This window comes from Bradyrhizobium sp. Bra64, assembly GCF_024519875.1.
In the GTDB taxonomy this organism is placed as follows: Bacteria; Pseudomonadota; Alphaproteobacteria; order Rhizobiales; family Xanthobacteraceae; genus Bradyrhizobium; species Bradyrhizobium japonicum_G.
Map to the genome: position 1 here is coordinate 278,382 of NZ_JALJRD010000004.1, position 55,392 is coordinate 333,773.

Here is a 55,392-nt window from a genome sequence, read left to right on the forward strand (position 1 = left end):
GCATCGCATAGTGCTTGCACTTCGTGGTTAGTCTTTTCGCGCTGTGGTTGGATTCTTTGTCGCGGGTCGGCGCCCTTGAGTTGTTTGACGAAGTCTTGGTGAAACAGAAGGCTGCTATGCTGCATGTTAGGTAATTGGCCCTGCTCTTTTTATCGCACAGACAATCAAGTCAACCAAACGGCCATTGAGCTTTGGAATTGGCGCAGTCTGTGAACGGGCTCATATCGAGAGCCATATGATGGGCTATGATTCACCTCGAAAATTCGCGGTGGAATGTCTGTAAATCGAAAAGTCAAACGATGGGTTTGATCATGCCCACCATACTAGACCTGCTCTATCGTGAATATTGCCGCGCCCGCCTCGCTGAAATGCGGAAGCAGCTTCTGATCGCAGCTGAACGCTCTGAAGCTCTCGAAGCGCATTATCATCCTGCGGGTCAGGGTGACGATGAGAGGGCGGACGCACAACACAAGACCGGTCGCGGCGTGCCGAATTGAAGCGGCCCCTGGACCGGCGACCTCTCCCGCGTAGTAGCGACCAAGCAATTGGCAGCAGTTTGGGAGGCAGCAATGAATACACCCGAGTGCTACACTGTCATGGTGACCTGCGTCACGTGCCTGACCATTGTCGGATTGATGGCCGTTGGGGCGTGGTGAGCATGACTGACTGCTGAACCGCGATCGCAGGCGTTAACTGGGCCGCAGGCAGGCACGTTCAGTCGGACCTATGGCGCCGGACGCAGCACGCGCCGTACCGCATCGTCCGTCAACGGACGCCGGAAGGCCTTCGTCTCACCTCGGTTTGCAGAATTGATTCTTGATGTGACGTGGGCGTTGCCGCCGCGACTGCGGCGGCTTCGCTTTAGACTAGATTCGAATGTCAGCTTCCGGGCGGGGTATACGAAGAACGCAGCTTCGCCGCGTTCTGGCGGACCTGCTTGATCTCGTCCTGCGTGAACAACCGAGTCAGTTTCACGTTCTGCAGGGTGCCCGCCGTGACGGTCAGGCCGGAAATTGCCGGAGCCGCCGACGGATCGGGCACATCGAAAATAACCAGAACGCCTGGGCCGTCGGCCGCAACGCTGTACATCGAAAGCAGCTTTCCACCGGCCGCTTCGATGAGTTTTCTGGCCGCCTCCTGGCGATTGGTCGTGGGGTTTTCCAAAATGGCGTTGAGAGCGCGTGGTGTGTATTGTCCGGTGAGGCAAAAATGCATGGCATGTCCTCCTCTGGGCTTTTGGCAATGACTCTCCCTGCCGTTCCGAACTGGTCGTTACGGCCGCTGCATCTGAAATGATGAAGGTACTGCCCGCCGTGGGCATAAACGCCGCCAATGATTTCCGGGAGTTCGGCACGTCCCGGCGACGGCTCTCATGCAAGGCTATATCAACTCCCGAATGCGCGGAAGAGAATTCATCGGCTGCGACACTTCGCTTTTTGGCCGCGGCGGCGTCGCTTTGCCTGCCCTTCGAGATCAACGCGTGCTGAACCGCCGCTCGCGCGCCTTGTAGAGCTGGTCGCTGATCAATTGTCGCAGCGCCGCCGGGTCGTCGAATTCGAGCTGGACGGCGAACGGCACGATGCCGCCGGGCACGCCCTCGCGGCCGCGCAGGCGCGCGAGATCCTTTTCCGTCGTCACCAGGGTGAGCTGCTCGCGCTGCGCTTCCGCTGCGAGCGCGGCGATCTCGTCGTCCGAAAACATGTGGTGATCGGCGAAGGGACGCGTGCGCGCGATCTCGATGCCGCAGGCGCGCAAGCTGCGGAAGAAGCGCTCGGGATCGCCGATGCCGGCGAAGGCGAAAACCCGCTTGCCAAGGAGTTGCGCAACCGAAGCTGCGTCCGGCTTCAGCCGGGCGCGCAGCACCGGCGTGTCGCGACCGGCGAGCTCGGCCGCGACATCATCCGCGGCATGGCCGCCGCCTATCAGCACCAGCGCGTCGGTGCGCGCGAGCTGCGCCTGCAGCGGCGCGCGCAGGGGGCCGGCCGGAAACATCTTGCCGTTGCCGAGGCCGCGCTCGCTGTCGATCACGATCAACGACGCATCCTTGAGCAGACGCGGGTTCTGGAAACCGTCGTCCATCAGGATCACGGTGGCGCCTTGCGACTTCGCCAGCACCGCGCCGTCGAGACGGTCGCGCGCCACCGATACAGGAACGTCGCGCGCCATCATCAGGGGCTCGTCGCCGACATCGGATGCGGTGTGACGCATCCGGTCGACCATCACAGGACCCTTCAGGCTGCCGCCGTAACCGCGGCTGATCACCACCGGCGTCTCGCCGAGCTCGCGCAACAGCCTGGTCAGCGCCAGCACGGTCGGCGTCTTGCCGGCGCCGCCGACATGGTAGTTGCCGACGCAGATCACGGGGATGCCGGCGTCCACGCCCTCGCGCAGCATGCGCCGTTCGGCGATCGCGCCGTAGAGCGCGCCCAACGGCCATAATGCGTACGATTCGAGGGAACGTGGCCGGTACCAGAAGGCCGGCTCACGCATTGGCCGCCCCCATCTCGATCCGCAACTGCAACAGATACGGCTCGAGCGCGGTCATCGTGCGCTCGAGCGCGCCGCCGAGCTGCTCCACCACGCCGTGGCCTGCGTGCTGGATCTTGTCGCGCAGGGCGGGATCGGCCAGCAGCTGGCCGAGCAGCTTGACCAGCGTCTCCTGCGTGTCGGCCTGGCGCGCGCCGCCGCTGCCGTCGAGCGCCTCATAGACCTCGGCGAAATTGAAGACGTGCGGACCATGGACGATGGCCGCGCCGAGCTTGATCGCCTCGATCGGATTCTGGCCGCCATGGCGGATCAGCGAACCGCCCATGAACACGATCGGCGAGAGGCGGTAGAACAGGCCGAGCTCGCCCATGGTGTCGGCGACATAGACGTCGGTGGTCGCCGTCGGCAGTTCCTCGCGCGAGCGCAGCGCGGGCTCGAGGCCCGATGCCGTGATCAGGCCCGAGATCGAGGAGCCGCGATCCGGATGGCGCGGCACGATCACGGTGAGGAGCTGCGGGAAGAAACCGGCGAGGCTGCGATGCGCGGCCACCAGCATCTCCTCCTCGCCCGGATGGGTCGAGGCGGCGACGATGATCGGACGCCCGCGCGTCATCGCCATCAGCCGTTCGAGCTTGGCGGGATCGGCGGGCGGCGCGGCAACGTCGAGCTTGAGATTGCCCGTGGTGACGACGTCGCGGCCGCCGAGCGTCGAGAAGCGCTCGGCATCGGTCTTCGACTGCGCGAGGCAAATGTCGAACCGCGACAGCAGCGCCGAGATGGTGCCGTGCATGCGCCGCCAGCGCGGGAACGAGCGCGGCGACATCCGGCCGTTGATCAGCACCATCGGCACGCGGCGCGCCGCGCCGGCCAGGATCAGGTTCGGCCACAGATCGGATTCGATGAACAGCGCCAGCGACGGCTTCCAATGGTCGAGGAAGCGCGCGACGTAGCGCGGGGAATCATACGGGACGTATTGATGGATGACGTCGGGCGAAAAGCGTTTTGCGACGACGGCGGCCGAGGTGACCGTGCCGGAGGTGAGGAGGATGCGCAGATTGAGATCGCGCAGCCGCTCGATCAGCGCCGCCGCGGCCAGCACCTCGCCGACGCTGGCGCCGTGAATCCAGACCAGCGGTCCGTGCGGCCGCACGTCCCGGGACAGGCCCCGCCGTTCGCCGACACGCGCGGGATCTTCCTTGCCCTGCTTCAGCCGCCGCTTGATCAGCGCAGGCGCGAGCGGCACCAGGCCGCGAGCCAGGCGCCGATACATCCGCAGTGTCATCGGCAGCGAGCCGGGCAGCGAGTTAGCCATCTGCGGGTCCCGGGCGGCCGAGTTGCGCATAAGCGCGCCGGGTCGCCTCGTTCAACGTCTCTTCCAGCTCGAGCCGCAGCGCTTCCATGGTGGCGGCGTCGGCATCGGGCGGAACGTGGATTTCCTTGATGCCGACCAATGCGCCCCGCCCGAACGGCAGGTTGATGGTGGTGCGGTCCCAGTTCTGGAGCCGGACGAAGCGGCTGGTCGCCATCGCAAAAGGCATGATCGGCCGCCCCGATTCCCGTGCCAGCATGATGATGCCGAGCCCGGCCACGCGCGAGCGCTTGGGGACATCGGCGGTCAGCGCGACATTACAACCGTCCTGGAGCGTGCGCACCATTTCCTTGAAGGCGCCGACGCCGCCCTTGCGATGGAAGGCGCCGCCATGGTCGCCGGACCCGCGGATGGTGCCGATGCCGAGCCGCTCGGCGGCGATCGCGTTGAACTCGCCGTCGCGGTGGCGGGAGATCAGGACCCTGGCCTTGTACCAGTCCTTGTTCTTGATGAACGGCGTGAGGAAATGCTGGCCGTGCCAGAAGGCGAAGATGGCGGGGATCTGCGGCTCGACGCGGTCATAGACATCAGGCGGATCGAACGTGAACTTGTTGGTCCGCCAGACCAGACGCAGGTATTCGGCCGCCAGGATCCCGACGGCACGCTGAACAAAGCTGCTTCGCAGCGTATTGCGAAGCAGCTTTTTCAACGCGCCGGTTCTTGATTCGGGTCGAGCAGCCGATGAAGATGGACGATGAAATAGCGCATCTGCGCGTTGTCGACCGTGCTCTGCGCCTTGGCCCGCCAGGCGGCGTGCGCGGTCGCGTAGTTCGGATAGAGGCCGACGACCTCGACGTCGTCGAGGTTCTTGAAGGTGTTGTGCTCGAGATTGACGAGCTCGCCGCCGATCACGAGGTGAAGCAGTTGTTGCGGGGCACTATCTGGCATGGATTCTGTTCCTAACGGGCTGCCCGGCAAAGCAGTGTTCGACAAGCAGGACGAAAGCGCTCAGGGCAAGGGGCGGGCTCGAAAATGCGCGACAATGTTCGCATGTCGATCGCGACCCGCTGCCACCAGCACCCCGTGCGCCACTTCCCGGCGGTTATAGAGGATGGGATCTCCGGAGAGGTCGCTCATCCTACCATCCGCTTCCTGCACGATCAAATCGGCCGCCGCAAGGTCCCAATCATGGCTGTTGCCCCCCGCAAAGGCCGCATCCAGTGCGCCATGGGCGACCCGGCAGAGCCGCAGCGCGAGCGAACCGATTCGCGGATGCAGCATGATCTCGCCGAGCGACGGCTTGAGGCGCTCGACCAGAGGCTTCGGGCCCGCGACACGCGAGAAGTCCAGCTCGGATCCGGACGCTGCCCGCACCGGCGCGCCGTTGAGGGTGGTGCCCTGACCGCGGGCCGCGAAGAAGAATTCGTCGCTGGTCGGCGCGAACACCGCGGCGAGGACGGGCGTAGCGTCCTCGACCAGCGCGACGCTGACGCACCATTCGTCATGGCCATTGAGGTAATTGCGCGTGCCGTCGATGGGATCGACGATCCAGGTCAGCCGCCGCGACAGCCGCGCGGCATCGTCGGCGCTCTCCTCCGACAGCCAGCCATAGTCGGGCGTCGCAGCGCGCAGGCGCGTTTCCAGCAGCTCGTTGACGGCGATGTCGGCTTCCGACACCGGCGAGGACGCGCCCTTGGTCCACTTTCTCAACTCGGTGCGGAACATCGACCGCGCCAGAGCACCCGCTTCCCGCACCGCGTCTTGCAGCAGCGCCGCGTCGCGCGTCAGGATGGATCGATCTGTCGGGTTCGCGTCAACGTCCGCCAAGCGTCAAACCCTCGATGCGCACCGTCGGCGCATTGATGCCGTAGCGGAACTCGAGATTGTTCGCGGGCTGCATCGACTTGAAGATCTCGAACAGGTGCCCTGCGATCGTCACCTCGCTCACGGCATAGGTGAGCTCGCCGTTCTCGATCCAGAAGCCGGACGCGCCGCGGCTGTAATCGCCGGTGACGCCGTTGACACCGGAGCCGATCAGGTCGGTGACGTAGAAGCCCTGCTTGATGTCGGAGATCAGCTCGGCCGGCGTCGGCGTGCCGGCTTCGAGATGCAGATTGTACGGCCCGGGCGACGGCGAGGACGAGACGCCGCGATGGGCGTGGCCGGTGGTGGTGAGGCCGAGCTCGCGCGCGGTGGCGCAGTCGAGCAGCCAGGTCGTCAGCACGCCCTCGTCGATCAGCGCGATCTTCTTCACAGCCACGCCTTCGGCGTCGAACGTCTGCGAGCGCAGGCCACGCTTGCGCAGGGGATCGTCGACGATGCGGATGTTTTTCGCGAACAGCTGCTGGCCGAGCTTGTCCTTCAGGAAGCTGGTCTTGCGCGCGATCGAGGCGCCGTTGATGGCGCCGACGACGTGGCCGACCAGGGAGCCGGCAACGCGCGGATCGAACACGACCGGCACCTTGCAGGTCTCGACCTTGCGCGGATTGAAGCGCGCCACGGTGCGCTCGCCGGCGGAGCGGCCGACGATCTCCGGCGACAAGAGGTCCGCGCCATGCGGCGCCGAAGTGAAGTCGTAATCGCGCTCCATGCCGGTGCCTTCGCCGACAATCGCGGTCGCCGAGATGCCCTGGCTCGAGCGCAGGTAAGAGCCGTGGAAGCCGGTGCTGGTCACGAGCACCATGCCGCCCATGCCGGCGGAGGCCGAGGCGCCGCCGGATTTGGTGACGCCCTTCACCGCGAGCGCGGCAGCCTCGGCCTCGAGCGCGCGGCGCTCGAGCTCCGAGGTTGCGGGCACGTCGGGATCGAGCAGATCGAGATCGGGGAAGTCGCGCGCGAGCAGTGCGGGATCGGCGAGGCCGACATATTTGTCGTCGGGCGCGACGCGCGCCATCGCGACCGCGCGTTCGGCAAGCTTGGTCACCGCATCGCCGCTGGCGTCGTTGGTCGAGACCACCGCCTGGCGCTGGCCGACCAGCACGCGCAGGCCGACGTCGTCGCCCTCGGACCGCTCGGATTCCTCGACGCGCCCGTCGCGCACCTCGACGCCTTGCGAGATGCCGCGCACCGCGACCGCGTCGGCCGCATCCGCGCCGGCGCGCCTGGCAGCCTCGACCAGCCGCTGCGCGAGATCGGAGAGCGCCGACTGGTCGAACAGGTCGCGATTGGCCTTGGACGATTCTTTGGAGGAATCCTTGGGCGAAAGCGTCGAGCTTGGTGAAGGGTTCACAAACGAAATCCTGTTGGGGCGGGGGTTCGGGACCGGAACCCACAGATGTGCCCGATTGGCGCGGACTTCAAGCATTTTCAGGCTTCAGAAAGCTCAGATTCGCGAAGCTTCCGCAACGTCTCGTCAATCATGCGTGCCAAGGTCTTGTCAATCATGACCCGCAGTGACGCTGGATTAACCAGCCTTTTTAAGCGGTTTCGGAGCGGCGCGCGCTAAGGTCCTCGCATCGACCGGGAACATAATCCTGGCGGGGAGAACGAAGCCGTGAGGCGTCAAACAGCAACAAGCGGGATCGCTCCCGCCGGGTCGGGCCGCAGCTTGCGGCTCGACCCTCTTTCCCTTCCGGTCCGCTTCGATGCGCATGATCCGCGCGCCGACGGATACACCAGGCAGATCGAGCTTCATCGCGAACGCGTCGTGCTGCGCCGTGCCGTCCGCGGCATGCAGATGGCGATCAACGTCCGCGTCAGCGACTTCACCGGCGTCGCTCTGCGCGGCAACGACGAGGCGCAGACCCTCGTGCTCGTGCATCGCGACCCCTCGCTCTCCGTTCCGCTGCTGGTCAGCGCCGACGGCGACGATCTCGCCGAGGCCTGGGCCGTGTGGAGCGAGCTGTTCGCACTTCCGCAGCTCGACGAAGGCGCCCGCAAGCCCGCAGCCCGCCGTCGCCGCGCCAACGCGATCCGCGCCCGCCGTCCGAAATTCCTGATGCGCCGCCGCACCGGCATCGCACGCGAACTGCCGGTGCATCAGGGCGAACGCGAGATCATCGCGAGGAATTAGGCCGACCGCATCACCGCGTCGACCAGCAATCCCGCAAACAGCAGCAGCCCGGCATCCCGGTTCGAATAGAACAGCCGCTTGCAGAGCTCGCCGTCGCTGATCTTCAGCCGCACGATCTGCGAGGCCAGATGCACGGCGAAGGCCGCTAGCCCGAGCCAGGCCGGCCAGCGCGCATCGCCGGACGCCAGCGCCACGCCGATCAGCACCACCGACAGGCCGTAGAACAGGATCAGCGCCTGATGGGTGTGGGCGCCGAACAGGCGCGCGGTCGACTTGATGCCGATCAGCGCGTCGTCCTCGGCGTCCTGATGCGCGTAGATCGTGTCGTAGCCGATCACCCAGGAAATCGCGCCGGCATAGAGCACGAGCGCGGTGACGTCGATGCGTCCGAAGGTGACGGCAAATCCCATCAAGGCGCCCCAGGAGAAGGCGAGCCCGAGCACGGTCTGCGGCCACCAGGTGACGCGCTTCATGAAGGGATAGATCGCGACGATCAGCAGCGAGGCAATGCCGGTCAGGACCGCGAAACGGTTGAACTGCAGCAGCACCACGAGCCCGATCAGCGCCTGCGCGACCATGAAGGCCAGCGCCTGCTTCGTGCTCACCTGCCCCGACGGCAGCGGCCGCGAGCGGGTGCGCTCGACCTTGTCGTCGAGGTCGCGGTCGGTGATGTCGTTCCAGGTGCAGCCCGCCCCGCGCATCACGAAGGCGCCGATGAAGAACAGGACGATGATCAGCGGCAGGCCGCGGACGTCATGCGCCATGCCGGCGGCGAGCGCCGCCGACCACCAGCACGGCATCAACAGGAGCCAGGAGCCGATCGGACGATCGAAACGGGACAGGCGCAGATAAGGCCGCGCCCATTGCGGCGCGCGGGTATCGACCCAGTTGCCGGTGGAATCGGCAACGCGGGCGGATGTATCGCTCATCGGGTCAGGACGTTGCCGTTGAGCGTGTCGAAGGTGCTGCCGCCCTTCTTGCCGGCATTGGCCTCGGGCGCCGTGCCCGACCCCAGCACCTCGCTCAGCGACGGGCCGGCCGGACCGCGCGGCTGGTTCTGCATCTGCTGCGCGACATTGCAGACCTTCGTCTGCATGGCCTCGGTGTTCTTGTGGCCGGCCTTCATCTGATCGCCGATCTGGGGCGGGATTCCGCATTTGGCGGCGTGGGACTCGATGTACTTGATCATCTTGGCTTCAGCCTGGCCGAAGCTGCGGATCAGCTTGCAGGCCTCGTCCGGCGCAGCGTGACGGTCGCTCGCGGCCTTGATCAGCTTGCCACGCTTCTCGGCGTCCTCGCGCAGAGGAATGAAGGCCTTCATGCAGTCCTCGCCGGGTCCGCCTTGCGTCGGCGGGGCCGCGCTGAAGGCGCCGGCGCCACCGACGGGCGCGGCACCGTTCACGGGGAAGGACGAGCGCGGCGCGCCGCCGACGGAGGCGACCGGGGCCGAGCCGTTCACAGGCGGAAACGCGGGATCGGGCGCTGCCTGGCCAGGCAGCGGCGCCGGGAAGGCGCTCTGCGCATAGGCGCCGGCGGCGCCCATGGCGACCATGGCGGCAGTGATCGGAACCATCAAATGACGGATCATCAAGGCAGTCTCTCCGGCAGGAGCTTACGGGTTCGGCGCCTTCCCAATTGAAGCGCAACCAGCGTGTTCGCGATTTTACGATTCCCGCCGGCGCTTAACAACCCGTCGAATGGGGCAGGAGCGCGGCGCGCCGACGCACCAGTTTGGCAATATTTGTCCCCGAAATGGCGGGTTTCGGTTAAGAACGGCGGCAAATCGGACCTTGAAAGATGCCTTCCCACGATTTCCGCGCCCCCCGCCTGTTCGTCGATGCCCCCCTTGCCCAGGACGCCAGGGTCGCGCTCGACCGCGACCAGAGCAATTATCTCGGCAATGTGCTGCGGCTGGCCGCCGGCGCCGAGGTTTTGGCATTCAACGGCCGCGACGGCGAGTGGCAGGCTGCCATTGAAGGTCGCAAGCGGCCGGACGGCCTGGTCATCCTCCAGCAGACCCGGCTCCAGGACCGGCTGCCCGACATCGCTTACGTCTTCGCCCCGCTCAAGCACGCCCGGCTCGACTACATGGTGCAGAAGGCCATCGAGATGGGCGCCGCAACGCTGCAGCCGGTCCTGACCCGCTTCACCCAGGCCTCCCGGGTCAACACCGAGCGGATGCGCGCCAATGTGGTCGAAGCCGCCGAGCAATGCGGCATTCTCAGCATCGCCACTGTTGCCGAGCCGGTGCCGCTGGAACGGTATCTCAGTCAGCGCGCCGAGGGCAGGCTGCTCATCTTCTGCGACGAGGCGGCAGAGGTCCAAAACCCCATCCAGAGCCTGCAAGGCCCGCGCGAATCCAGACAAGGTATCGACGTATTGATCGGGCCAGAGGGCGGCTTTGCCGAGGAAGAGCGCGCGCTGCTGCTGCGGCAGCCCAAAATCCTGCGGCTGGCCCTGGGCCCCCGGATCATGCGGGCCGATACGGCCGCGGTAGCCGCGCTGGCCCTTGTGCAGGCGGTGCTGGGCGATTGGGGCGGCGGAAGCGGCTAGACTCTCTCTCGCATCGACCGGTGCAGGGTCTCGGAAGGCAGCTCTCCGAAGGCCGCCCTGTAACTCGCCGCGAACTCGCTGAGATGCCAGAACCCATGCGCAATCGCGCAGGACTTCACACTGCGCCGCCCGGGGCCGATGCGCAGTTGCCGACGCACAGACCAGAGGCGCAAGACCCGGCTATAGCGATGCGGACTCATGCCGCAGATGGCCTGCGCGGCACTCTGGAGCGTCCGGACGGACACGCCCACCTGCCGCGCCAGTTCGGTCGTCTTGTGCCAGATCGTCAGATCGTGCCGGATCAATTTTTCCATATCCGCGACGATCCGCCGATAGCCGTCCGTCGTGGATGGCACGGGTCCGCCGCCCACGCTGGTGCCAATCGCGGCTTCCATCTTGCTGCGCAGGGATTGCTCGACGATGGCGCGCGACGCCGGCTCGTTCAGGAAGCCCGGATCATGTGCTGCGATTTCAAGCGTGTTGGAGATCAAGCCGCGCAGGGAGGCGAGCACGTTCGATGCCGGGTTCAGCAAATGATAGCCCTCACCCAGTTGAGGCCAAGGTTCACGGTGGGGGAGAGCGAAATAGATAACGGCGATCAGACGGCCCTCCGGCTCATACACGAGGCAATCGGAATCGCCTGTCAGAATGAGGACGGAACTACCAATTGTTTGCCCATTGATACGGGCAGAGGTCACATGATCCATCGGCACCACCACGGCGACGGCATGCGTCAGCTGATAGCCGCGAATGATCCGCGGGAAGGTCCTCAGCAGAGACACGGTCAGGGTCGGCAAGCAGAGCCGCGCGCGCATGATTGCGGTCGCCCCGGCAGACAACGGCATGCTGGATGCGCCGGCATATCTCTCGCTTTCATCGAAATGATCCATGTCATACGATCGGAGCTCGAGGGCTGAGGACGGTTTGAGCCCCTGAAACGACAGCAAACCGTCCGTCGCCGATCTTTGCACTCCGTCGCGAGCAATGTTGAGATGGCTTTGATCCATATCCTGCCGCTTACTTCGCTTTCCTTGTAGATGCGGTGCCTTTGGCGGCGAGCAGATCATCCGGCCCGTTGATTCCGGCGCGCCTGAGGTCCCGAAGCAGCTTCGTCAGCAGCAGCATGTTGGTCTTCTGCAGTTCGTGATTGTTTCCGAACCTGAATGCGTTCTGCTCGGTCACGATGAGGCCGGCCTTGGTCTCGGCGAGAATTTTCCGCCTCTTGAGTCCCGTCACGCGACGGCGAACTGTCTCGAGTGGCAGGCTGAGGAAGCGAGAGAGTGCCGCACGAGAAACCCCTTGCTTGATGACATCCGGCTCGACCGCATGAATGCTGGAAAACCTCTCGTCCAACGACGGATCGTTCATCACACCTATGACGTTCGCATTCAGAATCGCATGAACGATCAGAAGGTCCAGCGGATCGAACTCGTCGTAATGCCGGAAAAGCTCGCTGATCGAAAACAGCATATAGGCAAGCGTGTGTCGCGAGACCGTCCGGATAGCATCTGAAGTATTGAGCATGAATCGGAAACCAACATTCATCTTGTAAACGACGGCAGCGGCGAGCGGATCACCCTGCATACCCAAAATGAGTATGCGACGACTTGCCTATCGTCCTCAATTTCTCATTGTGAGGCTGGCCTGCAGTTCCAGGCGCATCGAGGCGCGTTGGCCAGACAATTTCGCGACCGGCCGAGCGACTGACCGTCGCATGCCTGCCTGCCGAAACTCCGACGCGCGACCACCGTATCCAGTTACTTCGATGATGCCGCCATTCGGCTGGCAGTTGCGCAGGACGACATGGCCATGGACGAGGATCTCGTATTCGAGATGCGGCGACGCGAGGAATTGCGATTGATCAGAGCATTTCTCGGCATAACCGACCCGAGCAAGCGGCAGAGAATCCTCAAACTGACAGAGCAGCTCGCGGATGAGGCCATCCCCGACGCGGCAGGACTCGCCTTCGCCTCGCCCGAGACATCGCTTGGCGAAGCGCCCGAAGACATCGCTGGACGGCCTGAATAAGGAGGGTATGTCGCTGGGGTGGCCGATCGACTTCCCTGTCCAAACCAGGAAGGGACCAAGTGACGGCAATATGGTATTTAAATACCTCTAATGGCCGTCACGAAGAGCAAGGCTTTGCGATTTGGCTGCCGAACGGTCCGGAAGCTTGAGGGCCCAAGTCCGCCCAGTCACGTCGAAGCCATCGGCAACGCGATGAAAAATCCGGGAAGCCGACCGTTAAGCGATTGATCCTTTGGAGGTCGAAACCGCTTTCGGGCCATGCTAAGGGCTGCGCCAACTCTCGCCCTTGCCTGCCCGGTTCCACCCGGGACGATGGACCCCGTCATGACCGCGACTGCCACCTCAAATGCTGCCGGCTCCGCCGCCTGGGCGGATACGCTGCTGCTGTCGTTCGCGCAGGCCGGCTATGTCAGGGCCGAGCCCGCGATCCTGCAGCCGGCCGAGCCATTCCTGGATCTCTCCGGCGAGGACATCCGCAAGAGCCTGTACCTGACCACGGACCTCTCCGGCGAGGAGCTCTGCCTGCGCCCGGACCTGACCATTCCGGTTGCGCGCGATTACCTCGCCTCCGGCCGCGCCGGCCAGCCGGCCGGATTCAGCTATTTGGGGCCGGTCTTCCGATACCGCAGCGGACAGACCAGCGAGTTTCTTCAGGCCGGCATCGAATCATTCGGCCGGCAGGACCGCGCAGCGGCCGATGCCGAGATGCTGGCGCTGGCGCTCGAGGCAACCGCCGCCTTCGGCGTCCGTGACGTGGAGATCCGCACCGGCGACGTGGCGCTGTTCAACGCGCTGCTCGACGCGCTCGACCTCTACCCGGTCTGGCGCCGCCGCCTGGTCAAGGATTTCAACCGCAAGATCAGCCTGGAGCAGGACCTGGGGCGGCTGGCGGCCGCAACCACCGCGACCCGCAGCGAGTATGAGGGTGTGCTCGCAGCGCTTGCCGGCTCCGACCGCAAGGCGGCGCTCGCCTTCGTCACCGATCTGATGTCGATCGCCGGCACCACCAATGTCGGCGGCCGCACCACGGCCGAGATCGCCGACCGCTTCCTCGAGCAGTCGACGCTGAAGGGCGGCGCGCTGCCGCGCGAGGCGATCGCGGTGCTCAAGCGCTTCCTGTCGATATCGGGCAATCCCGACGACGCAGTCGCCGAGCTGCGCGCGCTCACTAATGATGCGAAGCTCGACCTCAGTGCCGCCATCGACCAGTTCGAAAGCCGGGTCGGCTTCATGGCCGCGCGCGGCATCGATGTGAAGGGAACCCGCTTCTCGACCGCGTTCGGACGGGGCCTGGACTATTACACCGGCTTCGAATTCGAGCTGCATCACCGCGGCAACGGCGCCGAGCCGCTGGTCGCCGGCGGCCGCTATGACGGGCTGATGACCCAGCTTGGATCGTCCGAACCGATCCCCGCGGTTGGTTTCTCGGTCTGGGTGGATGCGCTGACCCGGATCGGCCGCAAGGTGGGAGCTTAAGTCATGAGCGCGCCATTCGTTCTGGCCGTTCCCTCCAAGGGCCGCCTTCAGGAAAACACCGAGGCCTTCTTCGCCCGTGCGGGCCTCAAGCTGTCGAAGGCCGGCGGCGCCCGCGACTATCGCGGCACCATCGCAGGTCTCGACAATGTCGAGGTCGCCTATCTCTCGGCGAGCGAGATCGCCTCGCAGCTGTCCCGCGGTTTCGCGCATCTCGGCGTGACCGGCGAGGATCTGGTGCGCGAGACCATCGCCGATGCCGACCAGCGCGTGTCCCTGATCGAGGGCCTCGGATTCGGCTACGCCGACGTCGTCGTCGCGGTGCCGCAGGCGTGGATCGACGTCCGCACCATGGCCGACCTGGACGACGTCACCACCGGCTTTCGCGAGCAGCATCACATGCGGATGCGGGTCGCAACCAAGTTCATCAACCTCACCCGCTCCTTCTTCCAGAGCCATGGCATCACCGATTACCGCATCGTCGAAAGCACCGGTGCGACCGAAGGCGCGCCGGCGGCCGGTGCCGCCGAGCTGATCGTCGACATCACCACCACGGGCGCGACGCTCGCCGCCAACGGCTTGCGGGTGCTCGACGACGGCGTGATGCTGCGCAGCCAGGCCAATCTGGTCGCTTCGAAAGACGCCGACTGGTCGCCGCAGGCGCGGGAGACCGCGCGTATCATCCTCGATCACATCGCGGCACGGGCGCGGGCCAACAAATATCGCGAGGTCCGGACCCGCTTCAAACAGTGCGACGCCGCCCTGCTTGGCGAAGCCCACAGCCGGTTCGGCGTCGAGACCCCGTTCGGCGGGCCGACCTCGTCGGGCATGCTCACGCTGCACTGCCCGCCCGGGCAGCTCTATGCGCTGGCGAGCTTCCTGCGCGAGCATGGCGCCGAGACCGTCTCGGTGGTCTCGCTCGACTACGTCTTCGACCGGGAGAACCCGCTGTTCGCCAGGCTCGAGGCGTTCCTGCGGCAGTGAGCCCCAGGTTCGTTCAGCGTAGCGACAGCAAACGGCAGCTACCATATGCTGTTGTGAAGACTTTGAACGCCTCTGGGACCTCGATCGATGACGCTGGGCTCTGACGTTTCCGGCATGACGACCACCGCAGCCAGCGCCGCCGCGAAGGGGCTGTCGATTGTCGTCCCCGTCTACAACGAGGCGGCGGGCCTCGCCGGCCTGCACCAGCGGATCTGCGAACTCGCCAGGACCTTGCGGCAGCGCTATCGGCTCGCTTGCGAGATCGTCTATGTCGACGACGGCAGCGCGGATGCGACGCTGTCGATTGCACGCACCCTGCCGGCCGACGCGCTCGACGTCCAGGTCGTCTCGCTGTCGCGCAATTTCGGCAAGGAGGCGGCGCTGATGGCCGGCCTCGACCATGCCCGCCTCGGCGCCGTGATGTTCATGGACGGCGATGGCCAGCATCCGCCTGATCTGGTCGAGCAGCTGGTGCGGCACTGGATCGAGGACGGCTACGACGTCGTTTATACCGCCAAGGCGCATCGCGACAACGAGCCCTTCCTGCGGCGGCTCGCCGGACGGGGTTTCTACGCGCTGATCAATTGGGGCGCGCGCCAGAAGATTCCCGAGGACGCCGGCGACTTCCGCCTGCTGTCGCCGCGCGCCGTCGCAGCCCTCCGGCAGCTGCCGGAACGCAATCGCTTCTTCAAGGGGCTGGCGAGCTGGATCGGCTTCCGCCAGATCCGCGTCGACTACGAGCCCGCGCCCCGCACCCATGGGGTGACGACGTTCAGCGCCGCGCGTCTGCTGGGCCTCTCGATCGAAGGCGTGACCTCGTTCTCGGTGGCGCCGCTGCGCTTTGCCAGCCTGCTCGGCGTGATCCTCGCCGGCGGCGCCTTCCTGTTCGGCCTCTCGATCCTCTGGGAGGTCTGGACCACCGGCAAGCAGGTGCCCGGCTATCCCTCCCTCGTGATCGGCCTGATGACCATCGGCGGCGTGCAGCTCATCATGATCGGCATCGTCGGCGAATATATCGGCAAGATCCTTTCCGAGCTGAAGGCACGCCCGATCTACTTCGTCGCCGAGCACAGCGAAAAGCATTTCGAGACCGACAAGGCCGACGACGCCTCGAAGAGGACGGCGGCCGAATGAGCGCGGCCGCGGAGCTGCGGCGGATCTGGCTCTGCGCCGACGATTACGGCATCAGCCCGGGTGTCAATCGCGCCATCCGCGACCTGATCGAACGCGGCCGCCTCAACGCCACCTCGGTCATGATGGTGGGCCCGGCAATCGAGCGCGGCGAGGTCGAGGCGCTTCAGGCTTCAGCGAAGACAAATGCGCGCTGCGCGATCGGACTGCACGTGACGCTGTCGGCGCCGTTCCGGCCGCTCACCATGCATTTCCGTCCACTCGACGGCGACATGTTTCTCCCGTTTCCGAAGTTGCTGCGCGCAGGCCTGACGCGAAGGCTCGACCGCGAATTCTTTCGCAACGAGGTCAAGGTGCAGCTGGCGGCGTTCGCGGAGGCGTTCGGACGCGTGCCCGATTTCATCGACGGCCACCAGCATGTGCAGCTGTTTCCGCAGGTGCGCGACGGCTTTGTCGACGCGGTCAGCGAGATCGCGCCAAAAGCCTGGGTGCGCCAGGGCGGCCGTGACCTGCCGCTGGCGCAGCGACTTGCCTCGCCGAAGGCGCTGGTGCTCGACATTCTCAGCGCGCAGTTTCGCCGGCGCGCCGGCGACGCGGGCCTCGGTTTCAATCCCGGTTTCGCCGGCGCCTATGATTTCACCCGCGCCGCCGATTTCGGCGAGTTGATGCGGCAATTCCTCGAAGGCCTGCCGGATGGCGGCCTCGTGATGTGCCATCCCGGCTTCGTCGACGACGTCCTCACCGGCCTCGACCCGATGACGGATGTCCGCGAACGCGAGCACGCCTATCTCGCCGGCGATGCCTTCGCGCGCCTGCTGACGGACAGCGGCGTCACGCTGGGATGAAACCGGCGGAAAGCAGGCCTTGCGAGGCAGCTTGTCGCATACCGAAATTTAATCCAGCCGGCACTGTTGGGGCCACAATGGAACCCTACATCTGCCTCGCGCTTGTTTTGCGCGATGGAGACAGATCATGACGCCGCAGGAACGCCAGCTCGTCGACGAGCTTTTCGACCGGCTTTCTAAACTGGAAAATGCACCGCGCGATCCCGATGCGATCGCCGCCATCTCCGACGGGCTGCGCAAGGCCCCCGGCGCGATCTACGCGCTGGTGCAGACCGTATTGTTGCAGGATGAAGCGCTGAAGCGCGCCCATGCCCGCATTCAGGAGCTGGAGGCGGGGCACGCGCCCGAGCAGGCGCAGTCCGGCGGCTTCCTGGATACGATGCGCGACACGCTGTTCGGCGGGGGCCCGTCGCGCGGCTCGGTTCCGAACGTGCCGCCGCGCGACGCGCGGCCGGTCTGGAACAGCGGCCAGGCGATGCAGCAGTCCCAGCCCGGTTATGGCCAGCCGCCCTATGGGCAGGCTTACGGTCAAGGTCCAAATCAAGGTCCGGGTCAGGGCTATGGCGCCCCGCCGGTCGGCGGTGGCGGCGGCTCGTTCCTCGGCACGGCGGCGGCAGCCGCGGCCGGCGTCGTCGGCGGCTCGCTGCTGCTCTCCAGCATCCGCGGCATGATGGGCGGATCGCACCAGCAGGCCTTCGGCGACACCAATGCCTTGGGCGATCGCAGCCCCTGGAGCGGCAGCGACCAGTCGGGCGGCTCGCTCGCGCGCGATGCCGGCCTCGACGACATCGGCTCTAGTCGGGACCGCGGGGATGCTTCCCGCCAGGGCTTTGCCGACCAGGCGTCGAACGACGACCGGAATTACAACGATCAGAACGACAACGGCGACGATAACGTCGACCTCGCCGACGACAGTGATTTCGGCAATGACGACGGCGGCAGCGATTACGCCTGACGCTTTTATCCCTGCGCCAAACGAGAACGGCCGCCGATGAGGCGGCCGTTCCTGTTTCGAGCGCGATGCGCCTACATCACCACGACCCTGGTGCCGACATTGACGCGGCCGTAGAGATCGATGACGTCCTCGTTGCGCATGCGGATGCAACCGGAAGAAACGTTGGTGCCGATGGTCCAGGGCTCGTTGGAGCCATGGATGCGGTAAAGCGTGGAGCCGAGATACATCGCGCGGGCACCGAGCGGGTTTTCCGGGCCGCCTTCCATGTGTCTCGGCAAATCGGGACGACGCGCGATCATTTCCGCCGGAGGCGTCCAGTCCGGCCATTCGCGCTTGGCCGTGATCGATTTCACGCCGGACCAGGTGAAGCCGGGACGCCCCACGCCGATGCCGTAGCGCATCGCGCGGCCGTTGCCCTCGACCAGATAGAGGAATTTGTTCGGCGTATCGACCACGATCGTGCCGGCGCTTTCGTTGCCGCTATAGTCAACGGATTGTTTCTCGAATCTCGGATCGAACTGACGCTGGCGCGGGTCGACCGCGTCCTGCTGAATTGCCCCCTGGACTTGCGGCTCGCCCATCGGCGGCAGGCGGCGCTGGTCGTAATAGCCGGGCTGTTGCTGATACACCGGCTGCTGCGGTGAGTAGGCCGGACCGCGGCCCGGACCGTCACCGAACAGGAACTCGATGAAGCCGCCGCCCATGTTCGCATTGGAGGCGACGCGCACCGACGCCGGCGGCACCTGCGGCTGGTAGAGCACCGCGGGCGGATCGTTCGGCACCGTGTTGTCGAAGGCGCTGGCGCGATCGGCGCCGGCAATGAAGGTGCAAGCGCCGCCGAGCAGCGCCACAGACATTTTCTTGAACATCGACGTACTCTGTACTGTTTCGTCTAGATCACACGCGTCGTGGCGAGCTGATGGCTGATCCGCGCGCCCCGCGACGTGGTCAATAAAAAGCAAAAGCCGTTTTGTTTGGTAAACGAAAGCGGCATTTGGATTCACCACGTCGCCAGCAGCGGTGCAATTCGGCGATCAGCGTTTATTTTCGGTGAATGCCGCGCGCCCATGGTTAATTGCTTCTTTGCGCGCCGTCGCGCGACGCAGCACAACAGTTCCTGCTGTGAACTTCGTGTTAAATCGCTTCTGCCTACAAAGACGCGTGAATGAGGTGGGGGGAGTATCCTGATGGCTGTTCACCGCAAACGTTTTCGTGTCGAAGATATCGTCGGTGGCGAAATGCCAATCCTTGACGTAACCGAAGAGGCAATGCCGATGCACAGCGAGATCATGGCCGAGTTGCGTGCGATCCGCGCACAGATGGCGAAGGGCACCCCTGTCCCGCTGTCCGGCAGCGCCGCCATGGCCGCGATCGATGCCTCCACTGCCCACGAGCTCTCCGAAGCCCGCACCATGCTCGATACCTACCGGGCGCAGATCGAGCAGTGCGAAAAGCTGAAGGTCGAGCTCGACCTCATCCACGACGCCATCGACCGTACCAAGCGCGAGATCGCGACACTGCACGGCAAGAGCTTCGACGGCGGCGAAATGGCCAAGGTCAATGGCGAGCTCGGCGCGGTCGTCGGCGGCACCGAACAGGCGACCCAGCAGATTCTCGAAGCCGCCGAGTCGATCGACCAGGCGGCCAGCGCGATGTCCAAGGTGCAATCGGCCGACCAGCAGAAGCGTCTCGCCGACGACATCCAGGAGCGCGTCATCTCGATCTTCGAAGCCTGCAACTTCCAGGACCTGACCGGCCAGCGCATCAGCAAGGTCATGACCACGATGAAGTTCATCGAGCAGCACATCAACGCCATGATGGAGATCTGGGGCGGCGTCGACGCGATCAAGGCCCACGTGCCGGCCCCGGTCGATTCCCGCAGCGAGGACGAGAAGCTCCTCAACGGCCCCAAGCTCGCCGGCGACGTCGGCCACGCCTCGCAGGACGACATCGACGCGCTGTTCGACTGAGCGGACGCGGCAGAGTGAAAAACAAAACGCCGGCGCGAGCCGGCGTTTTTTTGGGCGTCATTGCGCCATGACGCGTGGTGAGAGCCCAGCCCCGATCACGCCCTCGGCGCGCAGCGGACGTAGACCATGTTGCCGTAGCGGGTGGCGGCGTCCTTGTCGATGAAGCGGGTGATCAGGACGCGGCCGTCGAAGGAGACGATCTCGCGGTCCTGCTCGCCGGGCGTCGGGCCGGCAGGCCCGATATAGTTCTTGCCGCTGGGCGAGCCCTTCAGCCGCAGCTCCTGCGGTGTCGCCTGGTCGGCCAGATGCATGATCACGCCGCCGGAGGAACCGGCGGTGATCACGTAGGGATTTTTGCACTGGGCGCGGGCGGCGGCCTCGGTGCGGGCGCGGTCGGCCGGGTTCTGGAACGAGGCGAGACCCCAGCGTCCGACGATCTCGTCGGCGCGGATGCTCGCCGGCATTTCCGGACCGGTGCCGGGCTCGGCTTCGGGCGGCGGCGAGGATGACGAGAAGGACGGCAGGCTCATGCCGCCGCCGCAGGCGCCCAGCAACAGCGCCAGACAAGACGCGGCCGCCAGATTGGCGACCGTGCGCGCGTGAGCCGAACTGATCATGGCATTCCCCCGAACAAGACCATGGCCGCACCCCTTCCGCAGCCAAGCGCAAAACCGCAGCCTGAGCAATGACGTCCTTTGATACGCCGGCGCCCCGAACAAGTTTCCAATACCACCATCCTATATCCGCCTCACCAATCGCTTAACCACCTTTGCTTGACAGGATCGCGGCCAAGCCATATTTCCGAGCCCACTATTAGCACTCGGAAAGCCCGATTGCTAAGCGCGCCGTTTGATCCTCGGGGAGAGGGTGGACGGACAGCGCCGCCCCACCCACTTCCGCTAGTTCCGAAGCGAGCCTCCAAAGGGAAACGTCATGGCTAAATCCAAATTTCGTCCGCTGCATGACCGTGTCGTGGTCAAACGTATCGACGCCGAGGAAAAGACCAAGGGCGGCATTATCATTCCGGACACCGCCAAGGAAAAGCCGTCCCAGGGCGAAGTCGTCGCCGTCGGCCCCGGCGGCCGCGACGAGGCCGGCAAGCTGATCCCGATCGACCTGAAGGCCGGCGACCGCGTGCTGTTCGGCAAGTGGTCGGGCACCGAGGTCAAGATCGACAACGAGGATCTCCTGATCATGAAGGAGTCGGACATCATGGGTGTCCTGGCCTAAGGCCGCCAGCCTGAACCGCCGCTGAATGCGCCGCTGTCGTGCCCGGGCTTGCCCCGGGCATCCATCATTCTTCGCCAGGTGATGGATTGCCGGGACAAGCCCGGCAATGACGAAGAGAGCGCGCCGCAGCACGAACAAGACACATCACGAAACACGAGGGTTTGCAGACCATGGCTTCCAAAGACGTCAAATTTTCCGGAGACGCGCGCGATCGCATGCTGCGCGGCGTCGACATTCTCGCCAACGCCGTCAAGGTGACGCTCGGCCCGAAGGGCCGCAACGTTCTCATCGAGAAGAGCTTCGGCGCGCCCCGCATCACCAAGGACGGCGTCACCGTCGCCAAGGAGATCGAGCTCGAGGACAAGTTCGAGAACATGGGCGCGCAGATGCTGCGCGAGGTCGCTTCCAAGACCAACGACACCGCTGGCGACGGCACCACCACCGCGACCGTGCTGGCCCAGGCCATCGTGCGCGAAGGCGCCAAGGCGGTCGCCGCCGGCATGAACCCGATGGACCTCAAGCGCGGCATCGACATCGCGGTCGCGTCCGTCATCAAGGACATCGAGAAGCGCGCCAAGCCGGTCGCCGCCTCCTCCGAGGTCGCCCAGGTCGGCACCATCTCGGCCAACGGCGATGCCGCCATCGGCAAGATGATCGCCCAGGCGATGCAGAAGGTCGGCAACGAGGGCGTCATCACCGTCGAGGAGAACAAGTCGCTCGTCACCGAGGTCGACATCGTCGAGGGCATGAAGTTCGACCGCGGCTATCTGTCGCCCTACTTCGTCACCAACCCCGAGAAGATGCTCGCCGAGCTCGAGGACGCCTACATCCTCCTGCACGAGAAGAAGCTGTCGGGCCTGCAGGCCATGCTGCCGGTGCTGGAAGCCGTGGTGCAGTCGGGCAAGCCGCTCGTCATCATCGCCGAGGACGTCGAGGGCGAGGCGCTGGCCACCCTGGTCGTCAACCGCCTGCGTGGCGGCCTCAAGGTCGCCGCCGTCAAGGCGCCGGGCTTCGGTGATCGCCGCAAGGCCATGCTCGAGGACCTCGCGATCCTCACCGGCGGTCAGCTCATCTCCGAAGAGCTCGGCATCAAGCTCGAGAACGTCACGGTGAAGATGCTGGGCCGGGCCGGCAAGGTGGTGATCGACAAGGAGAACACCACGATCGTCAAGGGCGCCGGCAAGAAGCCGGAGATCGAGGCCCGCGTCGGCCAGATCAAGGCCCAGATCGAGGAGACCACCTCCGACTACGATCGCGAGAAGCTGCAGGAGCGCCTCGCCAAGCTCGCCGGCGGCGTCGCGGTGATCCGCGTCGGCGGCGCCACCGAGATCGAGGTCAAGGAGAAGAAGGACCGCGTCGAGGACGCCCTCAACGCCACCCGCGCCGCGGTGCAGGAAGGCATCGTCCCCGGCGGCGGCGTCGCGCTGCTCCGCGCCAAGAAGGCCGTCGGCCGTCTCACCAACGCCAATGCCGACGTCCAGGCCGGCATCAACATCGTCTTGAAGGCGCTGGAAGCCCCGATCCGCCAGATCTCCGAGAACGCGGGCGTGGAAGGCTCGATCGTCGTCGGCAAGATCCTGGAGAACAAGTCCGAGACCTTCGGCTTCGACGCCCAGACCGAGGACTATGTCGACATGGTCGAGAAGGGCATCATCGATCCTGCCAAGGTGGTCCGCACCGCGCTCCAGGACGCCGCCTCCGTGGCCGGCCTCCTGGTGACCACCGAGGCCATGGTCGCCGAGACGCCGAAGAAGGAAGCTCCGCCCGCCATGCCGGGCGGCGGCGGCATGGGCGGCTTCTAAGGCCCATCCCTTCCATTACAATCATGCGAAGGCCGCCTCCGGGCGGCCTTCTTTTTTACCGATCATGGAAGGAGCTTTCCGATTCAACCGGCGGCCAAAACCCACTACGGTGACGCGCCGATTCTAAATTTTGAGCATGATCGGTTCGGAAAACCGCTTCACACTTTTCCGGATCATGCTCCCTTCCCCGGGGATTTCGTCGATGCGCGCGCTTCTGGTCTGCTCCACCGCCCTTCTGGCGGCCCTGCTTGCGATTTCGCCCGAGGTCGCATCCGCCCAGATGAAGCTGTCGCCGAAGGCCACGGCCCCGGGCGGAACCGAGACGCGCTATTTCACCTCGATCGACGGGCTGATGGACGGCAACGCCGACGTGATCCTGAAGGAGACGCGGCAGGGCAAGACGGTCACCGCAGCCGTGCTCGACGTCTGCTATCCCGTCGCGAAGAATTCCGATCGCAAGGACCGCTTCGTCGTCAATCTCCAGGTCTCGGGCCAGAACCTGACCGGCACGACGCAGAGCCTCGGCGAGAAGGCGCCCGTCACCGTCAAGCTGCTGCGCAAACAGGCCGGGGACTCGTTCGAATTCCGCGGCCAGATCGCGATTGGCCAGGCCGTGACCGAGGTCACCTCGCCCGACAATTCGGACCTCAGTGAAAAAGAGTTTCTGGACAACCAGACCTCCGACGACGGCATCACGCCGCAGCCAAAGGACTTCACCGACGTCTCGCCCGAAGCGATCGCGGTCAAGGTCAAGCTGGAGGCCGCGAACGAGTTCCTGAAGAGCCTGAAGGGCCAGGAGGTCGAGGTGACGCTGGCGAGCCTGACCGTGGGCTGCGATGCGCTGCGCGCCGGCGAGCAGACCATCAACATGTCGGTCGATCCGGAGCGCGCGGCAGCGCTGCTGGCAAAATTCAAGGCGATGCCCGGCGTCACCGCCGCGGGCTGGACCGCGGGCATGACCGAGATGGACCGCACCATCCGCATTCCCGCCGCCGACTGGCGCGACGGCGAAAGGATCAACCGCGACAAGCTCGCATCCGCCGTCGCCGGCGTGCTGAGCAGGACGCTCGCGGCAAAGCCGGTCTCGCAAGGCTTCAACCCGGCCACGGGCAGGCTCAAGCTGGTCTTCAAGCGGCCGAACCAGGATTTCCCGGCACTCGAGCTCACCGACACGATCGAGGTTGCCGGCCTGGTCTCGCCCGACAAGCCCGGCACGACCGACAAGCTCATGCTCTGGATCGGCAGCCCCTCGACCACGACCGCCGACGAGAGCAGCGGCGCCAAGCTCAATCTGTCGGACGATGCGACCGCCGACGAGGAAGCCGATCAGCCCGACGACAACGGCTCGGTCGAAGCGCTCGCCAAGGAGCTGAAGGGCCAGCGCTGGGACGCCGACAAGTCGGTGTGGAAATAGGCTCTCGTGCCCCGGACGAAGCGCTGCGAGCCGGGGCCCAGAAGCCGCACGCGAGATCGAGGATAGACAACCGGGTCCCGGCTCTGCGGCGCATCGCTCTCGCGCTGCGCCTTGTCCGGGACACGAGAGCGAGACCTAGATTAATTTCCGTTGACGCGAAAGCGCAGCGGCTTGGGGCCGAGAAGCGTGAGCACGTCGCCCTGACGCTTCCAGGTCTCGACGCTGCCGAGGGCTGCGACGAGATCGTCGTCGGCCTGCGCCCTTGCCGACGGGCAGGCGCGGTCCTGGATCTGGCCGGGGACGAAGATCACGGTGTTGCCGGCGACCGAGAACTGGCCCTTGCCGCCCTTGCACCAGAGCTCCAGCACGACTTCGCCGTTGTCGCCGATCTCGATGTTCGGAATCCGCTTCGAGCCCGGCTGCGGCAGCGCCTCCAGCGTCATCTCGGTGCCGAACGGAAAACCGTCCTCCGCACGCGCGAGCGTGGACATCGCGAGCATTGCAACCGCTGCACACACCAATCGCTTGAGCGAAACCATGAGACCTCTCGACCGACCCGATTTGCCGCACCTTCTATAAGACGGCGGCGCCGTTGAGAAGGTTCGCCGGCCTCGAACGCAAAAATCCCCGCGAGGACAACCCGCGGGGATTTGATTTGCGTCGAAGCCGGGACGCGGCCTGCTACTTCAGGACCATCGCCGTGAACGGATAGATATAGGCCTGCAACGTCACGAGCACACCGACGAGACAGGCCAGCACGATCGAGTGCCAGAACACGAAGCGCAGGATGGTGCCCTCATGGCCGTACCAGTTGGTGGCCGTGGAGGCGACCACGATCGACTGCGCGTCGATCATCTTGCCCATCACGCCGCCGGACGAGTTCGCCGCGGCCATCAGAATCGGCGACAGGCCGAGTTGCTCGGACGTGATTTTCTGAAGGTTGCCGAACAGGATGTTCGACGACGTATCAGACCCCGTCAGCGCCACGCCAAGCCAGCCGAGCAGTGTGCCGAAGAAGGGATAGAGCACGCCGGTTGCGGCGAAGGCGAGGCCGAGTGTGGCGTCGACACCGGAGAGCCGCGTCAGCGTGCCGATCGCGAGCATCGCCGAGATCGTGATCAGCGAGATCGCGCACAGCCGGATGGTGCGGCCGTACTGGGTCACAAGTTGGCTGGGACCGACGCCCATCAGGAAGCCGGAGATGATCGCGGCGATCAGCATGCCCGTGCCGGTGAAGGACAGGTAGGTGAAGCCGAACACCGCGCTCTCTTTCGTCGGCCCTGGCGCGACCGGCGGCATCTTGTTGATCATCTGATGCAGCTCGGGAACGGGGTAGTTCCAGGTGAAGATCGAATTCGCCCAGGTCTTGAAGCCGCCGTTGCCCCAGATCAGCATCACGATACAGACGACGATCCAAGGCAAAAGCGCGCTGAACAGCTCGCTCTGCGTGAGTGGCGTCTTGTCGAGCGGTTTTGCCCCGGCCATGGTGGAGGTCGATTCATCATTGCCGCGCAACGCAGGCGACAGCCAGAGCTGCTTCGGCTGCCAGACCTTCAGGAAAAGGATCAGCGCACCCATCGAGATCAGCGACGCGCCGATATCGACGATCCAGGGATTGATGTAGTTCGAGATCACGAATTGCGGGATCGCGAATGATACGCCGGTGACGAGAATCGCCGGCCAGACGTCCTTCATGCCTCTCCAACCGGCAAAAGCCCATATCACCCAGAACGGCACGATCAGCGAGAAGAACGGCAGCTGCCGTCCGACCATCGCGCCGAGGATGTAGGGATCGAACCCGGTAACCGAGGCAAGACCCTGGATCGGCGTGCCCAGCGCGCCATAGGCGACCGGCGCGGTGTTGGCGATCAGCGACAGGCCGCTTGCCGCAAGCGGCGAGAAGCCGAGGCCGATCAGAACGGCGCCCGTGATTGCCACCGGCGTGCCGAAGCCCGATGCACCCTCGAAGAAGGCACCGAAGGAGAATGCGATCAGCAGCAATTGCAGCCGCCGGTCCTCGGTGACGCCGCCGATCGCGCGCTTGAGGAGTTCGAAGCGCCCGGTCGACACGGTCACCTGGTAGAGGAAGATGACGTTGAGAACGATCCAGCCGATCGGGAAGAAGCCGGTGACGATGCCCAGCACCGATGCGCGGATCGACATGTTGGCCGGCATGGTGAAGACGAAGATCGTGATCAGATTGGCCACGATCACGGCGATGACGGCGGCAATATGGGCCTGGACGCGGCCGCTCGCGATCAGCACAAGCAGTGTGACGACAGGGATGGCCGCCGCGATCGTCGACAGCACAGGGCTGTGCAGCGGATCATAGACTTGATTCCACATGGTCTTCCTCCCCACGCATATGTAAGGCAGGCGGCCCGCGTGGACAGCCGATCCTGCTTGACGCAGAAGGATAACCCCCGAGCCGAACGCGAATTCCTCGCGACTGCAGCGGTTCCCGTCCGCTCACAAGCTCGCGAAATCCCGGAGGCCCCCACCCCGCGCCCTCGAAGCCCATGCTAGGGTTGCAAGCTGCGACAAGCCAACGCAAATTGCAGAATTTGCGACTTTAGTCTAAGCGCGCCGATTTCAGCCATTGCCTCAACCATTTGGCTCCGGGCATTTGTGCACATCCCCGCAGGAGATTCAGCTCTGTGAAGAACATCATCGCCACCCTCGCGATCGTCTGGCGAATCGCCGCTCCCTATTTCCGGTCGGAAGACAAATGGGCCGGGCGCGGCCTGCTCGCCGCCGTCATCGCAATGGAGCTGGCGCTGGTCGCGATCGACGTGCTGGTGAACCAGTGGCAGAACCGGTTCTACACTGCGCTCCAGAGCAGCGACTGGGATGCCTTCGTCACACAGATCTGGATCTTCGTCGGCCTCGCCTTCACCTTTATCGCGCTGGCCGTCTACAAGCTCTACCTGAACCAATGGCTTCAGATCCGCTGGAGGCAGTGGCTGACCCGGCACTATCTGGGCGAATGGCTGCAAGACGCTACGCATTACCGCATGCAGCTCAAGGGCGATGCGGCCGACAACCCCGACCAGCGTATCACCGAGGACGTCAAGAACTTCGTCGAGCAGACCCTGACGATCGGGCTCGGCCTGCTCTCGTCGATCGTGACGCTGTTCTCCTTCGTCATCATCCTCTGGGGCCTGTCCAACGCCGCACCGCTGCACCTGTTCGGCCGCGATCTGATGATTCCCGGCTATCTGTGCTGGGGCGCGCTGATCTACGCAATCTTCGGCACCGCGCTGACGCACTGGATCGGCGCCCCGCTGGTCAACCTCAATTTCGAGCAGCAGCGCTATGAGGCCGACTTCCGCTTCAACCTCGTTCGCGTGCGCGAGAACTCCGAGCAGATCGCGTTGCTCAAGGGCGAAGGCGCCGAACGCTCGCGCCTGCTCGATCGCTTCGGCTTCGTGATCGGCAATTGGTACGCCATCATGAGCCGGACCAAGCGCCTCACAGCGTTCACGGCGAGCTATCAACAGGCCGCCGTGATCTTCCCCTACGTGCTGGTCGCGCCGGCGTTCTTCGCCAAGAAAATCCAGCTCGGCGACATGATGCAGACCGCATCCGCCTTCTCCAGCGTGCAGGGCGCGCTCTCGTTTTTCGTCACGGCCTACCGGTCGCTGGCGGAATGGCGCTCGATCGTCGCGCGTCTCGACGGCTTCGAGATGTCGGTCGATTCGGCCGCGCACCTGCCGGCGCATGAGCCGGCCATCACCCTCGAGGCCGCTGACGGCGGCCGCACTATCGGGCTCGATCAGCTCTGTGTGAACCTGCCCAACGGCACCCCGCTGGTCGCCGCCGACGCGTTCACCGTCCAGGCCCCGGAGCGGGTGCTGGTGACCGGGCCGTCGGGCTCCGGCAAGTCGACACTGTTTCGCGCCATCGCCGGCATCTGGCCGTTCGGCACCGGCACCATCGTCATTCCCGAGAAGGCGAAGCTGATGATGCTGCCGCAGCGTCCCTACTTCCCGGTCGGCATATTGCGTGATGCCGTGGTTTATCCCGCCGCTCCTGGCGCATTCGAGGCCGCCAGGATCCGGGATGCGCTGATCGCGGTCGGGCTGCCCGACCTTGCCGAACGACTCGAGGAGGACGGTCACTGGAACCGGATGCTGTCGCTCGGCGAGCAGCAGCGCCTCGGGCTCGCCCGCGCGCTGCTGCATGCGCCCGACTATCTGTTCCTGGACGAGGCCACAGCGTCTCTGGACGAGCCCTCCGAGGCCCGGCTGTACCGGCTGCTGGCGGAGAAGCTGCCGCAGGCCACCATCGTCTCGATCGGCCACCGCTCGACGCTCGACGCCTTCCACAGCCGCAAGGTAACGATGGTGAAGAGCGGCGCGATCCACATTCTCGGTGACGGCAGCGCGCCGGCCGAGAAGGAGCCGAGCGTGGCGCGCTGAGGCGCGAGCGGCGGCGCGGAGGTCGCGGCCCATCCTTCGAGACGCCCGCCTTCGGCGGGCTCCTCTGGATGAGATCTGTCCTTGCTGCGAAATCCGAGTCCCTCATGGTGAGGAACCCGCCGAAGGCAGGCGTCTCGAACCATGCAGGCCGAGCACCGCTGCACCCCAAAGCAAAAGGGCGGCAGGTTGACCTGCCGCCCTCATCAAATCGCTTCGGAAAGAAGCTTACTTCAGGTTGCTCATCGCCGTCAGGTCGAACGACAGCTTGGCGATACCGGTGGCACCGCACCAGTTGGAGCCGACGCCGGACGGATTGATCGGCGTCAGGTAGGTGCCGGTCGAAGCGGTCAGGTTGCCGCGAGCCGAGAAGTCGCTGGTGAAGGCGTTGCAATCACCCTTGGAAAGGTCGGTGTCGGAGTAGCGCAGGTCCAGCGTGGCAACCTTGTAGGTGAAGCCGATGCCGATGTTCCAGGTGTTGTAGTCGGCGTACTTGATGCCGTTCGGGAACGCCGGGACGCCGTAGAAGCTGTCGGAGGTGCCGAGCCACTGACGGCCGAACTCACCCGACACATACATGCCGACGCCGCTCGCACCGAAGATCGTGGGGGGCGCGATGTACTTGCCGACGACCGAAGCGTAGTTGCCCCAGGCACCCGAGTTCAGATAGCTCGGGGTGTAGTATTCGGTGAAGCCGAACGACCAGTTGTCGTTCACCGTGTAGGTGCCCTTGCCGTAGACTTCGAAGAAGCTCAGGTCCTTCTTGATCACGTTGGTGTTCAGCAAGGCCTTCTCGGCGCAGTCAGCGCCCTGGAAGTTGCCGGCGTTGTCGATGCCGGTGCCGCCGAAGTAGCAGGTGCCGCCCGGATACAGGTAGCCCCAGACACCGATGTCGAACGCGAAAGCGCCGAAGGTCGGGCGGATACCGCCGTAGATGTCGATTTCGCCGGCGGCGCGGTTCGGGAAGGAGATGCTCTCACCGGACACGCCGATGTAGAGCTGGAGGTCCTTGGTGACGTTATAGCGCGGCTCGAAATAGGCCGCGACCGACGGCTTGTGGTTCGACTGGGTGATACCGCGGAAGACGTAGTCGCTCATGATGGCGCCGCCGAAGGCGACATCCCAGGGGTCGAAGGCGGGCGGCGGCGGAGCCTTCATTGCCTTCACAGGCATGTCTGCCGCGAAAGCCGAACCCGTCACCATTGCCAGCGCCGTTGCCAACAAAGCCACTTTTTTCATTTCGATCCCCATCACCAGTTCTTACCCAGTCGGTATCCCGGAAGCCCCCCGGGGCGTACGACCTGTCTGCAAAATTGCGTTACTGCGACAATCTGTATTGAGGGATGCAAACCGTGAAGCAAAAAACACGGGCATCTGCCGACTTTTTAGGCGTTATGGCGATTTCAAGAAAGGTTGTCAGCCTGTGTGGCTTCTCGATCACATTTTCTGCATCCTGAAGGGCACTCGGAGACCGGGTTAGTACGGTGACAGGCGGTACCGTGTTCCGCGCGCCACGAATCAAGGCTGGCGCCGTGGATGACGGCGTAGCCGCCATGCAAAAGGGCCGCAGCGTCGCCGCCGCGGCCCTTTTGTTGTCGATCATGGCCGTTGAATTCGTGCCGGCCTTTGGCCTGGCTTTGAGCCTAACCTTGCCCCTCGGCCGGCGTCGGTTCCGCAGAAGACGAAGGCATCGCCCAGCTCGTCTCGGCGGCAGGCTCGGGAGCCGGAGCTGCCACCGGCGCTGACGGCTTCGGCGCGGAAGCTGCCTTCGCCTTCTTCGCAGCCGCTTTCTTCGCAGCCTTCTTGGCGGCCTTCTTAGGGGCAGCCTTCTTGGCCGACTTCTTGGCGGCCTTCTTCGGCGCGGCCTTCTTCGCGGATTTCTTTGCAGCTTTCTTGGCAGCTTTCTTGGCAGACTTCTTCGCGGACTTCTTGGCTGCCTTCTTCGCGGTCTTCTTCGCGGTCTTCTTCGCCGCTACAACCTTCTTGGCCTTTTTGGCCTTCTTGCTTTTTTTCTTCTTCGCTTTTGCCATCGTGGTCCTCCTGTTGCCGCCGAACCATGGTCGATTGGGCGTCTTTCCGCCGCCATCTCCGGACGAAAGCTCAGCCTTCAAAAGCTCAGCCTTACGCCGGTCGCGACCCGCCCGTAGCCCAATCGAGGAGCTCAATCGTGTGTACGACCGGAACTGACGTGCCACTGGCAATCTGCACCATGCATCCGATATTGCCAGCGGCAATCATGTCCGGCTTGACGCTCGCGATGTTGGCGACCTTGCGATCGCGCAACCGGCCCGCAAGCTCGGGCTGGAGAATGTTGTAGGTCCCCGCCGAACCGCAACACAAATGGCTCTCCGGCACATCTTTCACCACGAATCCATTCTTGGAAAGCAATTCTTTCGGAAGGCCCGTGATTTTCTGGCCATGCTGCAACGAACACGCGGAGTGATAGGCGACGACGATGTTGTCTTGTCGTGCGACCGGCTCCAATCCGAGACCGGCGACGTATTCGGTGATGTCCTTGGCAAGCGCAGACACCTTCGCGGCATCGGCCGCGAAGACTTGATCCTCGCGCAGCAGGTAGCCGTAGTCCTTGATCACGGTGCCGCAGCCGGACGCCGTCACCAGGATGGCGTCGAGCCCCTCGCCTGCCGCTTCCTTCCGCCACGCCGTGACATTGGCGCGAGCCCGCGCCAGCGCATCGTGGTCGTTGCCGAGGTGATGGGTCAGCGCGCCGCAGCACTGCTCGTCCCTGACCAGGACGACTTCGATGCCGTGGCGCGTGAGGAGACTGATGGCGGCCTGGTTGATGCGCGGCGCCAGCACCTGCTGGGCGCAGCCCTGGAGCAGCGCGACCCGGCCGCGCTTCTTGCCGAGTGCTGCGAATACACTGCCGGCGGCGGGGCCCGGCGACGGCAGCCGGTCCGGCGCCAGCGCCAGCATCGCCTTGAGACGCTGGATCAGGCCGGGCGTGGCGGAGGGACGGGGCGTCGGCAGGAACAGGGCGAGCGGGCGGGCCAGCCGCGCCAGCCACATGCTGGCCCGGAAACGCCGCGGATCCGGCAGGACGAAGGCCAGCACCCGGCGCAGCAGCCGCTCGGTCAGCGGCCGCTGATAGCGCTGCTCGATCCTGACCCGGGCCTGGTCGACGAGGTGCATGTAGTTCACCCCGGAGGGGCAGGTCGTCATGCAGGCCAGGCACGACAGGCAGCGGTCGACATGCTTGACCACCTCGGCCGTCGGGGCCTGGTCCTTCTCCAGCATCTCCCTGATCAGATAGATGCGGCCGCGCGGGCTATCGAGCTCGTCGCCAAGCAGCACATAGGTCGGACAGGTAGCCGTGCAGAAGCCGCAATGCACGCAGGCGCGCAGGATCTTGTCGGCCTCCGCAATATCGGGATCGGCGAGCTGAGCGAGAGAGAATTCCGTCTTCATGCCGCAGCGCCCCGCGTCAGCCGTCCCCGGTTCAGGATGATCTTCGGATCGAAACTGGCGCGCACTCGCTCACTCAGCGCGGCAACGCCAGGCGCCTGTGGATGGAACACATCGACACCGCGCCTGACGTCCTCGGCCGCCCGGATCAACGTGGCGTGCCCGCCAGTCGCATTGGCGCGCTCGCGCACGGCGGAGGCGTGCGCGTCGCCATTCGGCGGCAGCGCCGCCCAGATCAGCCCGCCGCCCCAGTCATAGATCACCTCGCCGCCGGTCTCGCGCGCCAGTTGCGTCCCGAGCGCCGCGCCGGACGCCGGCGGACAGACGATCCGCCAGACCGGCCAGGCGCCAAGCGCACCGCTGGCCGCGAACGGCAGAACGTCGCGGACCGTAGCCCAAGCCGCAGCGGACGCGACGTCCTCGACCAGCGTCGCGGTTCCGAACGGGGCCAGCAATTCGCGCAGCGAGCCGGCACGGTGGGCGGCGGAGGCGGCAATGCCTTCGAGCCGCAGCATGGTCAACGCCTCGCCCTGGCCCGCGATATCGCCGAGGCCGTCGGTCCTGGTTCGGAACGCCGATTTCGGCAGGTGCGCGGCACCGGAGACGTCGAAGGGCGAGCCCAGCGCCGCCGTCATTGCCTTGTTGGCGGTGGCATCGTCGAGCCCGTGCAAGAGCAGCGTCCGCTCGGCCTCCGGCTTCGGCATCACCTTGAGCGTGACCTCGGTCATCACCGACAGCGTGCCCCAGGAACCGGCGAGAAGCTTGCACAGGTCGTAGCCGGTGACGTTCTTCACCACCTTGCCACCGGTCTTGAAGCTGTCGCCAAAACCGGACACGGCATGCGCCCCGAGCAGATGGTCGCGTGCCCCGCCCGCCCTGATGCGCCGCGGGCCGGCGAGGCCCGCCGCGATCATGCCGCCGATGGTGCCGAGCGCGGGCGTGCCGAGCAGCGGCGCGGTGTTCATCGGCTCGAAGGCGAATTGCTGGTTCTTGGCATCGATCAGCGACAGCACGTCGGCCAGCGGCGCACCGGCCTGGAGCGTGACGATGAGCTCGTTGGGCTCGTAGGAGGTGACGGCATTCAGTGCGGAGACGTCGAGCACGGCGTTGGTCGCCATGGCGTGGCCGATGCTGCGCTTGCTGCCATGACCGATGATCTCGAGCGGCTGCTCATTGGCAATCGCCGCGCGCACCACCTCTTCGACGTCTTTGGCGTCTCTGACCTTGAGCGTATCCACGACTGAGCGGGTATCCAAGTTTACAGGGGAAATCAAATTTGGCGCATTGCAGCGAAGGTGCAGCGATCGGCGCCTAGAACCGCGGAATATCAGGGAAAGCCAGCTTGCCGGCATGGACGTGCATGCGGCCGAGTTCGGCGCAGCGGTGCAGGGTCGGAAACACTTTTCCGGGATTGAGCAGGCCCTGCGCATCGAAGGCGCATTTCAGCCGCTGCTGCTGGTTGAGGTCGATCTCGGTGAACATCTCCGGCATCAGATCGCGCTTCTCGATGCCGACGCCGTGCTCGCCGGTGAGGACGCCGCCGAACTCGACGCAGGCGCGCAGGATGTCGGCGCCGAACGCTTCCGCGCGCTCGATCTCGCCTTCCTTGTTGGCATCGTAGAGGATCAGGGGATGCAGATTGCCATCGCCAGCGTGGAACACGTTGGCGCAGCCGAGCTGGTATTTTTCCGAGAGCTCGCGGATGCGCGCCAGCGCCTTGGGCAGCGCGCCGCGCGGGATGGTGCCGTCCATGCAGAGATAGTCTGGCGAGATGCGGCCCACGGCCGGGAACGCCGCCTTGCGGCCGGCCCAGAACAGATTGCGCTCGGCCTCCGAGGTCGATATCTGGCAGGTGGTCGAGCCGCAAGCGTTGGCGATTGTCTCGACGCGCGTGATCAGCTCGTCGACCTCGATCTTGGGACCGTCGAGCTCGATGATGAGGAGCGCCTCGACGTCGAGCGGATAGCCGGCATGGACGAACGCCTCGGCGGCGTGGATCGCCGGCTTGTCCATCATCTCCATGCCGCCGGGAATGATGCCGGCGCCGATGATCCGCGCCACGCATTCGCCGGCCGCCTCGACCTCGGCAAAGCCGACCATCAGCGCGCGCGCGGTCTCCGGCTTTTGCAGGATGCGCACCGTGATCTCGGTGATGACGCCGAGCAGGCCTTCGGAGCCGGTGATGACCCCCATCAGGTCGTAGCCGGAATTTTCGCACCCCTTGCCGCCGATGCGCAGGATCTCCCCGCTCATCAGCACGATCTCGCAACCCAGCACGTTGTTGGTGGTCATGCCGTATTTGAGGCAGTGCACGCCACCGGAATTCTCCGCAACATTGCCGCCGATCGAGCAGGCGATCTGCGAGGACGGATCGGGCGCGTAGTAGAAGCCGGCATGCGCAACCGCCTGGCTGATGGCAAGGTTGGTGACACCGGGCTCGGTGACGACGACCCGGTTGTCGAAATCGATCTCGCGGATGCGCTTGAACTTGCCGAGGCCCAACAGCACGCCGTCCTCGAGCGGCAACGCGCCGCCGGACAGCGAGGTGCCGGAGCCACGCGGCACCACCTTGATGCCCTGCCCGGCACAATATTTCAGGACGAGCGAAACCTGCTCGGTCGTGTCCGGCAGCACCACGACCAGCGGCGGCTGCCGATAGGCCGTCAGCCCGTCGGATTCGTAGACCCGCATCTCGGAAGCGCTGTCGATCACGCCCTCGCCAGGCACGATTGCGCGCAACGCAGCCACGATCTCGGCGCGGCGCGCGAGCACGGCCTGGTCGCTGGCAGGCATCATGATGGCCATATCACACCCTTCATGGCATATCCTTCCGGCTGACGCCGGACGATCGAATTGTCGCGGCAAATCAACCACGTCCGGGGGTGTTTGGGTAGGCCATCCGAAAGTCGGAGCGGCGATCTTGCGCGAGTTCGCTCTGGGACAAGTAGGAAATCGTGAAACCTGTCATCGTTTGGCGGCTTGTCCAAGCCGGGCGGGCCTGCCAAAACCGGCAGGTCCGACGATTGCCGATCAGGCAAGCGACTGACCATACCTCCCAGGGAAGAGACGAAGAGCACCCGATGACAAAACTGATTTTCGGCGCACTGACGATCCTCACCGCGATTGCCACCGCACCCGCCGCGATGGCGCAGGATGCCGCGGCCGGCAAGACGTCGTTCAACAAATGCCTGGCCTGCCATGCGATCGGCGAAGGCGCCAAGAACAAGGTCGGCCCCGAGCTCAACGGCCTCAACGGCCGCAAGTCGGGCACCGCTCCGGACTACAACTACTCGGACGCGAACAAGAATTCCGGCATCACCTGGGACGAAGCCACGTTCAAGGAATACATCAAGGACCCCAAGGCCAAGATCCCCGGCACCAAGATGGCGTTCGCCGGCATCAAGAACGAGACCGAGATCAACAATCTCTGGACCTATGTGTCTCAGTTCGACAAGGACGGGAAGATCAAGCAGTAAGCGGGTGAACGGCGGCCGCTAATCGGCGGCCGCCTGCGCCGGGGCGATTTTGCCGATCATCGCCTCGATCTCGGTCTTCACGAGATCCGGCACGGCGTTCTGCACCATGTGGCCGAGGTCGGGCAGCACGATCAGCTTCGCATTCTGCACCGCCGCGGCAAACGGGCGCGCGTGAATGTCGGTCCTCACGGTCTTGTCGGGCTCGCCGGCGATGATCGTGACCGGCGCCGATATCTCGCCGTAGCGCGCGACTTGCGCGGCGACCGCTTCCTTCAGCGTCACCAGATCATAGGCGTTGGCGATGAACTCGCGCGGGCGCAGCAGCAGCGGCGTCGCGGAATCCTGCACGAATCCGTCAGGCATCATTTGCGGCAGGAAGACGTTGCGCGCGCCGGGCTCGCTCAGGAAATAGCCGAGCGGCAGGGTGATGGTGTAGGCGAGCAGCGGGCCGATCACCGGCGTCGCGATGATCTCGTTGTAGCGGCCGACGCCGCCGCGCCAGGGATGGGTGACGGGCGCGAGCATCACGAGGCCCGCGACGCGGCCGGGATGATCGAGCGCCAGCCGCGCGCCGAGCGCGCCGCTCCAGGAATGCACGACGAAGACGGCGCGGTCGATCCCGAGCTTGCCAAGCGCATCGCCGATCATCCGCGCTTGGACCTGTGGCGTCGAATCCTGCCGCCGCGCCCGCGTGCTCCAGCCGTGGCCGGGACGATCGATCAGGACGACGCGATGGTTCTTGGCGAGGAGGTCGCCGAGCGGGCGGCGCATCGCTTCGAGGTTGGAGCTCGCACCGTGCAGCATCACGATCGGCAGGCCCGAATCGCGCGGGCCGACATCGACGACGTGAAGCGTGGCGCCATCGACCTCGATCATCCGGCCCTGCGGTGGAAAGGCGCGTTGCACGGCGATGATTCCGGCCTGCGTGACCAGCGCCAGCAGAACCAGCGCCGTCACGACTGACATCACGATCATGGAGAGAATCCGGGCGATCCAGGGCACTTGGCAGTTACGCGGCTTGTGGGCGGCAGTTTCGCTCCATGGCACCAAGCGCTCCACCGAAATGCCGGGGCTGTGGATATGTGCATAATTCCAGCAGGAAAAACACAATAAAATCAATGGCGTCCTGAATCGCACGCCAGCCCCGGAACAGCTTCATGAGGTCGTCATCGCGGCTTCCATATAATCGCCACGGTCGGTTCCGCCATCTAGGCGCGGGTGGGCGCCGATCCTGCTTGCAGACCTCAGGGGATGCGGGAAAGGCCGGCAGGATTTGTCCTGATTTGAACCGGAGAATTTCGATGAGCTTCAGATCCAAAGACACTGCAATCGACGAGATCGTCGCAAGCTGCAACGGCGACCTGCGCGGTGCCGTGCGAGCGCTGCTGCTGATCAATGAGCATCTCGAAACCGAGCTTGCCAAGGCTTACGCCGCCGCCGCCGATCGCGGCCTCACCGAGCGCGGCACCAGCGTTCTGCACTAGGTCCCTGTCGACCTAGTTCGTACCGTCCTCGTCCTTTTCGTCGTCGGCGGTGACGGCGGGACAGGCGCGGATCGTCGAACGGGCAAGCCTGGCGTCGGCCTTCGACTTGTAGGGACCGTCTCCGAACCAGATATCGCCGATGATCACGGGATTGCTGGTCACGATGTCGCATTTGCCGGTGGCGCGGTTGCCGACCACCCAGAACAATCCGTCGGCGAAGCTCACCGAGCCCGACGCCAACAGCAAGCTACCTGCGAGAATCAAACGCTTCATGGCTGTTGCTCCTGCCATGCAGGTAGGCCTGCGGCGCTGCCGACAATAGTGCTTTCCGCGCGGCGCGTGTGATCGTGGTTAATCCGCACAGGCCACACTCGCTCAAGAAATGATCGACTTGTAGGCTAGATGTCGCGGCCTTCGACCTTCTCGGTCAGCGCCTTGACCTGGTCGGGGATCTTCTCGAGGTGCGGATTGACGGCGAGCGCCTTGCGATAGGCCTCGAGCGCGCGCTTCTCGTCGCCGACTTCCTGCATGATCATGCCGAGGCCCGCAAGCGCACCGAAATGGCGGGGCTCGCGGATCAGAACCTCGCGGATGTCGGCAAGCGAGCGGCCATAGTCGTTCTGCATGTAATAGAGCGTGGCACGCCGGTTCCAGGCCTCGATGTAGTCGGGCCTCAGCTTGATGACCGAATCCAGCAGCTTGATCGCGATGTCGATCTTCTTGGCGTCGACCGCGGTCCTGGCCCGCGCCATCAGCAACGACGCGGTGTCGCTCGGGGTGTGAATCCAGATCGCCCAGATCCGCGCCTCGACATGCTTGGCGCTGGCCTCGTCGGGCGCGGCTTTCAGCGCGCCGAACAGGAAATCAAGATTCTTGCTGCGGTCGACCTTGGGCAGCTTGGCCGGCGCCTCCGGGAGCTTCTTCTGCTCCTTGCCGGAAGGGGCCGGCAGTACTTTCTGCGCCAGGGCCGGCGTCAGGCCAGCGGCACCCATAACGAGGGCCAGCCACAGGGTGCGCGCGAACAGGAATCTCACTGCCATGGTCAAAGTCTAAACGCGTAAAGCCGCCCTTGCAAAGCAAAGGCGGCGTCAAACTCGCGTGAGACCGTGGTCTTGCGGGGCGCGCGAGCGTCCGGCAGGGCGATATCAGCCCTGGCGAGCCTTGAAGCGGCGCTGCACCTTGTTGATCACATAGACCCGGCCCTTGCGGCGAACCAGGCGGTTGGCGCGATGGCGACCGCGCAGCGATTTCAGCGAGTTACGGACCTTCATGGCGGAATCCTGAACGTTCGAAAGGCCGTGTTCGGCACTACCGTTTCGGCACGCGCGAATGTGGCAAAATGAGATTTTTCCCGCTGGCGGACGACCGCCCGGGACGGGGCGGTTCTTAAGGCATGGCGGGAGGTGATGTCAATGTTGAGTGCCCGGTTCCGAACCGGCAATTTCGCGAAAACAACCCCATGCACAGTAGAAGCGGCCGGATCGGCCCAATCTGGGCCTTCGCGGCCGAGCACGGCAAATGCTTTTGCTGGCTGCGGTTTTACCGCCAGCGACGCCTTGCCAAATTCGTTATATCCTATAATCAATTCGGCAACCCGTCGGGAGGAAACAATGCCGAAGCTGAAGCTGCCCAATATCGACGACGTCGTCGCCATCGACATCCACACCCATGCCGAGGAGCCTTGCGGCACCCATCCCGACGACGGCTATGACGATTTCCAGGCGCAGATGGCCGACTATTTCAAGTCGCCGCACAAGCATCCGCCGACCGTGCCGGAGACCGCCGCCTACTACCGCTCCAAGAACATCGCCGCGGTGATCTTCCCGGTCGACGCCGAGCGCGAGACCGGCTTCCGCCGCTACAACAATTACGAGATGATCGAGGCCGCATCCGATCATCTCGACGTCCTCATCCCGTTTGTCTCGATCGACCCGCACAAGGGCAAGCTCGGCGCCCGCGAGGCGCGCAAGCTGATCGAGGAATACGGCGTGCGCGGCTTCAAATTCCATCCGACCATGCAGGGCTTCTACGCCAACGACCGCATGGCCTATCCGCTCTACGAAGAGATCAACAATGGCGGCGCGATCGCGCTATTCCACACCGGCCAGACCGGCGTCGGCTCCGGCATGCCGGGCGGCATGGGCATGCGGCTGAAATACTCCAACCCGATGTACATGGACGACGTCGCGGCTGATTTCCCCGACCTCAAGATCATCCTCGCCCACCCCTCCTTCCCCTGGCAGGAGGAGGCGCTGTCGGTCGCGACCCACAAGCCGAACGTCTATATCGACCTGTCCGGCTGGTCGCCGAAATATTTCCCGCCGATCCTGGTGCGCTACATCAACTCGATCCTGCAGGACAAGATGCTGTTCGGCTCGGACTGGCCGGTGATCACGCCGGACCGCTGGCTGTCGGATTTCGCCAAGATCGAGATCCGCGACGAGATCCGGCCGAAGGTGCTCAAGGCCAACGCGCGCAAGCTGCTGGGGATCTAACCCGAGTACCGTCTCGCGCGACGGCGAGAGGCGGTAGGCAGCGACGGAGTGGAGCGTCCAGCAGACCATTTTCGCATAGCCAACAGCAGCACTTTTCTGCCATGCTGCGTTCATCGAAGTCGTCGGGCGGGGGCTCATGACGCAATCGGACCTGGAATTTCCGCACGCGCGGAACGCTGCCTTGCCACGCGCCTGCCGCGATGGCGAGGTGGCGCCGCGCAATTTTTCGTCGCGCAAGGCGGCGCTTCGCGATCATGCTGACCGGTTCGCCGTCTCCCGGGCGCGCTGGCGCGAGAAGGCCGCATTTTTTCACGGCGAGGACGAACGCTACTTGCAATTCCTCATTCCGCCGGGAAGCCGCGTCCTCGATATCGGTTGCGGCCTCGGGGACACGCTCGCCGCGTTGAAGCCATCTCATGGAGTCGGCCTCGACTTCAGCGATGCGCAGATCGAACTCGCGCGGCGGCGCCATCCTGATCTTCAGTTCATCCAGGCGGACGCCGAGGACGCGATCACGCTGTCATCCGTCCACGGCCCGTTCGACTTCATTCTCGTCCTCGACACGATCGGCTCCCTCGACGATTGCCAAAGGTTCATCGAACAACTGCACCCGCTGTGCTCGCGCGAGACGCGGCTGGTGATCGGCCATTTTTCTCACCTCTGGTATCCGGTTCTCAAGCTTGCCGAGATCCTGGGCCTTCGCATGCCCCAGCCAGATCAAAACGTGCTTTCGCCCGACGATCTGCGCAACCTCGCAGCCCTGGCCGACTTCGATCCGATCGAATCCGAGCAACGCATCCTGTCTCCCCTGCGCTTGTTCGGGATCGGACGTTTCGCCAACCGGTTCGTCAGCGTCCTGCCCGGCATTCGCGCGCTGTCGCTGCGCCATTATCTCGTGGCGCGCTCGCTGCGCCATGTCGACGATGACGTATCGTCCGTGAGCGTGATCATTCCCGCCAGAAACGAGCGTGGCAATATCGAGCCTGCGGTGCGACGGGTTGCGCAGTTCTGTCCCGACATCGAGATCATTTTCATCGAGGGCCACAGCAAGGACGGCACGTTCAAGGAGATGACACGGGTCCAACAGGCATTCCCCGACAAGGACGTCAAAGTCATGCGGCAGCCGGGCAAGGGAAAGGCCGACGCCGTCTTCACCGCCTTCGATGCCGCGCGAGGCGACGTGCTGATGATTCTGGACGCCGACCTCACCATGCCGCCCGAGCAGCTCTGTAAGTTCTACGAGGCACTGCGATCGGGTAAGGGCGAGTTCATCAACGGTTCGCGTCTGGTCTACCCGATGGACGCCGGGGCCATGCGCTTCCTGAATCTGATCGCCAACAAGGTCTTCTCATATCTGTTCTCGTGGCTGTTGAACCAGCGCTACACGGATACGCTGTGCGGTACCAAGGTCCTGCGCCGAAGCGATTACCATCGTCTCAAGGCGGGAAAGGCCTATTTCGGAGACTTCGATCCGTTTGGTGACTTCGATCTGATCTTCGGTGCCTCGAAACTCAACCTGAAGAGCATTGATATTCCCATTCGCTACGCAGCGCGCAGCTACGGCGAAACGCAGATCTCGCGCTTCAGCCACGGCTGGATGCTGCTGAAGATGGTCGTGTTCGCATTCTTCAAGATCAAGGCCATTTGACGCCAATGGTAGTGATGTCGGCGAGGATGGTTTGAAAGCTGAGTTGGCGCGCCGGTGTCGGCCTGTTGTCAACGCCGTCCATACATGGCGATCCCATTGCGATCCGCTCGACCGCCTGACGCCGTTCGGATGGCGAGGCGGCCTCATCGTGATACTCGGATTAACGCTGCTGTCGTTCCTGCTGTGCGGCTATTTCATCGTGTATTGGCGCAACGCCGACATGGATTTCATGGTGGTCTACAACGCACTTGCACTCAATGACGGGGGCAAGCGCGCATTCTTCGACCACCCTGCCGATCTGACCATCCTGTCGGTCGAGGCATGGTTCCGTCTGCTCCACCAGCTTCGCCTGCTCGAGGCCTGGACGCTTTCCGCCATTCCCCCTGCATCGAACGGACCATCGTTTGATGCGGCTATGACGAGCGCGGTCCGCGCTGCGAGGGTGGCCGCGCTGCTGACCGCAACTGGCCTCCTTTTCCTGTTTGCCGCGCTGGCCCGTCGGATCGGCGGGGACTTGCGGGTCGCGACTTGCGGCGTTTTTGCATTCGCGTTTTCCGGCGGCTTTCAGATGCACCTGCGCATTCTGCGAAGCGAGATGATCGCCGCCGGCTTTTGCATCGCCGCCCTGATGCTGCTCATCGTCGCTGCGCGCCGGGCCACAATCTATCGGCCGCTGCTTGTCGGCCTGGCTGCATGGCTTTGCGTGCTCGGACTTCAGAACAAGGTGCAGGCGATCTTGCTTATCGCCGCTCTACCGGTGCTGGTCATTCCGTTCGGGAACAGCGCGAGCGCCAGCGTCGGGTTCTGGCGGTCGGGCTCGGGCGCGACGCTTGCGGCGACGGCAACCGCCGCGCTCGGAATTTGTGCCGCGCTGCTGGCATGGCCTCTGGCCGCCGCCGGACTCGATCCCGTTGCGGCGAGCGCCGCCGGCCTCAAGCCGCTCCTTCTGGGCAGGTTCGGCACCTATCAGATTGGGCTGGCCGGCTGGTTCGTGGGGTGGACGATCGCTTTTGCCGGGATCTGGCGGGTGAGCCTGCTGGAGACCGTTGCGGCGATGTGTGCGCTCGTCATCGGCGCATCGCTCGCCACCCTGACGCTCTATATTCAATACGACGTCACCGCTCTCGTCGTCGTGTTCAATCCGATCGAGAAGATGCTGATGTATGTCGACGCGCCGGACGCATCCACGAGCGTGCAAGGCGCAGCCGGCCTTATTCTGACGGGCGTGCTTGGCGTGCTCAAGCGCTATACTTTCGTGCTGTTCACCTCGCCGCGACCCACTGTGTTTCTGACCTGGCTGATCTTTCCCGGCATCATCCTTGCCTGGCGGCAATGCAAGCATCAGGTCGCCGTTCAAGCCGCTTTCATGATGCTCGCTGCGATAGCGATCGACGCAATCGGCGTGCGGCGGGGTTTGAAGCTTGAATATTTCGTGTTCACCGATCCGCTGATCATCCTCGCCGGAATGGTGCTCCTCAACGAGTTGGCGGACATGCGCGTGAGCCGCTGGACCTTCCCGATCGGCGCCGCGCTGATCGGGCTCCATGTGGGCATCAGCCAGGCGGAGCCGCTGAAGATGGCGTTGAAGCGAAGCGGACCGGAAAGCATCTGCGAATGGCGACCAACCTACATGCCGGAGCTTTCCCTCCCGTGGTGTGCATTGCGATGAATAATTTGGCTTGTCGTGCCGATCGACACCGATATCGCGGACACCAAAAATGAGGTATAGGCAACGCCGTAGCCAGTTGAGCGCAGGAAACTCGCGTGCCCCTCAAAGCCGTCGTCTTCGACGCCTACGGAACGCTCTACGACATCCAGTCGGTCGCGGAGATCACCGAGGATGCGTTTCCGGGCTACGGCGAGATCATCACGCAGATCTGGCGCATCAAGCAGCTTGAATACACCTGGTTGCGCTCGCTGATGCGGCGCTACCAGGACTTTGCCGCCGTCACCCGCGACTCGCTCGCCTATACGCTGCGCGTGCTGGGCCTTGCTTATGACAGCGAGGCGTTCGAGCGCGTGATCGAGAAATATCTGCATCTCGATCTCTATCCGGAGGCGACGGCCGCGCTCACGGCCCTGAAGCCGCGAAAGCTCGCCATCCTCTCCAACGGCAGTCCGGACATGCTGAATGCGCTCGTGCGCAACACCGGCCTCGACGCCCTGCTCGATGCCACCATCAGCGTCGACGCGAACAGGATCTTCAAGCCGAGTCCGGAAGCTTACGCGCTGATCGGCGAAATGCTCGGCACCGCGCCGGACGAGGTGCTGTTCGTCTCGTCCAATCCCTGGGACGTCGCCGGCGCGAAGGCATTTGGACTGAACGTCGCCTGGATCGAGCGGGTGACGCCCGAGGCGATGGCGCTGGCTTGCGTCGAGAGCGAACTCGTGGCACCGCTGACCATGTTCAAGGCGATCCGCACCCAGATGGACGAGCTTGGACTTGCGCCGGACCACCGCGTCCGCTCGCTCTCCGAGCTGCCCGGGATCATCTCTAGGGATGACCCGGGGATCGCCGCCCGCCCGTGAGTTGTGAATGAGCCTGGAATCCGTTCGCGCCTTCTTCGCCGAGAAAGCCCCCGACATATCAGTGATTGAATCGCCGATCAGCTCGGCCACGGTGCCGCTGGCCGCCGAGGCCTACGGCGTCGAGCCCGGGATGATCGCCAAGACGCTGTCATTGCGTGTCGGCGAGCGCGTGATCCTGATCGTCGCGGCCGGCACCTCGCGGATGGACAACAAGAAGGTGAAGGCGCAGTTCGGCGGCAAGCCGAAAATGCTGGGGCTGGAAGAGGTCGCCGAGATCACCGGCCACGAGGTCGGCGGCGTCTGCCCGTTCGGGCTGAAGTCGCCGCTGCCGGTCTATTGCGACGTCTCGCTGAAGGCGTTCGACGTCGTGGTGCCGGCCGCGGGCTCGACTCACAGCGCGGTGCGCATCACGCCGGACCGGATGGCCGAGCTGACCGGGGCTGAATGGGTCGATGTCTGCGAGATCAGGCCGTAAGTCAGCGGATGCCTGATGCATTTGCCGGTCAGGAAGGCTAATGTACGGACCATGCCCGACGATAAGGTAAAACGACGGCTAACCACCGTGCTGTGCGCTGATGTGCACGGCTATTCTCGCCTCATGGAAGCAGACGAGGCGGGAACGCTGGAGACACTGCGCCGCTACCGCACGGCCATTGCCGGATTGGTGGAGCGCCATGACGGGCGGATCGTGAATACCTGGGGTGATGCCGTCATCGCCGAATTCGCCAGCGTCGTCGAGGCCGTGCAATGTGCGGTCGAGATTCAGCAGGAAATTTCCAACCAGGATTTGGACCGACCTCCGCCGATGCGTTTTCGCATCGGCATCAATCTCGGCGACGTGATGGTGGATGGTTCGGATCTTTATGGAGACGGGGTCAATATCGCCGCGCGCCTGCAAGAACTTGCCGACCCCGGTGGCATCGTGATCTCCAGCTCCGCCTATGATCAGGTGCACAACAAATTATCTGTTGGCTTCGACTGTCTCGGCCAGCGTCCAATGAAGAACATCGCTCCCGTGACCAGTTATCGCGTGACCATGAGCGGCCAAACCGCTCAAGCACGGGGCTTTCCGCCTGGCGAACGCCTGGCTTCCCAGGGTGCAGTTGCGGGCTCGCAAACTGACGCCGTACACCGCGACAGATATGAGTCATCCACATGGATGCGCTTGGTTTCAGATGGGCTGGCGAAGCTGCCCCGCCCGGTCGCAGCGGCCCTCACGGTGTCGGCCTTTCTGATTCTGATCAATATTTTCACTGGCATGCACAGGATCTGGTTCCATTGGCCAGTCGCAGCTTTGCTCTTCGGTGCCATCATGCGGACGGCCCTCCGGCATCGACCTGAGTCGGACGGCAAAGGAGAGCGCTGAATGAGCCGGCCCGACCGCATCCTGGCGCTTGTCGCTGCGCACGCTCCCGGATCCTGCTCCAGGCAGCGCTAATCATCCTCGTCGTAAGGCCGGGGCTGTTCCGGCGGAGGCGGCGGCGCGGCGTTGTAACGCGGTGGCGGCGCAGCGCGATTGCGCGGAACCGGCTGCTGCGGCTGCATCTGGTTATTGGATTGGAACACCGCGCGGCAGCCGCTAGAGAGTTGCGGCGTATTCTGCTGCAAGCAAGCCGTGATGCGGCTGACGTCAGGGATCTGATCGCTGCACAGCCGCCACACATCCGGCGTGCAGGCCATCTGCTGCTCCATGGTTCCGCGATACTCTTCAGCGGATGCAGCGCTATGCGCGACGATGCCGCCGACCGCAAGCGCCACACCCAGCGCAATCCGCTCTGTTCGCATGTCCGATTCCTTCGCGAGTCTCTCGAATTCTCTTCAATCAATGAGACGCGGAGAGGTTCTGGACCAACAAAAAAATGTGAAAACGGACGGGGAACCTATTCGACCTTGCCGATCTTCTTGACCGCCGTAATCAGCCGCGCGCTGTCGGTCGCCACGAACTCGGAGAAGGCCGGCGCGTCCTGATAGGCGACCAGACTGCCCGACGTCTCGAAGGCCTTGAGCACGTCCGGACTCGTCATCACCTGCGCCATCGCCTCGCGCAGGCGGGTCGCGATCGACGCCGGCAACGTGCTCTGTGCGAACAGGCCGGCCCAGATGTACATCTCGACGTCCTTGTAGCCGAGTTCCTGGAAGGTCGGGACATCCGGGAAGCTCGCGATGCGCCGCGCGCCGCAATTGCCGAGCACGCGCAGCTTGCCGTCGTCGACCTGCGGCTTCAGCGTGCCGGGTGCGGCGGCGATCGCCTGCACGGTCCCACTGAGGATCGCGGTCAGCGCGGGACCCGCGCCACGGAACGGCACGTGCAGCAGCTTGATGCCGGCGCTGTTTGCGAACATCTCCATCGCCACGTGCAGCGTGCCGTAGGGGCCCGACGAGCCATAGGTGATCTGGCCCGGGCGTTTCTTCGCATCCTCGACGAAATCCTGCGCCGTCCTCCACGGTGCCGAGGCCGGCACGGCGAGCAGCGTGGGATCGGCCAGCACGCGCGCGATCGGCATGAACTGCGAGACCTCGTAGGCGACGGGACGGTCGAACAGCCGGTCGGCCTCCGGCAGCACCGCAAGCGAAGACAGCGCCATCAGCAGCGTGTAGCCGTCAGGCTCGGCGCGCGCCGCCGCGGCGTTGCCGACCGATCCGCCGCCGCCGCCGGCGCGGTTGTCGACGATGACCGGCTTGCCGAGGATCCGCTCCAGAGCCTGTGCGACGGGACGCGCCGCGAGATCGGCCTGCCCGCCGGCCGGAAACGGCACGATCATCGTGATGTTGCGGGCGGGATAGGCTTGCGCAAAAGCAGGGTCCGGCAGCGCAGCGCGCAACAGCGGCAATGCAGCAGCGGCGCGCAGGATGTCGCGACGATCCATGGAAGCCCCCTCCTCGATTGTTCTTGTTTCGCTCCCAGCCTAACGTGGCGATCGGCAAGAACAAGCCGTTTACGAAGCATTAACCATGTTGGGCCGGACCCGGAACGCATCCCCCGAGCCATCGTTGCCCTCCCAGGAAGTGTGTCATGGGAAAACTCGCAACCATCGACGTCGCCCTGGACGAGATGCTGGTGAATCTCGCCGCGATCGTCCTGCGGCTTTCAAAGCCCGACGTGACGCGTACGCCGGAAGCGCGGCGCGCCCTGGCGAAATCGGTGCATCAATACGCGGTCTGCGCGAAGCGCTCGAGCGACCCGCGTGTGCACGAATTGAAGTCGCAGCTCGAAGAGACGCTGAAGCCGGGCCTGCGCATTGTCGCGCGCGACGGCGTAAAGGTGTCGTAGCCGAATTCCATCATTACTTCGCTGCTCTCTCAATGACTGATGGTCCCGCCCGCTCTATGACGGCTTTGCCTTTCCGCGCACCCGCCGCTTGCACGTGCCCGGCAGCTTCGCCGCGAGAAAATCGCCGAGCGCCTCGACGCGTGCGGGGCGCGGGCCGCCGGGCGGCGTCACCAGATGCACGGCGCCTTCGGCCTGCTTCCAGTCCTTCAGGATCACTTCGACCTCACCCGAGGAGATGGCTTCACCGACAATGAATTCGGGAAGCTCGGCAATGCCGAGACCGGCGATCAGCGCCGGCATCACCGCTTCACCATTGTTGACGCGAAGCTGTCCGCCCGGGCGCACGCTGGCCTGCTCGCCGGCCGAATTGGTGTAGTGCCAGACATTCGGCGTCGAGAGGTAGGCGTAGCTGAAGCATTTGTGCTCGGCCAGATGCATCGGATGCGTCGGCCGGCCGTGGCGCTTGAGGTAGGACGGCGCCGCCACCGTGAAACGCGGCATGGTGAAGAGCCGCCGCGCGATCAGCGAGGAATCCGGCAGCCGCGCAATCCGCACCGCCATGTCAAAACCCTCGCCGATCAGATCGACGGTCGCATCGCTCAGATGCAGATCGACCGAGACTTCCGGATAGGTCTCAAAAAACTCCGGCAGCAGCGGCGCCACCGCCTTGATCCCGAACGTCATGGGCACTGCGAGCCGCACCAGGCCGCGCGGCGCCACCGATTGCGCCAGCGCCTCGTTCTCCGCCGCCTCACCGTCGGCGAGCAGACGGGTCGCCCGTTCGGCGAGCTTGTGCCCGGCATCGGTCAGCGCCAGCCGGCGCGAAGTGCGGTTGAACAGCCGGGCACCGAGCCGCTCCTCCAGCCGGGTCACCGCCTTGGACACCGTCGCCTTGGACGTCGCAAGCTCACTCGCGGCCCCCGCAAACGACCGCAATTCCACGACTTTTGCGAAAATCGCGAGGGCCTCGAAATCCGGGAGTTTTGCCATGGGAGCGGTCCAATCGCGACGATATAGGAAACAATGCGTTTCAACAGTTTCTATTTCTATACCACAGAGGGAGGCTTATCCAAGGGTCATCAGACATGCAGGAATGGAGAAATCCAATGACCAAGAAGCTCTCAGGCAAGGTTGCACTCGTCACCGGCGGCTCCCGCGGCATCGGCGCGGCATCGGCCCGCGCTCTTGCCGACGAAGGTGCCGATGTCGCCATCAGCTATGTTGCCTCGCCCGAAAAGGCTGAAGCGGTCGTCAGCGAGCTGAAGGCCCGCGGCGTCAAGGCTCGCGCCTTCAAGGCCGATCAGGCTTCGGCCAAGGACGTCACCCAGCTCGTCAAGGACGTCGCGAAGGAGTTCGGTCATCTCGACATCCTCGTCAACAATGCCGGCGTCGCCGCCGGCGGCGCGATCGATGATTTGAACGCGGATACCGACGCGCTGGCGCGCCAGGACTCGATCAACGTGCATGGTGTGATCGCCGCGATCCGCACAGCGTCACAGTTGATGGGAGAAGGCGGCCGCATCGTCACCGTCGGCTCGATGCTGGCCGATCGCGCCTCGTTCCCGGGCCTTGCCGATTACGTCGCGACCAAGGCGGCCGTGGTCGGCTACACCAAGGGCGCGGCACGCGACCTCGGCCCGCGCGGCATCACAGTGAACGTGGTGCAGCCCGGCTCGATCGACACCGACATGAACCCGAAGGACGGCGGCGAGTTCGCTGAGACCCAGCGCAAGCAGCACGCACTGCAGCGCTTCGGCCGCCCCGAGGAAGTCGCCGCCGGCGTCGTCTTCCTCGCCAGCCCCGAAGCCTCCTTCGTCACCGGCACCGTGCTCAACGTCGACGGCGGGTTCGGCGCCTGATCAAGGCGCCCCCTCACCAAAAGGAATTACGCAGATGATCGAACTCAGACCTTTCGACAGGCTCGGCGGCGCCGACCACGGCTGGCTCAAGGCCAAGCATCACTTCTCCTTCGCCAGCCACTATGACCCGAACAACATGGGTCACGGCGCCTTGCGGGTATGGAACGACGACGAGATCGCGCCGAACACCGGCTTTCCCGCCCATCCCCACGCCAACATGGAAATCATCACCTATGTGCGCGAGGGTGCGATCACTCACCAGGACAGCCTCGGCAACGAGGGTCGCACCGAGGCGGGCGACGTGCAGGTGATGAGCGCGGGCAGCGGCATCCGCCACTCCGAGTACAATCTCGAGCCGACCAGGACGCGGATCTTCCAGATCTGGATCGAGCCGACCGCGCGCGGGGGACAGCCGACCTGGGGCTCGAAACCGTTTCCGAAGGCGGACCGCTCCGGCAAGCTCGTCACCATCGCGAGCGGCTTCCAGGACGATGCGGACGCGCTGCCGATCCGCGCCGATGCACGGGTGCTGGCGACCACGCTGAAAGCCGGCGAGAGCGCCGAGTACGATCCGCAGAAGTCGCGGCACCTTTATCTCGTGCCCGCGGCGGGGTCGGTCGAGATCAACGGCGTGCGCGTCAACGCCCGCGACGGCGCCGCGATCCGCGACGAGGACAGGCTGAAGATCACGGCACTGGAAGATTCCGAGATCGTGCTCGTCGACGCGGCGTAACGACGCAACAACCCGTCATGCCCGGCCTTGAGCCGGGCATCCATCACCTTCGCAGGGCGCCTTTCGAAGCGCGCTGGATTGCCGGGTCAGGCCCGGCAATGACAACGAACAGCACAACTCGGCGCATCGAACCCACACAACGGAGACCATCATGACCAAAGTTCTCGTCCTTTATTATTCCGCCTATGGCCACATCGAAGCGATGGCCAATGCCGTCGCCGAAGGCGCGCGCGAAGCCGGTGCCACCGTCGACATCAAGCGCGTACCCGAGCTAGTGCCGGCCGAAGTCGCCAAGGCCTCGTACTACAAGGTCGACCAGGCCGCACCGATCGCCAAGATCGAGGACCTCGCCAATTACGATGCGATCATCGTCGGCACCGGCACCCGTTTCGGGCGGATGGCCTCGCAGATGGCCAACTTCCTCGACCAGGCCGGCGGGCTCTGGGCCAAGGGTGCTCTGCACGGCAAGGTCGGCGGCGCCTTCACCGCGACTGCGACCCAGCACGGCGGCCAGGAGACGACGCTGTTCTCGATCATCACCAACCTCCTGCATTTCGGCATGGTCGTGGTCGGCCTGAACTACGGTTTTGCCGGCCAGATGAAGCTCGACGAGGTCACCGGCGGCGCACCCTACGGCGCCACCACGATCACCGGCGGCGACGGCAGCCGCCAGCCCAGCGTCAACGAACTCGCGGGCGCGCGCTATCAGGGCCGCCAGATCGCGGAGACCGCCAGGAAACTCCATGGCTGAGCTGCACGGTTAAGCTTCACGACCGACTGCATGGCTGATGCGACGCGGGCGGCATTCTCTCTCGGGAATGCCGCCCCATCTTTGTGGATATCTCACCAACCAAATGCGCTACGAATGGCTTTCGAACTCTTGTTGATCGCGCAGATGATCCGCAGGCCCGCCCAGGCACTGGCGCGGCGCTGGTATTGCCGCAGCCTTTTCAGGGCCTCACGCGGCCGCTTTCACTGCGCAGGCTGCACGAAGGCGTGATCCGCCGTCGATAACACGACACACGCGACAACCGGAAGCTCGGCGCAATCGTGACGGCGCGGTGACCTGTCGATCGCGCGGGACACGCCTCAACCGCGTTCGGCTTGCTTCCTGATGAGGTCTTTGCCGATCGGCCGCACCGGTTCGCTACGCAGCACGAGCGAGGTGGTGACGGCGCCAAAGCCGGCAATACGATCCACGATCGTCTCCAGATCCTCCGGCGCCGGAACGAGCACCTTGAGCACGAAGCAGTCATCGCCGGTGACGCGATGGACCTCGATGATGTGGGGGATCTCAGCGAACCGTTTGAGGCAGGTCTTGATGTGCTCATGCGTGGTGCGCAGGCGCACCAGCGCCATCAGGCCGAGGCCAAGCGCGCGCGAATTGATCCGGGCGCCATAGCCCTCGATGATGCCGGCTTCCTCGAGCCGCTTGACGCGCTCGAAGACGGCCGGCTGGGACAATCCGACGGAACGCCCAAGCTCGGACAGCGGCACCCGCGCATTGGCTTGCAGCGCCTCCAGGATCTTCAAGTCCTTGGCGTCGATCCTCCCGAAGCGATCCAACAAAATTCTCCATTCCGCCTTGAGATCATCGGCAGATGATCGATTCCGCCGATGACTTGCCATGTGATGCAGGACCGTGACCGGCCACACTGCGCCTCCATCTCAGATATCACGGAACGATCATGCACGACATCATCACCTTGCCTGGCCTCGGCGGCTCCGGAGAGACCCATTGGCAGACGATCTGGGAGCGCACCGACGCGCGCTTCACGCGATTTCAGCCGGCGAGCTGGGACCAGCCCGACCTCGACGACTGGGAACAATCCCTGGAGCGGACAGTCAGGCGCTGCGCGAAGCCGCCGGTGCTGGTCGCACATAGCCTCGCCTGCCTGCTGGTCGCGCACTGGGCCGCGCGCCTCCCCTCCGCGATCGCAGGCGCCTTTCTGGTCGCTGTCCCCGATCCGGATGGCGCCAATTTTCCCGTCCAGGCCGTTTCGTTCAGGCCGCTGCCGAACAGCCCGCTGCGCTTTCCCTCGCTCATCATCGCGAGCACGAATGACCCCTATGGCGGACTCGAGACAAGTCAGAAATTTGCGCGCGCCTGGCAATCCGCTCTGATCGTGCCGGGTGAACTCGGTCACATCAATGCGTCGAGCGGGCTCGGCGCCTGGCCGCAGGGCCGCGCATTGCTGGACGCCTTTCGTGCGGGCCTTCGTGGATGACGGACAAAACGACGGCGCCTGTCAGCGTGCCCCCTTGCCCATCGCCCGTGCCGCGAGGGCGGCAAGCCTGGGGTGGCGACCGCGCAGGCCCTGCGCGGCATGGTCGCGCCATGCGTAAGGCATCCCGCGCCAGGACAGCGCAACGCTGACATCGGTCAGCGGCACGGGCTCGGCGCCGAAACGGCGCTTGTAGCCCTGGTTGCCGATGCTGAGGTCGAAGCGGCGCACGCCCTCCGCATGCAGCGTCGCCATGGTGCGCTCCGTGACCAGCAGCCCCGGCGAGCAGCTCGACCAGGAATCGCCGGCGTGGCTGATGCGCAGCAGGAAATAGGTCGCACCAGACCTGACGCCGAGGGTGGTGGCGACGACGGTCTCGTCGCACACCAGCGCCGAAATGACGGCATAGCCGTCCGCGACGCCCTGGCGGGCGACCTCGCGATAGAACCTGGCATGGGCTTCGTCGTTGAGGACGAAGCGCGAGCCGAGCTTGCGCATGCGCGCCTGCTGCTGGACATCCATCACGTCCAGCAGCTCGCGCGCACGCGTGACATCAGCGGCGATCTCGAATCGCGCGCCGGCATGACGGCTGAAGACGCGCCAGCAGCGCGGCATCTGCATGCGCTTGATCGAGGCCTGGTAGTCCTCGTAGTCGTCGCCCGTCAGCACGAGATTGCCGTTGAGCGAGCAGGATCCGACCCGGCCGAGCGACACCAGCGGGTTCGGCTTGCCGCCGATTTGGGCCGGCATCTTCTTCAGACGCAGCAGGTCGAAGCGGTCGGGCAGCGCGCGCAACGCGTCGATCAGCGCCTTGCCGATCGCATCCGTGGCAACCGCGTCCAACGCGGCATCGAGCGCCAGGATCGGCGCGTTGTTGTCGGAAACGCCGAGGTCGGCGAATTCGACGATGCGGATGCCGCGCCTGACGTGGCTGATCATCGGCACCATTGCGATATCCTTGCCGGTCGCAACATCGGAGACGACTGCGATCAGCGGCGCGAGATCGTGGAACGCCTCGTACCACGCGCCGAGCCAGTGGCCATGCTGGAAAGCCGTGCGGTGCCCGGCGCTCGGGCGCAGCGCGGCGTGCCGCCAGTCGCGAAGGAAATCGATCGCGATCCCAGACGTGCTGGACACAAGACCATCTGGCTTCTCGACGCTGAGGAACGTCATCCGCGCAACATACGATTACCGAATGTTTCCAGATAGATTATGTTTGCCGCTGACCACAAGTGACGCCGCTGCATATCGTTAAGCCGATGCCACTACGGCCGTCCCGGCTGCGACAAGCTGTCAGCGCGCTGTTCCGTTTGCTCGACGCATTGGAACCTCGCCAGGAAGTGCAGGCCGGCCACGGCCATCGCGAACATGAACCAGATCGGATTCTGCCGTTCGAGCAGGAAGGTTTCGGTGGCCCCGTAATACAGCCCGAACAGCCACACGGTCAGGAACAGCTTCGCCAGCGCGCCACTCCGATTATGGGCCTGCGCCGACTGGAAATTGGCGAGCGGCGCAAGCACGAAGATGAGGATCACGAGCAACAGCCCCGGCAGACCGATGGTGACCGCAAGATCGAGATAGCTGTTGTGGCTGTGCGCCGCGGACGTCGCCCATTCGGCGCCCTGGGTGGTCTGCCTTGCGGTCACGTCGTCCCAGAAAGCCGCATAGCCGTGGCCGATGATCGGCTTCTCGGCAACGGCCGCGAGCGCGAACTCCCAGATCGCGGAACGGCCGGTGAAGGTCGGATCGAGCGGAAGCAGCCGCGTCATGGCGCCGAGCGCCGGGCTCATGACACTGCCGACCGTCAGCAGGTTCATCACGACCAGCGGCACGAAGCAGATGATCCGCTTCAGCCACAGGCTCGGCGTGACATAGACCAGCGAGGCGAGCGCGTAGATCGCAAGACACAGCACCGACGACGTCTTGCCGCCGGTGAAGATCAAGAAGATGCCGGCCAGCGCGGCGATCGTCGGTCCCATCACGAACGACCCGACGCCGCACAGGTAAATGCCGACATAGACCAGGATGGTCATCACCGGCGAGGCGATGTTCTTGTGGCCAAAGCTGCCGCGCCAGTCGCCGGCCAGCTGCGGCTCGGTGACATCGAGCGCCGTGTGGATCGAGTATTGCGGGGCGAGGAAGACGCCGAGATAGCAGAGGACGAGCAGCACGAGCGCCGCGCCGCCGAGACAAAGGTTGAATCCGCGCTGCGTCGGCGGCAGCAACGGCAACAGGACCGCGAGCGACATCACGCTGGCCGCGAGCACAAAGCGCTGCATCGAAACGCCGCGGCTCTCGGAGAGGGCGATGTTGATCAACAGCCAGCCGACCAGGCAAAGATGCAGCGGCGTCACCAAGCTCTTCAGCGCGGGCGCATCCGTGGCGGCGACGAACAGCACCGCGACCGCGGCCAGCAGCCCCCAGGAGACATAGGTGAGCGCCATGCGTCCGCCGACGACGGTGGTGACGTCCGCGTTGCGCAGGTCGGGAAACGGATCGAGCGTCACCAGCACGAGAAGCAGCGCCGCGACCGCGACGAGACAACGCGCGGCCCGCACGGCATTCAGCTCCGCAAGGCCATCGCGCAGGACGTGACCGAACGATCGGGTCTCGACGTCAGTGATCTCGGCGGCGCTGCGGTCCATGGCTCAAGGCAGGTAATGAGGCCGGGGAAGCTTCAGGTCTTAGCCCATCCCTGTTAAGCATTCGTCAACCACTCTACCCGGTGTCTGCGATACCGCCGGCTTCCGCACGATGCTCCGCGCGATCTCGTAATATTGCAGCGCGCGCTGCTCCAGCGTGAGATTGTCGAGGACATACCCCCGCGGATCGAACTTGTCGGCGGCGCACCCGGCCCAGAAATCGTCCCAGCCCGCCTCGAACCCGTCGGTGTCCGCGAATCTGGCACCGCAACGATCATCCCAGTACGGCACCGACGACACCGGCGCGAACTGGACGCGATGCGGATAATAATCGGGGTCGCGCCAGGGCCCGCCCGGATCCCAGGCGAGCACCGGCACACCGCAGGACAGGGCCTGCTGATAGGCGATGCCCTGGCTCTCGTTCTGGCACAGGAAGATCATCGCACGCGATTGCGCGAGAGCTGTCTGATAGTCTTCTTCCTTGTAGCTGCCGTAACGCAGCTCGATGAACGAGCGGCCTTCCCTGGCGAGCCGGGCGCGGACGGGCTCGATCAGCTCCGGCGCATAGCGCTCGCGGTCCCAGTGCACCTTGTCGTAGATCAGGACGTCGACGCTCTTTTGCGACGTCGGCGACGGTGCCCACAGATCCGTGTCGATGCCGACCGGCCAGGCCTCCGTGTCGGGCCAATGCGGCCGGTACATGTCGACGTACCACGGGCCGGGCACCACGACCTTCTTGACCGGCAGGCGCTTGAACAGGTCGGGATCGTCGAGCGGATGATTGTGCGCGGCGACACCGAGCAGGATCGGATTCTTCCACGCGAACTTGTCGAGCAGGAAGGTGCGGCCGATGATGCAGGCGAGCTCGTCGGGATGCCGCGCGATGTAGCCGTAGTCGTTGACGCGGTAGCGGATGCCGAGCCGATCGAGGCCCGCACAGAGATTGAGGAACACCCGCAGCTGGCCGCTCATCCTCGGCTCACCGAGCAGCAT

General features: G+C 64.7%; 60 protein-coding genes (2 of these 60 running past the window's edge). 27 read left to right on the forward strand and 33 right to left on the reverse strand.

Going from position 1 to position 55,392, the window contains the following annotated elements; all coding sequences use genetic code 11:
• Positions 1-125, reverse strand: partial view of a hypothetical protein gene (locus tag NR187_RS34985; RefSeq protein ID WP_372703129.1) — the 5' portion only. Its footprint begins 532 nt before the window's first position; the window shows 125 of its 657 coding nt (coding positions 1-125); it begins with the start codon at positions 123-125; its stop codon lies beyond the left edge, outside the window.
• Between the two features lie 174 nt (positions 126-299).
• Between NR187_RS34985 and NR187_RS16330 the strand changes: the two genes are divergently transcribed.
• Positions 300-497, forward strand: a complete 198-nt coding sequence (locus NR187_RS16330; RefSeq protein WP_256807041.1) for a hypothetical protein — start codon at positions 300-302, stop codon at positions 495-497.
• Positions 498-879: 382 nt separating this feature from the next.
• On the opposite strand, the gene NR187_RS16335 is transcribed toward NR187_RS16330, so the two are convergent.
• The 7 genes from NR187_RS16335 to NR187_RS16365 form a co-directional block, all read right to left on the reverse strand.
• Positions 880-1,215, reverse strand: a complete 336-nt coding sequence (locus NR187_RS16335; protein ID WP_211381432.1) for a GYD domain-containing protein — start codon at positions 1,213-1,215, stop codon at positions 880-882.
• 258 nt (positions 1,216-1,473) lie between these two features.
• The gene (gene lpxK, locus NR187_RS16340) at positions 1,474-2,490 is read right to left on the reverse strand and encodes a tetraacyldisaccharide 4'-kinase (RefSeq protein WP_256807042.1); all 1,017 of its coding nucleotides are present in this window, start codon (positions 2,488-2,490) and stop codon (positions 1,474-1,476) included.
• A complete protein-coding gene (locus NR187_RS16345; RefSeq protein ID WP_256807044.1) occupies positions 2,483-3,829 on the reverse strand; it encodes a 3-deoxy-D-manno-octulosonic acid transferase in 1,347 nt (448 codons plus the stop codon). The genes lpxK and NR187_RS16345 overlap by 8 nt, the downstream gene beginning before the upstream one ends.
• Positions 3,792-4,505, reverse strand: coding sequence for a lysophospholipid acyltransferase family protein (locus NR187_RS16350; RefSeq protein ID WP_211381429.1), 714 nt, complete (start codon positions 4,503-4,505; stop codon positions 3,792-3,794). Before NR187_RS16350 ends, NR187_RS16345 begins: the two co-directional genes overlap by 38 nt.
• Positions 4,502-4,744, reverse strand: coding sequence for a DUF4170 domain-containing protein (locus NR187_RS16355; RefSeq protein WP_211381428.1), 243 nt, complete (start codon positions 4,742-4,744; stop codon positions 4,502-4,504). Before NR187_RS16355 ends, NR187_RS16350 begins: the two co-directional genes overlap by 4 nt.
• Positions 4,745-4,804: 60 nt before the next feature.
• Complete coding sequence (locus NR187_RS16360) at positions 4,805-5,623, reverse strand: 3'(2'),5'-bisphosphate nucleotidase CysQ (RefSeq protein WP_211381427.1); 819 nt, start codon at positions 5,621-5,623, stop codon at positions 4,805-4,807.
• Positions 5,610-7,025: a TldD/PmbA family protein gene (locus NR187_RS16365; protein WP_211381426.1), complete on the reverse strand. Its 1,416-nt coding sequence runs from the start codon at positions 7,023-7,025 to the stop codon at positions 5,610-5,612. The genes NR187_RS16360 and NR187_RS16365 overlap by 14 nt, the downstream gene beginning before the upstream one ends.
• A gap of 264 nt (positions 7,026-7,289) precedes the next feature.
• Here NR187_RS16365 and NR187_RS16370 point away from each other — a divergent pair, with 264 nt between their 5' ends.
• Positions 7,290-7,808 carry a DUF6101 family protein gene (locus NR187_RS16370; protein WP_211381425.1) on the forward strand — a complete coding sequence of 173 codons (519 nt, stop codon included), beginning with the start codon at positions 7,290-7,292 and terminating at the stop codon, positions 7,806-7,808.
• On the opposite strand, the gene ubiA is transcribed toward NR187_RS16370, so the two are convergent.
• Together ubiA and NR187_RS16380 are read right to left on the reverse strand one after the other, a co-directional pair.
• Positions 7,805-8,737, reverse strand: coding sequence for a 4-hydroxybenzoate octaprenyltransferase (gene ubiA / locus NR187_RS16375; protein WP_211381424.1), 933 nt, complete (start codon positions 8,735-8,737; stop codon positions 7,805-7,807). The two genes, NR187_RS16370 and ubiA, sit on opposite strands and share 4 nt — an antisense overlap.
• A complete protein-coding gene (locus NR187_RS16380; protein WP_211381423.1) occupies positions 8,734-9,396 on the reverse strand; it encodes a hypothetical protein in 663 nt (220 codons plus the stop codon). Before NR187_RS16380 ends, ubiA begins: the two co-directional genes overlap by 4 nt.
• A gap of 209 nt (positions 9,397-9,605) precedes the next feature.
• Between NR187_RS16380 and NR187_RS16385 the strand changes: the two genes are divergently transcribed.
• Positions 9,606-10,361 carry a 16S rRNA (uracil(1498)-N(3))-methyltransferase gene (locus tag NR187_RS16385; protein WP_256807047.1) on the forward strand — a complete coding sequence of 252 codons (756 nt, stop codon included), beginning with the start codon at positions 9,606-9,608 and terminating at the stop codon, positions 10,359-10,361.
• Here NR187_RS16385 and NR187_RS16390 read toward each other — a convergent pair.
• Positions 10,358-11,251 (reverse strand): helix-turn-helix domain-containing protein, encoded by an 894-nt coding sequence (locus NR187_RS16390; RefSeq protein ID WP_256807049.1) that lies wholly within the window; start codon positions 11,249-11,251, stop codon positions 10,358-10,360. The two genes, NR187_RS16385 and NR187_RS16390, sit on opposite strands and share 4 nt — an antisense overlap.
• 127 nt (positions 11,252-11,378) lie before the next feature.
• Positions 11,379-11,945, reverse strand: coding sequence for a hypothetical protein (locus tag NR187_RS16395; protein WP_256807051.1), 567 nt, complete (start codon positions 11,943-11,945; stop codon positions 11,379-11,381).
• Positions 11,946-12,170: 225 nt separating this feature from the next.
• On the opposite strand from NR187_RS16395, the gene NR187_RS16400 reads away from it, so the two are divergent.
• The 6 genes from NR187_RS16400 to NR187_RS16425 all read left to right on the forward strand — a co-directional run bounded on the left by NR187_RS16400 (position 12,171) and on the right by NR187_RS16425 (position 17,777).
• Positions 12,171-12,389, forward strand: a complete 219-nt coding sequence (locus NR187_RS16400) for a hypothetical protein (RefSeq protein ID WP_249128796.1) — start codon at positions 12,171-12,173, stop codon at positions 12,387-12,389.
• Positions 12,390-12,713: 324 nt separating this feature from the next.
• Positions 12,714-13,865, forward strand: a complete 1,152-nt coding sequence (locus tag NR187_RS16405) for an ATP phosphoribosyltransferase regulatory subunit (protein WP_256807053.1) — start codon at positions 12,714-12,716, stop codon at positions 13,863-13,865.
• 3 nt (positions 13,866-13,868) lie between these two features.
• Positions 13,869-14,846: an ATP phosphoribosyltransferase gene (hisG, locus tag NR187_RS16410; protein ID WP_211381418.1), complete on the forward strand. Its 978-nt coding sequence runs from the start codon at positions 13,869-13,871 to the stop codon at positions 14,844-14,846.
• An 87-nt stretch (positions 14,847-14,933) separates the two neighbouring features.
• Positions 14,934-15,980, forward strand: coding sequence for a glycosyltransferase family 2 protein (locus tag NR187_RS16415; RefSeq protein WP_211381417.1), 1,047 nt, complete (start codon positions 14,934-14,936; stop codon positions 15,978-15,980).
• Positions 15,977-16,822, forward strand: coding sequence for a ChbG/HpnK family deacetylase (locus NR187_RS16420; RefSeq protein WP_256807055.1), 846 nt, complete (start codon positions 15,977-15,979; stop codon positions 16,820-16,822). Before NR187_RS16415 ends, NR187_RS16420 begins: the two co-directional genes overlap by 4 nt.
• 127 nt (positions 16,823-16,949) lie before the next feature.
• A complete protein-coding gene (locus tag NR187_RS16425) occupies positions 16,950-17,777 on the forward strand; it encodes a DUF2076 domain-containing protein (RefSeq protein WP_211381415.1) in 828 nt (275 codons plus the stop codon).
• Between the two features lie 71 nt (positions 17,778-17,848).
• On the opposite strand, the gene NR187_RS16430 is transcribed toward NR187_RS16425, so the two are convergent.
• Positions 17,849-18,646: a L,D-transpeptidase gene (locus tag NR187_RS16430; RefSeq protein ID WP_211381414.1), complete on the reverse strand. Its 798-nt coding sequence runs from the start codon at positions 18,644-18,646 to the stop codon at positions 17,849-17,851.
• A gap of 318 nt (positions 18,647-18,964) precedes the next feature.
• On the opposite strand from NR187_RS16430, the gene NR187_RS16435 reads away from it, so the two are divergent.
• Entirely contained in the window at positions 18,965-19,747 is a 783-nt protein-coding gene (locus NR187_RS16435) for a protein phosphatase CheZ (RefSeq protein WP_211381413.1), read from the forward strand.
• Positions 19,748-19,842: 95 nt separating this feature from the next.
• On the opposite strand, the gene NR187_RS16440 is transcribed toward NR187_RS16435, so the two are convergent.
• Positions 19,843-20,364 (reverse strand): hypothetical protein, encoded by a 522-nt coding sequence (locus NR187_RS16440; RefSeq protein ID WP_007596953.1) that lies wholly within the window; start codon positions 20,362-20,364, stop codon positions 19,843-19,845.
• A 316-nt stretch (positions 20,365-20,680) separates the two neighbouring features.
• On the opposite strand from NR187_RS16440, the gene groES reads away from it, so the two are divergent.
• From groES to NR187_RS16455, 3 genes are all read left to right on the forward strand, one after another.
• Positions 20,681-20,977: a co-chaperone GroES gene (gene groES, locus NR187_RS16445; protein ID WP_211381412.1), complete on the forward strand. Its 297-nt coding sequence runs from the start codon at positions 20,681-20,683 to the stop codon at positions 20,975-20,977.
• Positions 20,978-21,147: 170 nt separating this feature from the next.
• Entirely contained in the window at positions 21,148-22,779 is a 1,632-nt protein-coding gene (gene groL, locus NR187_RS16450; protein WP_211381411.1) for a chaperonin GroEL, read from the forward strand.
• A 202-nt stretch (positions 22,780-22,981) separates the two neighbouring features.
• A complete protein-coding gene (locus NR187_RS16455) occupies positions 22,982-24,193 on the forward strand; it encodes a hypothetical protein (RefSeq protein WP_256807058.1) in 1,212 nt (403 codons plus the stop codon).
• Between the two features lie 140 nt (positions 24,194-24,333).
• Here NR187_RS16455 and NR187_RS16460 read toward each other — a convergent pair whose 3' ends face one another.
• Together NR187_RS16460 and NR187_RS16465 are read right to left on the reverse strand one after the other, a co-directional pair.
• A complete protein-coding gene (locus NR187_RS16460) occupies positions 24,334-24,732 on the reverse strand; it encodes an META domain-containing protein (protein ID WP_211381409.1) in 399 nt (132 codons plus the stop codon).
• 142 nt (positions 24,733-24,874) lie between these two features.
• Complete coding sequence (locus tag NR187_RS16465; RefSeq protein WP_256807059.1) at positions 24,875-26,539, reverse strand: L-lactate permease; 1,665 nt, start codon at positions 26,537-26,539, stop codon at positions 24,875-24,877.
• 311 nt (positions 26,540-26,850) lie between these two features.
• Between NR187_RS16465 and NR187_RS16470 the strand changes: the two genes are divergently transcribed.
• Positions 26,851-28,614, forward strand: a complete 1,764-nt coding sequence (locus tag NR187_RS16470) for an ABC transporter ATP-binding protein/permease (RefSeq protein WP_211381407.1) — start codon at positions 26,851-26,853, stop codon at positions 28,612-28,614.
• Between the two features lie 225 nt (positions 28,615-28,839).
• Here NR187_RS16470 and NR187_RS16475 read toward each other — a convergent pair whose 3' ends face one another.
• The 5 genes from NR187_RS16475 to NR187_RS16495 all read right to left on the reverse strand — a co-directional run bounded on the left by NR187_RS16475 (position 28,840) and on the right by NR187_RS16495 (position 34,842).
• Positions 28,840-29,850: a TorF family putative porin gene (locus NR187_RS16475; RefSeq protein ID WP_211381406.1), complete on the reverse strand. Its 1,011-nt coding sequence runs from the start codon at positions 29,848-29,850 to the stop codon at positions 28,840-28,842.
• Between the two features lie 404 nt (positions 29,851-30,254).
• On the reverse strand, positions 30,255-30,641 hold the full coding sequence (locus NR187_RS16480) for a histone (RefSeq protein WP_211382389.1): 387 nt from the start codon (positions 30,639-30,641) through the stop codon (positions 30,255-30,257).
• Positions 30,642-30,732: 91 nt separating this feature from the next.
• Positions 30,733-32,040, reverse strand: a complete 1,308-nt coding sequence (glcF, locus tag NR187_RS16485) for a glycolate oxidase subunit GlcF (RefSeq protein WP_211381405.1) — start codon at positions 32,038-32,040, stop codon at positions 30,733-30,735.
• Complete coding sequence (locus NR187_RS16490) at positions 32,037-33,275, reverse strand: FAD-binding protein (protein ID WP_256807060.1); 1,239 nt, start codon at positions 33,273-33,275, stop codon at positions 32,037-32,039. Before NR187_RS16490 ends, glcF begins: the two co-directional genes overlap by 4 nt.
• Before the next feature lie 73 nt (positions 33,276-33,348).
• On the reverse strand, positions 33,349-34,842 hold the full coding sequence (locus NR187_RS16495; protein ID WP_256807061.1) for an FAD-linked oxidase C-terminal domain-containing protein: 1,494 nt from the start codon (positions 34,840-34,842) through the stop codon (positions 33,349-33,351).
• A gap of 275 nt (positions 34,843-35,117) precedes the next feature.
• On the opposite strand from NR187_RS16495, the gene cycA reads away from it, so the two are divergent.
• Positions 35,118-35,513 (forward strand): cytochrome c-550 CycA, encoded by a 396-nt coding sequence (gene cycA / locus NR187_RS16500; RefSeq protein WP_094894834.1) that lies wholly within the window; start codon positions 35,118-35,120, stop codon positions 35,511-35,513.
• 18 nt (positions 35,514-35,531) lie between these two features.
• Here cycA and NR187_RS16505 read toward each other — a convergent pair whose 3' ends face one another.
• Positions 35,532-36,488, reverse strand: a complete 957-nt coding sequence (locus NR187_RS16505) for an alpha/beta fold hydrolase (RefSeq protein ID WP_256807062.1) — start codon at positions 36,486-36,488, stop codon at positions 35,532-35,534.
• A gap of 326 nt (positions 36,489-36,814) precedes the next feature.
• Here NR187_RS16505 and NR187_RS16510 point away from each other — a divergent pair, with 326 nt between their 5' ends.
• Positions 36,815-36,997, forward strand: a complete 183-nt coding sequence (locus NR187_RS16510) for a hypothetical protein (protein WP_211381401.1) — start codon at positions 36,815-36,817, stop codon at positions 36,995-36,997.
• A gap of 12 nt (positions 36,998-37,009) precedes the next feature.
• Here NR187_RS16510 and NR187_RS16515 read toward each other — a convergent pair whose 3' ends face one another.
• The 4 genes from NR187_RS16515 to NR187_RS16530 form a co-directional block, all read right to left on the reverse strand.
• Positions 37,010-37,270: a hypothetical protein gene (locus NR187_RS16515; protein ID WP_211381400.1), complete on the reverse strand. Its 261-nt coding sequence runs from the start codon at positions 37,268-37,270 to the stop codon at positions 37,010-37,012.
• A gap of 125 nt (positions 37,271-37,395) precedes the next feature.
• Entirely contained in the window at positions 37,396-38,037 is a 642-nt protein-coding gene (locus tag NR187_RS16520; RefSeq protein ID WP_211381399.1) for a M48 family metallopeptidase, read from the reverse strand.
• 105 nt (positions 38,038-38,142) lie between these two features.
• Complete coding sequence (gene ykgO / locus NR187_RS16525; protein WP_006611362.1) at positions 38,143-38,268, reverse strand: type B 50S ribosomal protein L36; 126 nt, start codon at positions 38,266-38,268, stop codon at positions 38,143-38,145.
• Entirely contained in the window at positions 38,265-38,651 is a 387-nt protein-coding gene (locus NR187_RS16530; protein ID WP_211381398.1) for a hypothetical protein, read from the reverse strand. The genes ykgO and NR187_RS16530 overlap by 4 nt, the downstream gene beginning before the upstream one ends.
• Here NR187_RS16530 and NR187_RS16535 point away from each other — a divergent pair.
• From NR187_RS16535 to NR187_RS16560, 6 genes are all read left to right on the forward strand, one after another.
• A complete protein-coding gene (locus tag NR187_RS16535) occupies positions 38,608-39,492 on the forward strand; it encodes an amidohydrolase family protein (RefSeq protein ID WP_211381397.1) in 885 nt (294 codons plus the stop codon). The genes NR187_RS16530 and NR187_RS16535 overlap by 44 nt on opposite strands.
• 208 nt (positions 39,493-39,700) lie before the next feature.
• A complete protein-coding gene (locus NR187_RS16540) occupies positions 39,701-41,140 on the forward strand; it encodes a glycosyltransferase (RefSeq protein WP_256807064.1) in 1,440 nt (479 codons plus the stop codon).
• A gap of 43 nt (positions 41,141-41,183) precedes the next feature.
• Entirely contained in the window at positions 41,184-42,809 is a 1,626-nt protein-coding gene (locus NR187_RS16545) for a hypothetical protein (RefSeq protein ID WP_256807083.1), read from the forward strand.
• A gap of 95 nt (positions 42,810-42,904) precedes the next feature.
• On the forward strand, positions 42,905-43,669 hold the full coding sequence (locus tag NR187_RS16550; protein WP_211381395.1) for a haloacid dehalogenase type II: 765 nt from the start codon (positions 42,905-42,907) through the stop codon (positions 43,667-43,669).
• Between the two features lie 7 nt (positions 43,670-43,676).
• Positions 43,677-44,144: a YbaK/EbsC family protein gene (locus tag NR187_RS16555; protein WP_211381394.1), complete on the forward strand. Its 468-nt coding sequence runs from the start codon at positions 43,677-43,679 to the stop codon at positions 44,142-44,144.
• A gap of 51 nt (positions 44,145-44,195) precedes the next feature.
• Positions 44,196-45,035, forward strand: coding sequence for an adenylate/guanylate cyclase domain-containing protein (locus tag NR187_RS16560; protein ID WP_256807084.1), 840 nt, complete (start codon positions 44,196-44,198; stop codon positions 45,033-45,035).
• A gap of 68 nt (positions 45,036-45,103) precedes the next feature.
• Here NR187_RS16560 and NR187_RS16565 read toward each other — a convergent pair whose 3' ends face one another.
• Together NR187_RS16565 and NR187_RS16570 are read right to left on the reverse strand one after the other, a co-directional pair.
• Positions 45,104-45,454, reverse strand: a complete 351-nt coding sequence (locus NR187_RS16565) for a hypothetical protein (protein ID WP_211381392.1) — start codon at positions 45,452-45,454, stop codon at positions 45,104-45,106.
• Between the two features lie 95 nt (positions 45,455-45,549).
• Complete coding sequence (locus tag NR187_RS16570) at positions 45,550-46,536, reverse strand: tripartite tricarboxylate transporter substrate binding protein (RefSeq protein ID WP_256807065.1); 987 nt, start codon at positions 46,534-46,536, stop codon at positions 45,550-45,552.
• 146 nt (positions 46,537-46,682) lie between these two features.
• Between NR187_RS16570 and NR187_RS16575 the strand changes: the two genes are divergently transcribed.
• Entirely contained in the window at positions 46,683-46,940 is a 258-nt protein-coding gene (locus tag NR187_RS16575; RefSeq protein ID WP_211381390.1) for a hypothetical protein, read from the forward strand.
• 54 nt (positions 46,941-46,994) lie between these two features.
• On the opposite strand, the gene NR187_RS16580 is transcribed toward NR187_RS16575, so the two are convergent.
• On the reverse strand, positions 46,995-47,930 hold the full coding sequence (locus NR187_RS16580) for a LysR family transcriptional regulator (protein ID WP_211381389.1): 936 nt from the start codon (positions 47,928-47,930) through the stop codon (positions 46,995-46,997).
• Between the two features lie 116 nt (positions 47,931-48,046).
• On the opposite strand from NR187_RS16580, the gene NR187_RS16585 reads away from it, so the two are divergent.
• The 3 genes from NR187_RS16585 (at position 48,047) to wrbA (ending at position 50,283) form a co-directional block, all read left to right on the forward strand.
• Positions 48,047-48,799: an SDR family NAD(P)-dependent oxidoreductase gene (locus tag NR187_RS16585; protein ID WP_211381388.1), complete on the forward strand. Its 753-nt coding sequence runs from the start codon at positions 48,047-48,049 to the stop codon at positions 48,797-48,799.
• Positions 48,800-48,833: 34 nt separating this feature from the next.
• Positions 48,834-49,532 carry a pirin family protein gene (locus tag NR187_RS16590; protein WP_211381387.1) on the forward strand — a complete coding sequence of 233 codons (699 nt, stop codon included), beginning with the start codon at positions 48,834-48,836 and terminating at the stop codon, positions 49,530-49,532.
• 151 nt (positions 49,533-49,683) lie between these two features.
• Positions 49,684-50,283: an NAD(P)H:quinone oxidoreductase gene (gene wrbA, locus NR187_RS16595; protein ID WP_211381386.1), complete on the forward strand. Its 600-nt coding sequence runs from the start codon at positions 49,684-49,686 to the stop codon at positions 50,281-50,283.
• 338 nt (positions 50,284-50,621) lie between these two features.
• On the opposite strand, the gene NR187_RS16600 is transcribed toward wrbA, so the two are convergent.
• The gene (locus NR187_RS16600; RefSeq protein ID WP_256807066.1) at positions 50,622-51,098 is read right to left on the reverse strand and encodes an Lrp/AsnC family transcriptional regulator; all 477 of its coding nucleotides are present in this window, start codon (positions 51,096-51,098) and stop codon (positions 50,622-50,624) included.
• A 122-nt stretch (positions 51,099-51,220) separates the two neighbouring features.
• On the opposite strand from NR187_RS16600, the gene NR187_RS16605 reads away from it, so the two are divergent.
• On the forward strand, positions 51,221-51,760 hold the full coding sequence (locus NR187_RS16605; protein ID WP_256807067.1) for an alpha/beta hydrolase: 540 nt from the start codon (positions 51,221-51,223) through the stop codon (positions 51,758-51,760).
• A gap of 21 nt (positions 51,761-51,781) precedes the next feature.
• Here NR187_RS16605 and NR187_RS16610 read toward each other — a convergent pair whose 3' ends face one another.
• The 3 genes from NR187_RS16610 to NR187_RS16620 form a co-directional block, all read right to left on the reverse strand.
• On the reverse strand, positions 51,782-52,930 hold the full coding sequence (locus tag NR187_RS16610; protein WP_256807068.1) for a GNAT family N-acetyltransferase: 1,149 nt from the start codon (positions 52,928-52,930) through the stop codon (positions 51,782-51,784).
• Positions 52,931-53,022: 92 nt separating this feature from the next.
• Positions 53,023-54,402, reverse strand: coding sequence for an O-antigen ligase (locus NR187_RS16615; RefSeq protein WP_256807069.1), 1,380 nt, complete (start codon positions 54,400-54,402; stop codon positions 53,023-53,025).
• Between the two features lie 39 nt (positions 54,403-54,441).
• Positions 54,442-55,392: the 3' portion of a glycosyltransferase gene (locus tag NR187_RS16620; protein ID WP_256807070.1), read on the reverse strand. Its footprint extends 117 nt past the window's final position; 951 of the gene's 1,068 nt are visible here — the last part of the coding sequence; its start codon lies off the right edge, out of view — the gene reads right to left on this strand; the stop codon is at positions 54,442-54,444.

Bases quoted from the DNA above. Each gene is read 5' to 3' on its own strand.
- lpxK (WP_256807042.1), bottom strand. From the start codon at position 2,490: ATGCGTGAGCCGGCCTTCTGGTACCGGCCACGTTCCCTCGAATCGTAC.
- NR187_RS16330 (WP_256807041.1), top strand. From the start codon at position 300: ATGGGTTTGATCATGCCCACCATACTAGACCTGCTCTATCGTGAATAT.
- NR187_RS16385 (WP_256807047.1), top strand. From the start codon at position 9,606: ATGCCTTCCCACGATTTCCGCGCCCCCCGCCTGTTCGTCGATGCCCCC.
- NR187_RS16460 (WP_211381409.1), bottom strand. From the start codon at position 24,732: ATGGTTTCGCTCAAGCGATTGGTGTGTGCAGCGGTTGCAATGCTCGCG.
- NR187_RS16575 (WP_211381390.1), top strand. From the start codon at position 46,683: ATGGGAAAACTCGCAACCATCGACGTCGCCCTGGACGAGATGCTGGTG.
- ykgO (WP_006611362.1), bottom strand. From the start codon at position 38,268: ATGAAGGTCCGTAACTCGCTGAAATCGCTGCGCGGTCGCCATCGCGCC.
- NR187_RS16510 (WP_211381401.1), top strand. From the start codon at position 36,815: ATGAGCTTCAGATCCAAAGACACTGCAATCGACGAGATCGTCGCAAGC.
- NR187_RS16610 (WP_256807068.1), bottom strand. From the start codon at position 52,930: ATGACGTTCCTCAGCGTCGAGAAGCCAGATGGTCTTGTGTCCAGCACG.
- NR187_RS16355 (WP_211381428.1), bottom strand. From the start codon at position 4,744: ATGCCAGATAGTGCCCCGCAACAACTGCTTCACCTCGTGATCGGCGGC.
- NR187_RS16480 (WP_211382389.1), bottom strand. From the start codon at position 30,641: ATGGCAAAAGCGAAGAAGAAAAAAAGCAAGAAGGCCAAAAAGGCCAAG.
- glcF (WP_211381405.1), bottom strand. From the start codon at position 32,040: ATGAAGACGGAATTCTCTCTCGCTCAGCTCGCCGATCCCGATATTGCG.
- NR187_RS16580 (WP_211381389.1), bottom strand. From the start codon at position 47,930: ATGGCAAAACTCCCGGATTTCGAGGCCCTCGCGATTTTCGCAAAAGTC.
- groES (WP_211381412.1), top strand. From the start codon at position 20,681: ATGGCTAAATCCAAATTTCGTCCGCTGCATGACCGTGTCGTGGTCAAA.
- NR187_RS16405 (WP_256807053.1), top strand. From the start codon at position 12,714: ATGACCGCGACTGCCACCTCAAATGCTGCCGGCTCCGCCGCCTGGGCG.
- NR187_RS16430 (WP_211381414.1), bottom strand. From the start codon at position 18,646: ATGTTCAAGAAAATGTCTGTGGCGCTGCTCGGCGGCGCTTGCACCTTC.
- NR187_RS16590 (WP_211381387.1), top strand. From the start codon at position 48,834: ATGATCGAACTCAGACCTTTCGACAGGCTCGGCGGCGCCGACCACGGC.
- NR187_RS16345 (WP_256807044.1), bottom strand. From the start codon at position 3,829: ATGCGCAACTCGGCCGCCCGGGACCCGCAGATGGCTAACTCGCTGCCC.
- groL (WP_211381411.1), top strand. From the start codon at position 21,148: ATGGCTTCCAAAGACGTCAAATTTTCCGGAGACGCGCGCGATCGCATG.
- NR187_RS16535 (WP_211381397.1), top strand. From the start codon at position 38,608: ATGCCGAAGCTGAAGCTGCCCAATATCGACGACGTCGTCGCCATCGAC.
- wrbA (WP_211381386.1), top strand. From the start codon at position 49,684: ATGACCAAAGTTCTCGTCCTTTATTATTCCGCCTATGGCCACATCGAA.
- NR187_RS16585 (WP_211381388.1), top strand. From the start codon at position 48,047: ATGACCAAGAAGCTCTCAGGCAAGGTTGCACTCGTCACCGGCGGCTCC.
- NR187_RS16555 (WP_211381394.1), top strand. From the start codon at position 43,677: ATGAGCCTGGAATCCGTTCGCGCCTTCTTCGCCGAGAAAGCCCCCGAC.
- NR187_RS16395 (WP_256807051.1), bottom strand. From the start codon at position 11,945: ATGCAGGGTGATCCGCTCGCCGCTGCCGTCGTTTACAAGATGAATGTT.
- NR187_RS16425 (WP_211381415.1), top strand. From the start codon at position 16,950: ATGACGCCGCAGGAACGCCAGCTCGTCGACGAGCTTTTCGACCGGCTT.
- NR187_RS16465 (WP_256807059.1), bottom strand. From the start codon at position 26,539: ATGTGGAATCAAGTCTATGATCCGCTGCACAGCCCTGTGCTGTCGACG.
- NR187_RS16415 (WP_211381417.1), top strand. From the start codon at position 14,934: ATGACGCTGGGCTCTGACGTTTCCGGCATGACGACCACCGCAGCCAGC.
- cycA (WP_094894834.1), top strand. From the start codon at position 35,118: ATGACAAAACTGATTTTCGGCGCACTGACGATCCTCACCGCGATTGCC.
- NR187_RS16615 (WP_256807069.1), bottom strand. From the start codon at position 54,402: ATGGACCGCAGCGCCGCCGAGATCACTGACGTCGAGACCCGATCGTTC.
- NR187_RS16400 (WP_249128796.1), top strand. From the start codon at position 12,171: ATGGACGAGGATCTCGTATTCGAGATGCGGCGACGCGAGGAATTGCGA.
- ubiA (WP_211381424.1), bottom strand. From the start codon at position 8,737: ATGAGCGATACATCCGCCCGCGTTGCCGATTCCACCGGCAACTGGGTC.
- NR187_RS16505 (WP_256807062.1), bottom strand. From the start codon at position 36,488: ATGATCGTGATGTCAGTCGTGACGGCGCTGGTTCTGCTGGCGCTGGTC.
- NR187_RS16560 (WP_256807084.1), top strand. From the start codon at position 44,196: ATGCCCGACGATAAGGTAAAACGACGGCTAACCACCGTGCTGTGCGCT.
- NR187_RS16520 (WP_211381399.1), bottom strand. From the start codon at position 38,037: ATGGCAGTGAGATTCCTGTTCGCGCGCACCCTGTGGCTGGCCCTCGTT.
- NR187_RS16420 (WP_256807055.1), top strand. From the start codon at position 15,977: ATGAGCGCGGCCGCGGAGCTGCGGCGGATCTGGCTCTGCGCCGACGAT.
- NR187_RS16380 (WP_211381423.1), bottom strand. From the start codon at position 9,396: ATGATCCGTCATTTGATGGTTCCGATCACTGCCGCCATGGTCGCCATG.
- NR187_RS16605 (WP_256807067.1), top strand. From the start codon at position 51,221: ATGCACGACATCATCACCTTGCCTGGCCTCGGCGGCTCCGGAGAGACC.
- NR187_RS16515 (WP_211381400.1), bottom strand. From the start codon at position 37,270: ATGAAGCGTTTGATTCTCGCAGGTAGCTTGCTGTTGGCGTCGGGCTCG.
- NR187_RS16335 (WP_211381432.1), bottom strand. From the start codon at position 1,215: ATGCATTTTTGCCTCACCGGACAATACACACCACGCGCTCTCAACGCC.
- NR187_RS16565 (WP_211381392.1), bottom strand. From the start codon at position 45,454: ATGCGAACAGAGCGGATTGCGCTGGGTGTGGCGCTTGCGGTCGGCGGC.
- NR187_RS16530 (WP_211381398.1), bottom strand. From the start codon at position 38,651: ATGGCGACGACGTCGTCGATATTGGGCAGCTTCAGCTTCGGCATTGTT.
- NR187_RS16475 (WP_211381406.1), bottom strand. From the start codon at position 29,850: ATGAAAAAAGTGGCTTTGTTGGCAACGGCGCTGGCAATGGTGACGGGT.
- NR187_RS16440 (WP_007596953.1), bottom strand. From the start codon at position 20,364: ATGATCAGTTCGGCTCACGCGCGCACGGTCGCCAATCTGGCGGCCGCG.
- NR187_RS16390 (WP_256807049.1), bottom strand. From the start codon at position 11,251: ATGGATCATTTCGATGAAAGCGAGAGATATGCCGGCGCATCCAGCATG.
- hisG (WP_211381418.1), top strand. From the start codon at position 13,869: ATGAGCGCGCCATTCGTTCTGGCCGTTCCCTCCAAGGGCCGCCTTCAG.
- NR187_RS16435 (WP_211381413.1), top strand. From the start codon at position 18,965: ATGGCTGTTCACCGCAAACGTTTTCGTGTCGAAGATATCGTCGGTGGC.
- NR187_RS16570 (WP_256807065.1), bottom strand. From the start codon at position 46,536: ATGGATCGTCGCGACATCCTGCGCGCCGCTGCTGCATTGCCGCTGTTG.
- NR187_RS16455 (WP_256807058.1), top strand. From the start codon at position 22,982: ATGCGCGCGCTTCTGGTCTGCTCCACCGCCCTTCTGGCGGCCCTGCTT.
- NR187_RS16495 (WP_256807061.1), bottom strand. From the start codon at position 34,842: ATGGCCATCATGATGCCTGCCAGCGACCAGGCCGTGCTCGCGCGCCGC.